The organism is Bradyrhizobium tropiciagri (genome assembly GCF_018130545.1).
GTDB classification, from domain to species: domain Bacteria; phylum Pseudomonadota; class Alphaproteobacteria; order Rhizobiales; family Xanthobacteraceae; genus Bradyrhizobium; species Bradyrhizobium tropiciagri_A.
The window spans coordinates 897,690-949,217 of the sequence record NZ_JAFCKF010000002.1 but is presented as its reverse complement, the minus strand read 5'-3'; the positions used below and the strand labels follow the sequence as shown (position 1 = coordinate 949,217).

The 51,528-nt window shown below is 64.8% G+C and carries 67 protein-coding genes (2 of these 67 running past the window's edge); 33 read left to right on the top strand and 34 right to left on the bottom strand.

Going from position 1 to position 51,528, the window contains the following annotated elements:
* Positions 1 to 318, top strand: partial view of an ArgE/DapE family deacylase gene (locus JQ616_RS11140; protein ID WP_212014310.1) — the 3' end only. The gene continues 960 nt to the left of window position 1, outside the view; the window shows 318 of its 1,278 coding nt (coding positions 961–1,278); its start codon lies beyond the left edge, outside the window; the stop codon is at positions 316 to 318.
* Between the two features lie 271 nt (positions 319 to 589).
* Here the strand turns inward: JQ616_RS11140 and JQ616_RS11135 are convergent, their stop codons facing one another.
* Positions 590 to 1,375 carry a cobalamin-binding protein gene (locus JQ616_RS11135; protein WP_212014308.1) on the bottom strand — a complete coding sequence of 262 codons (786 nt, stop codon included), beginning with the start codon at positions 1,373 to 1,375 and terminating at the stop codon, positions 590 to 592.
* Positions 1,376 to 1,521: 146 nt separating this feature from the next.
* Here JQ616_RS11135 and JQ616_RS11130 point away from each other — a divergent pair, with 146 nt between their 5' ends.
* Positions 1,522 to 1,920 (top strand): PaaI family thioesterase, encoded by a 399-nt coding sequence (locus JQ616_RS11130; protein ID WP_212014306.1) that lies wholly within the window; start codon positions 1,522 to 1,524, stop codon positions 1,918 to 1,920.
* Between the two features lie 140 nt (positions 1,921 to 2,060).
* Complete coding sequence (locus tag JQ616_RS11125) at positions 2,061 to 2,684, top strand: GNAT family N-acetyltransferase (RefSeq protein WP_212014304.1); 624 nt, start codon at positions 2,061 to 2,063, stop codon at positions 2,682 to 2,684.
* 81 nt (positions 2,685 to 2,765) lie between these two features.
* On the opposite strand, the gene JQ616_RS11120 is transcribed toward JQ616_RS11125, so the two are convergent.
* The 3 genes from JQ616_RS11120 to JQ616_RS11110 form a co-directional block, all read right to left on the bottom strand.
* Positions 2,766 to 3,074: a hypothetical protein gene (locus JQ616_RS11120; protein ID WP_212014302.1), complete on the bottom strand. Its 309-nt coding sequence runs from the start codon at positions 3,072 to 3,074 to the stop codon at positions 2,766 to 2,768.
* An 89-nt stretch (positions 3,075 to 3,163) separates the two neighbouring features.
* A complete protein-coding gene (locus JQ616_RS11115) occupies positions 3,164 to 3,463 on the bottom strand; it encodes a putative quinol monooxygenase (protein WP_212014300.1) in 300 nt (99 codons plus the stop codon).
* A gap of 16 nt (positions 3,464 to 3,479) precedes the next feature.
* Positions 3,480 to 4,163: a DUF2161 domain-containing phosphodiesterase gene (locus tag JQ616_RS11110; protein WP_212014298.1), complete on the bottom strand. Its 684-nt coding sequence runs from the start codon at positions 4,161 to 4,163 to the stop codon at positions 3,480 to 3,482.
* Positions 4,164 to 4,303: 140 nt separating this feature from the next.
* On the opposite strand from JQ616_RS11110, the gene JQ616_RS11105 reads away from it, so the two are divergent.
* On the top strand, positions 4,304 to 4,648 hold the full coding sequence (locus tag JQ616_RS11105; protein ID WP_212014297.1) for a GrlR family regulatory protein: 345 nt from the start codon (positions 4,304 to 4,306) through the stop codon (positions 4,646 to 4,648).
* On the opposite strand, the gene fabG is transcribed toward JQ616_RS11105, so the two are convergent.
* Positions 4,645 to 5,325 (bottom strand): 3-oxoacyl-ACP reductase FabG, encoded by a 681-nt coding sequence (gene fabG / locus JQ616_RS11100; protein ID WP_212014296.1) that lies wholly within the window; start codon positions 5,323 to 5,325, stop codon positions 4,645 to 4,647. The two genes, JQ616_RS11105 and fabG, sit on opposite strands and share 4 nt — an antisense overlap.
* A gap of 127 nt (positions 5,326 to 5,452) precedes the next feature.
* Here fabG and JQ616_RS11095 point away from each other — a divergent pair, with 127 nt between their 5' ends.
* Together JQ616_RS11095 and JQ616_RS11090 are read left to right on the top strand one after the other, a co-directional pair.
* The gene (locus JQ616_RS11095; protein ID WP_212014295.1) at positions 5,453 to 6,142 is read left to right on the top strand and encodes an SGNH/GDSL hydrolase family protein; all 690 of its coding nucleotides are present in this window, start codon (positions 5,453 to 5,455) and stop codon (positions 6,140 to 6,142) included.
* 121 nt (positions 6,143 to 6,263) lie between these two features.
* Entirely contained in the window at positions 6,264 to 6,467 is a 204-nt protein-coding gene (locus JQ616_RS11090; protein WP_097675416.1) for a hypothetical protein, read from the top strand.
* Positions 6,468 to 6,523: 56 nt separating this feature from the next.
* Here the strand turns inward: JQ616_RS11090 and JQ616_RS11085 are convergent, their stop codons facing one another.
* Positions 6,524 to 7,267 (bottom strand): tyrosine-protein phosphatase, encoded by a 744-nt coding sequence (locus JQ616_RS11085; RefSeq protein WP_212014294.1) that lies wholly within the window; start codon positions 7,265 to 7,267, stop codon positions 6,524 to 6,526.
* 95 nt (positions 7,268 to 7,362) lie between these two features.
* Here JQ616_RS11085 and JQ616_RS11080 point away from each other — a divergent pair, with 95 nt between their 5' ends.
* Positions 7,363 to 7,674: an MliC family protein gene (locus JQ616_RS11080; protein WP_212014293.1), complete on the top strand. Its 312-nt coding sequence runs from the start codon at positions 7,363 to 7,365 to the stop codon at positions 7,672 to 7,674.
* Positions 7,675 to 7,779: 105 nt separating this feature from the next.
* Here JQ616_RS11080 and JQ616_RS11075 read toward each other — a convergent pair whose 3' ends face one another.
* Positions 7,780 to 7,989, bottom strand: coding sequence for a DUF2735 domain-containing protein (locus JQ616_RS11075; protein ID WP_212014292.1), 210 nt, complete (start codon positions 7,987 to 7,989; stop codon positions 7,780 to 7,782).
* A 541-nt stretch (positions 7,990 to 8,530) separates the two neighbouring features.
* On the opposite strand from JQ616_RS11075, the gene JQ616_RS11070 reads away from it, so the two are divergent.
* The 5 genes from JQ616_RS11070 to JQ616_RS11050 all read left to right on the top strand — a co-directional run bounded on the left by JQ616_RS11070 (position 8,531) and on the right by JQ616_RS11050 (position 12,233).
* Complete coding sequence (locus JQ616_RS11070) at positions 8,531 to 9,565, top strand: glutamine synthetase beta-grasp domain-containing protein (protein ID WP_212014290.1); 1,035 nt, start codon at positions 8,531 to 8,533, stop codon at positions 9,563 to 9,565.
* A gap of 206 nt (positions 9,566 to 9,771) precedes the next feature.
* A complete protein-coding gene (locus JQ616_RS11065) occupies positions 9,772 to 10,476 on the top strand; it encodes a hypothetical protein (RefSeq protein WP_212014288.1) in 705 nt (234 codons plus the stop codon).
* A 3-nt stretch (positions 10,477 to 10,479) separates the two neighbouring features.
* Positions 10,480 to 11,166, top strand: a complete 687-nt coding sequence (locus JQ616_RS11060) for a substrate-binding domain-containing protein (RefSeq protein WP_212014286.1) — start codon at positions 10,480 to 10,482, stop codon at positions 11,164 to 11,166.
* A 32-nt stretch (positions 11,167 to 11,198) separates the two neighbouring features.
* Positions 11,199 to 12,020, top strand: coding sequence for a tetratricopeptide repeat protein (locus JQ616_RS11055; protein ID WP_212014284.1), 822 nt, complete (start codon positions 11,199 to 11,201; stop codon positions 12,018 to 12,020).
* 63 nt (positions 12,021 to 12,083) lie between these two features.
* Entirely contained in the window at positions 12,084 to 12,233 is a 150-nt protein-coding gene (locus tag JQ616_RS11050) for a hypothetical protein (protein ID WP_016843021.1), read from the top strand.
* 9 nt (positions 12,234 to 12,242) lie between these two features.
* Here the strand turns inward: JQ616_RS11050 and JQ616_RS11045 are convergent, their stop codons facing one another.
* The 5 genes from JQ616_RS11045 to JQ616_RS11025 form a co-directional block, all read right to left on the bottom strand.
* A complete protein-coding gene (locus tag JQ616_RS11045) occupies positions 12,243 to 12,860 on the bottom strand; it encodes an Isoquinoline 1-oxidoreductase subunit (RefSeq protein ID WP_212014282.1) in 618 nt (205 codons plus the stop codon).
* Positions 12,861 to 12,871: 11 nt separating this feature from the next.
* Positions 12,872 to 13,396 (bottom strand): (2Fe-2S)-binding protein, encoded by a 525-nt coding sequence (locus JQ616_RS11040; protein WP_212014280.1) that lies wholly within the window; start codon positions 13,394 to 13,396, stop codon positions 12,872 to 12,874.
* Entirely contained in the window at positions 13,393 to 16,167 is a 2,775-nt protein-coding gene (locus JQ616_RS11035) for a xanthine dehydrogenase family protein molybdopterin-binding subunit (RefSeq protein WP_212014821.1), read from the bottom strand. Before JQ616_RS11035 ends, JQ616_RS11040 begins: the two co-directional genes overlap by 4 nt.
* 133 nt (positions 16,168 to 16,300) lie before the next feature.
* Positions 16,301 to 17,392, bottom strand: a complete 1,092-nt coding sequence (locus JQ616_RS11030; protein ID WP_212014279.1) for a hypothetical protein — start codon at positions 17,390 to 17,392, stop codon at positions 16,301 to 16,303.
* 279 nt (positions 17,393 to 17,671) lie between these two features.
* Positions 17,672 to 18,115 (bottom strand): DMT family transporter, encoded by a 444-nt coding sequence (locus tag JQ616_RS11025; protein WP_212014278.1) that lies wholly within the window; start codon positions 18,113 to 18,115, stop codon positions 17,672 to 17,674.
* 160 nt (positions 18,116 to 18,275) lie between these two features.
* Between JQ616_RS11025 and JQ616_RS11020 the strand changes: the two genes are divergently transcribed.
* Positions 18,276 to 19,898 carry an ABC-F family ATP-binding cassette domain-containing protein gene (locus JQ616_RS11020; RefSeq protein ID WP_212014277.1) on the top strand — a complete coding sequence of 541 codons (1,623 nt, stop codon included), beginning with the start codon at positions 18,276 to 18,278 and terminating at the stop codon, positions 19,896 to 19,898.
* A gap of 1 nt (position 19,899) precedes the next feature.
* On the opposite strand, the gene JQ616_RS11015 is transcribed toward JQ616_RS11020, so the two are convergent.
* Positions 19,900 to 20,532: a DapH/DapD/GlmU-related protein gene (locus tag JQ616_RS11015; RefSeq protein ID WP_212014276.1), complete on the bottom strand. Its 633-nt coding sequence runs from the start codon at positions 20,530 to 20,532 to the stop codon at positions 19,900 to 19,902.
* A gap of 88 nt (positions 20,533 to 20,620) precedes the next feature.
* Positions 20,621 to 21,532 carry a dienelactone hydrolase family protein gene (locus JQ616_RS11010; RefSeq protein ID WP_249136615.1) on the bottom strand — a complete coding sequence of 304 codons (912 nt, stop codon included), beginning with the start codon at positions 21,530 to 21,532 and terminating at the stop codon, positions 20,621 to 20,623.
* Positions 21,533 to 21,641: 109 nt separating this feature from the next.
* On the opposite strand from JQ616_RS11010, the gene JQ616_RS11005 reads away from it, so the two are divergent.
* On the top strand, positions 21,642 to 22,517 hold the full coding sequence (locus tag JQ616_RS11005) for an MBL fold metallo-hydrolase (RefSeq protein ID WP_212014275.1): 876 nt from the start codon (positions 21,642 to 21,644) through the stop codon (positions 22,515 to 22,517).
* A gap of 18 nt (positions 22,518 to 22,535) precedes the next feature.
* Here JQ616_RS11005 and JQ616_RS11000 read toward each other — a convergent pair whose 3' ends face one another.
* The 4 genes from JQ616_RS11000 to JQ616_RS39275 all read right to left on the bottom strand — a co-directional run bounded on the left by JQ616_RS11000 (position 22,536) and on the right by JQ616_RS39275 (position 24,717).
* Entirely contained in the window at positions 22,536 to 22,730 is a 195-nt protein-coding gene (locus JQ616_RS11000) for a hypothetical protein (protein WP_212014274.1), read from the bottom strand.
* 38 nt (positions 22,731 to 22,768) lie between these two features.
* Positions 22,769 to 23,071 (bottom strand): PilZ domain-containing protein, encoded by a 303-nt coding sequence (locus JQ616_RS10995; protein ID WP_212014273.1) that lies wholly within the window; start codon positions 23,069 to 23,071, stop codon positions 22,769 to 22,771.
* A gap of 8 nt (positions 23,072 to 23,079) precedes the next feature.
* Entirely contained in the window at positions 23,080 to 24,189 is a 1,110-nt protein-coding gene (locus JQ616_RS10990) for a DUF2336 domain-containing protein (protein ID WP_212014272.1), read from the bottom strand.
* A gap of 129 nt (positions 24,190 to 24,318) precedes the next feature.
* Positions 24,319 to 24,717 carry a hypothetical protein gene (locus tag JQ616_RS39275; RefSeq protein WP_249136733.1) on the bottom strand — a complete coding sequence of 133 codons (399 nt, stop codon included), beginning with the start codon at positions 24,715 to 24,717 and terminating at the stop codon, positions 24,319 to 24,321.
* A 21-nt stretch (positions 24,718 to 24,738) separates the two neighbouring features.
* Between JQ616_RS39275 and JQ616_RS10985 the strand changes: the two genes are divergently transcribed.
* Together JQ616_RS10985 and JQ616_RS10980 are read left to right on the top strand one after the other, a co-directional pair.
* The gene (locus tag JQ616_RS10985) at positions 24,739 to 25,473 is read left to right on the top strand and encodes an AraC family transcriptional regulator (protein ID WP_349629981.1); all 735 of its coding nucleotides are present in this window, start codon (positions 24,739 to 24,741) and stop codon (positions 25,471 to 25,473) included.
* Between the two features lie 71 nt (positions 25,474 to 25,544).
* Positions 25,545 to 25,790 carry a PilZ domain-containing protein gene (locus JQ616_RS10980; RefSeq protein ID WP_212014271.1) on the top strand — a complete coding sequence of 82 codons (246 nt, stop codon included), beginning with the start codon at positions 25,545 to 25,547 and terminating at the stop codon, positions 25,788 to 25,790.
* Positions 25,791 to 25,901: 111 nt separating this feature from the next.
* On the opposite strand, the gene JQ616_RS10975 is transcribed toward JQ616_RS10980, so the two are convergent.
* Positions 25,902 to 26,150, bottom strand: coding sequence for a hypothetical protein (locus JQ616_RS10975; RefSeq protein ID WP_212014270.1), 249 nt, complete (start codon positions 26,148 to 26,150; stop codon positions 25,902 to 25,904).
* Positions 26,151 to 26,300: 150 nt separating this feature from the next.
* On the opposite strand from JQ616_RS10975, the gene JQ616_RS10970 reads away from it, so the two are divergent.
* From JQ616_RS10970 to JQ616_RS10960, 3 genes are all read left to right on the top strand, one after another.
* Entirely contained in the window at positions 26,301 to 26,978 is a 678-nt protein-coding gene (locus JQ616_RS10970; protein ID WP_212014269.1) for a nitroreductase, read from the top strand.
* A gap of 5 nt (positions 26,979 to 26,983) precedes the next feature.
* A complete protein-coding gene (locus tag JQ616_RS10965; protein WP_212014268.1) occupies positions 26,984 to 27,913 on the top strand; it encodes an alpha/beta hydrolase family protein in 930 nt (309 codons plus the stop codon).
* 139 nt (positions 27,914 to 28,052) lie between these two features.
* Positions 28,053 to 29,216, top strand: a complete 1,164-nt coding sequence (locus JQ616_RS10960; protein ID WP_212014267.1) for an acyl-CoA dehydrogenase family protein — start codon at positions 28,053 to 28,055, stop codon at positions 29,214 to 29,216.
* A gap of 43 nt (positions 29,217 to 29,259) precedes the next feature.
* Here the strand turns inward: JQ616_RS10960 and JQ616_RS10955 are convergent, their stop codons facing one another.
* Both JQ616_RS10955 and JQ616_RS10950 read right to left on the bottom strand, forming a co-directional pair.
* Positions 29,260 to 31,341, bottom strand: coding sequence for a methyl-accepting chemotaxis protein (locus JQ616_RS10955; RefSeq protein WP_212014265.1), 2,082 nt, complete (start codon positions 31,339 to 31,341; stop codon positions 29,260 to 29,262).
* A 190-nt stretch (positions 31,342 to 31,531) separates the two neighbouring features.
* On the bottom strand, positions 31,532 to 31,783 hold the full coding sequence (locus JQ616_RS10950; protein WP_212014263.1) for a hypothetical protein: 252 nt from the start codon (positions 31,781 to 31,783) through the stop codon (positions 31,532 to 31,534).
* 178 nt (positions 31,784 to 31,961) lie between these two features.
* On the opposite strand from JQ616_RS10950, the gene JQ616_RS10945 reads away from it, so the two are divergent.
* The gene (locus JQ616_RS10945; protein ID WP_212014262.1) at positions 31,962 to 32,552 is read left to right on the top strand and encodes an NADPH-dependent FMN reductase; all 591 of its coding nucleotides are present in this window, start codon (positions 31,962 to 31,964) and stop codon (positions 32,550 to 32,552) included.
* 33 nt (positions 32,553 to 32,585) lie between these two features.
* The gene (locus JQ616_RS10940) at positions 32,586 to 33,368 is read left to right on the top strand and encodes an SDR family NAD(P)-dependent oxidoreductase (RefSeq protein ID WP_212014261.1); all 783 of its coding nucleotides are present in this window, start codon (positions 32,586 to 32,588) and stop codon (positions 33,366 to 33,368) included.
* Between the two features lie 10 nt (positions 33,369 to 33,378).
* On the opposite strand, the gene JQ616_RS10935 is transcribed toward JQ616_RS10940, so the two are convergent.
* Positions 33,379 to 33,765 (bottom strand): hypothetical protein, encoded by a 387-nt coding sequence (locus JQ616_RS10935; RefSeq protein ID WP_212014260.1) that lies wholly within the window; start codon positions 33,763 to 33,765, stop codon positions 33,379 to 33,381.
* 191 nt (positions 33,766 to 33,956) lie between these two features.
* Here JQ616_RS10935 and JQ616_RS10930 point away from each other — a divergent pair, with 191 nt between their 5' ends.
* Positions 33,957 to 34,571, top strand: a complete 615-nt coding sequence (locus JQ616_RS10930) for a L,D-transpeptidase (protein WP_212014816.1) — start codon at positions 33,957 to 33,959, stop codon at positions 34,569 to 34,571.
* 62 nt (positions 34,572 to 34,633) lie between these two features.
* Here JQ616_RS10930 and JQ616_RS10925 read toward each other — a convergent pair whose 3' ends face one another.
* Positions 34,634 to 35,716: a hypothetical protein gene (locus JQ616_RS10925; RefSeq protein ID WP_212014259.1), complete on the bottom strand. Its 1,083-nt coding sequence runs from the start codon at positions 35,714 to 35,716 to the stop codon at positions 34,634 to 34,636.
* Positions 35,717 to 36,094: 378 nt separating this feature from the next.
* Between JQ616_RS10925 and JQ616_RS10920 the strand changes: the two genes are divergently transcribed.
* From JQ616_RS10920 to JQ616_RS10910, 3 genes are all read left to right on the top strand, one after another.
* Complete coding sequence (locus tag JQ616_RS10920) at positions 36,095 to 36,676, top strand: septal ring lytic transglycosylase RlpA family protein (protein WP_212014258.1); 582 nt, start codon at positions 36,095 to 36,097, stop codon at positions 36,674 to 36,676.
* 355 nt (positions 36,677 to 37,031) lie between these two features.
* Positions 37,032 to 38,537: a serine hydrolase domain-containing protein gene (locus tag JQ616_RS10915; RefSeq protein ID WP_212014257.1), complete on the top strand. Its 1,506-nt coding sequence runs from the start codon at positions 37,032 to 37,034 to the stop codon at positions 38,535 to 38,537.
* A 105-nt stretch (positions 38,538 to 38,642) separates the two neighbouring features.
* Positions 38,643 to 38,849, top strand: a complete 207-nt coding sequence (locus JQ616_RS10910; RefSeq protein WP_074126738.1) for a hypothetical protein — start codon at positions 38,643 to 38,645, stop codon at positions 38,847 to 38,849.
* Positions 38,850 to 38,916: 67 nt separating this feature from the next.
* Here JQ616_RS10910 and JQ616_RS10905 read toward each other — a convergent pair whose 3' ends face one another.
* Positions 38,917 to 39,645, bottom strand: coding sequence for a class I SAM-dependent methyltransferase (locus tag JQ616_RS10905; RefSeq protein ID WP_212014255.1), 729 nt, complete (start codon positions 39,643 to 39,645; stop codon positions 38,917 to 38,919).
* A 180-nt stretch (positions 39,646 to 39,825) separates the two neighbouring features.
* On the opposite strand from JQ616_RS10905, the gene JQ616_RS10900 reads away from it, so the two are divergent.
* Positions 39,826 to 40,011: a hypothetical protein gene (locus JQ616_RS10900; RefSeq protein WP_083742063.1), complete on the top strand. Its 186-nt coding sequence runs from the start codon at positions 39,826 to 39,828 to the stop codon at positions 40,009 to 40,011.
* A gap of 148 nt (positions 40,012 to 40,159) precedes the next feature.
* Positions 40,160 to 40,681, top strand: a complete 522-nt coding sequence (locus JQ616_RS10895) for a DUF1993 domain-containing protein (protein WP_212014253.1) — start codon at positions 40,160 to 40,162, stop codon at positions 40,679 to 40,681.
* A gap of 114 nt (positions 40,682 to 40,795) precedes the next feature.
* Here JQ616_RS10895 and JQ616_RS10890 read toward each other — a convergent pair whose 3' ends face one another.
* The 9 genes from JQ616_RS10890 to JQ616_RS10850 form a co-directional block, all read right to left on the bottom strand.
* Positions 40,796 to 41,032, bottom strand: a complete 237-nt coding sequence (locus JQ616_RS10890; RefSeq protein WP_212014251.1) for a hypothetical protein — start codon at positions 41,030 to 41,032, stop codon at positions 40,796 to 40,798.
* Positions 41,033 to 41,357: 325 nt separating this feature from the next.
* On the bottom strand, positions 41,358 to 41,531 hold the full coding sequence (locus JQ616_RS10885) for a hypothetical protein (protein ID WP_212014249.1): 174 nt from the start codon (positions 41,529 to 41,531) through the stop codon (positions 41,358 to 41,360).
* Between the two features lie 9 nt (positions 41,532 to 41,540).
* Complete coding sequence (locus JQ616_RS10880) at positions 41,541 to 41,771, bottom strand: DUF6894 family protein (protein ID WP_212014247.1); 231 nt, start codon at positions 41,769 to 41,771, stop codon at positions 41,541 to 41,543.
* A 141-nt stretch (positions 41,772 to 41,912) separates the two neighbouring features.
* Positions 41,913 to 42,257, bottom strand: a complete 345-nt coding sequence (locus JQ616_RS10875) for a tRNA-binding protein (RefSeq protein ID WP_212014245.1) — start codon at positions 42,255 to 42,257, stop codon at positions 41,913 to 41,915.
* A 6-nt stretch (positions 42,258 to 42,263) separates the two neighbouring features.
* Positions 42,264 to 43,250: a M23 family metallopeptidase gene (locus JQ616_RS10870; protein WP_212014243.1), complete on the bottom strand. Its 987-nt coding sequence runs from the start codon at positions 43,248 to 43,250 to the stop codon at positions 42,264 to 42,266.
* 29 nt (positions 43,251 to 43,279) lie between these two features.
* Positions 43,280 to 43,906 (bottom strand): LysE family translocator, encoded by a 627-nt coding sequence (locus JQ616_RS10865; protein WP_212014241.1) that lies wholly within the window; start codon positions 43,904 to 43,906, stop codon positions 43,280 to 43,282.
* Between the two features lie 17 nt (positions 43,907 to 43,923).
* Entirely contained in the window at positions 43,924 to 44,781 is an 858-nt protein-coding gene (pdxY, locus tag JQ616_RS10860) for a pyridoxal kinase PdxY (protein WP_212014239.1), read from the bottom strand.
* A 10-nt stretch (positions 44,782 to 44,791) separates the two neighbouring features.
* Positions 44,792 to 44,965: a hypothetical protein gene (locus tag JQ616_RS10855; protein ID WP_016840760.1), complete on the bottom strand. Its 174-nt coding sequence runs from the start codon at positions 44,963 to 44,965 to the stop codon at positions 44,792 to 44,794.
* A 254-nt stretch (positions 44,966 to 45,219) separates the two neighbouring features.
* Positions 45,220 to 45,672 carry a hypothetical protein gene (locus JQ616_RS10850; RefSeq protein WP_212014237.1) on the bottom strand — a complete coding sequence of 151 codons (453 nt, stop codon included), beginning with the start codon at positions 45,670 to 45,672 and terminating at the stop codon, positions 45,220 to 45,222.
* On the opposite strand from JQ616_RS10850, the gene JQ616_RS10845 reads away from it, so the two are divergent.
* Positions 45,659 to 45,898: a hypothetical protein gene (locus JQ616_RS10845; RefSeq protein WP_212014234.1), complete on the top strand. Its 240-nt coding sequence runs from the start codon at positions 45,659 to 45,661 to the stop codon at positions 45,896 to 45,898. The genes JQ616_RS10850 and JQ616_RS10845 overlap by 14 nt on opposite strands.
* A gap of 85 nt (positions 45,899 to 45,983) precedes the next feature.
* The gene (locus tag JQ616_RS10840; RefSeq protein ID WP_212014232.1) at positions 45,984 to 46,652 is read left to right on the top strand and encodes an FMN-binding negative transcriptional regulator; all 669 of its coding nucleotides are present in this window, start codon (positions 45,984 to 45,986) and stop codon (positions 46,650 to 46,652) included.
* A gap of 171 nt (positions 46,653 to 46,823) precedes the next feature.
* Here JQ616_RS10840 and JQ616_RS10835 read toward each other — a convergent pair whose 3' ends face one another.
* Positions 46,824 to 47,624 (bottom strand): alpha/beta fold hydrolase, encoded by an 801-nt coding sequence (locus JQ616_RS10835; RefSeq protein ID WP_212014231.1) that lies wholly within the window; start codon positions 47,622 to 47,624, stop codon positions 46,824 to 46,826.
* Positions 47,625 to 47,738: 114 nt separating this feature from the next.
* On the opposite strand from JQ616_RS10835, the gene JQ616_RS10830 reads away from it, so the two are divergent.
* From JQ616_RS10830 to JQ616_RS10815, 4 genes are all read left to right on the top strand, one after another.
* Complete coding sequence (locus JQ616_RS10830; protein WP_212014230.1) at positions 47,739 to 48,677, top strand: LysR family transcriptional regulator; 939 nt, start codon at positions 47,739 to 47,741, stop codon at positions 48,675 to 48,677.
* A 388-nt stretch (positions 48,678 to 49,065) separates the two neighbouring features.
* Positions 49,066 to 49,788, top strand: coding sequence for an ROK family protein (locus JQ616_RS10825; protein ID WP_212014229.1), 723 nt, complete (start codon positions 49,066 to 49,068; stop codon positions 49,786 to 49,788).
* A gap of 133 nt (positions 49,789 to 49,921) precedes the next feature.
* Positions 49,922 to 50,182: a PepSY domain-containing protein gene (locus tag JQ616_RS10820; RefSeq protein WP_212014228.1), complete on the top strand. Its 261-nt coding sequence runs from the start codon at positions 49,922 to 49,924 to the stop codon at positions 50,180 to 50,182.
* A gap of 185 nt (positions 50,183 to 50,367) precedes the next feature.
* Positions 50,368 to 51,528: the 5' portion of a cystathionine gamma-synthase family protein gene (locus tag JQ616_RS10815; RefSeq protein WP_212014227.1), read on the top strand. The gene runs 123 nt beyond the window's last position; 1,161 of the gene's 1,284 nt are visible here — the first part of the coding sequence; it begins with the start codon at positions 50,368 to 50,370; its stop codon lies beyond the right edge, outside the window.

Here is a 51,528-nt window from a genome sequence, read left to right as displayed (position 1 = left end):
TCCAATAATCCGCCGCAAGTCGAGTGGTCGGGCTTCCTGTCGGAAGGCTATGAACTGGTGAACTCCGAGGCGCCCGAAGCCGCCTTCGCCAAGGCCCATCGGGCGGTCTATGGCGGCGCGGTGGAAGATCGCGCCTTCACCGCGCTGACCGATACGCGCTTCTACGGCCTGAACCACGACATCCCGAGCCTCTGCTTCGGCGCCAGCGGTGCGGCGATGCACGGCTTCAACGAGTATGTCGAGCTGGACTCGCTGCGGAAAGCGACCAAGGCCATGGCGCTGTTCGTCGCGGAATGGTGCGGGGTGGAGAAGGCGTAGGTTCGATATCAGGTCGCGTAGGGTGGGCAAAGCGTAAGCGTGCCCATCATCGCGAGCAGAGAGCGGATGGTGGGCATGGTGCTTCGCGCCTTTGCCCACCCTACTAATCTCAGTCTTATGCGCGATCGCGCAACAAATCGGGTGTCGTCCCGGCGTAGGCCGGGGCCATAACCACATATTTGGTTGGTCTGCAGCGCTGCGATGACGAGTCCCGATCACGACTTCTGCCGCGGCGTATGGGTCCCGGCTTTCGCCGGGACGTAGGGACGGTTCAGCGCTCTGGCCACAACGTCTGCACGATCGCATCGAGCCCGTCGGTCAGCGCGGCGGGGCCGGGCTGCAGGATGATCGGCGATTTGATCTCGACGATGCGGTCGTTGCGCACGGCCGGAATGTCGCTCCAGCCAGAGCGCGCGCGGATGCGATCGGGCACGACCTTCTTGCCGCACCAGGACGCCAGAATGACGTCGGGCATCGCCGCGCGCACGGCATCGGGCGAGACGATGCGATCTTTGGCGGCCTTGTGCGTGCGCAGATGCGGCAGCGCGTCTTCGCCGCCGGCGATCGCGATCAGCTCGGAGACCCAGCCGATGCCGCTGATCAGGGGATCGTCCCATTCCTCGAAATAGACTTTTGGCCGCGGCCCCGGACGCGGCGTCGCTGCGATCGCGGCCAGCCGTTGCTCGAGGTTTTGTGCGAGCTGTTGGGCACGATCGGCGGCGCCGACCATGGCGCCAAGGGTGCCGATCATCGCAAGGATGCCCGCGATATCGCGCTGATTGAAGACATGGACGGCGACGCCGGCGCGCACGAGATCGGCGACGATGTCGGCCTGCAAATCGGAGAAGGCGAGCACCATGTCGGGATCGAGGGCCAGGATCTTTGGAATGTCGGCGGAGATGAAGGCGGACACGCGGGGCTTCTCGCGACGAACCTGCGGCGGCCGCACGGCGTAGCCGGAGACGCCGACGATGCGGTCCTGCTCGCCGAGCAGATAGAGTGTCTCGACCGTCTCTTCGGTCAGGCAGACGATCCGGCGGGGAGGGAAGTCGCGCATCGCGCAGGGTATGCAGACTCGGCGGCACATTGTCACTGCATCGATAACGTCATGGTCGCCATTACCTCGGACGTCATTGCCGGGCCCGGCCGGGCAATCCATCATGCCGCTACCAACCTCGAAGAAGACCGCACACGGGAGTGCCCATGACACCGCTCGAAAAGATCCAGTCGATGAAGATGCCGTTTGCGGAACTGAAGGGCGTCACCTTCACCGAGGCCAGCCAGGATCGCGTGGTCGCGAAGATGCTGGTGCGGCCGGACCTCTGCACCCTCCGCAACACCATCCACGGTGGGGCCGTGATGGCATTCGCCGACTCGGTCGGCGCCGCGGCCACCGTGATCAACCTTCCCGAGGACGCCAAGGGCACCACGACACTGGAGAGCAAGACGAACTTCATCGGCGGGGCCAAGGAGGGGGCCACCGTGATCGCGACGGCCACGCCGGTGCATCGGGGTCGGCGGACCCAGGTCTGGCAGACCAGGCTGGAGACCGAGGACGGCAAGCTGGTCGCCGTGGTCACTCAGACGCAATTGGTATTATGATGAGGCGATGATGTGATTTTCTGATCACATCATTGTTTACTTAAATGAATCTAGATACTTGAATTATATGGTGCGACGCACAATATAGAGGCTGCTAGGGACTCGACGCCTCCTCGAGGGCTACCAAGAGGAGTTATGAAATGAACTATGATTCCATCCGTCCGACGACTGCCAAGGGCACCGTGCGGACGTTGAGCCAGCAGGAGGAACTCCCTCTGCTGCGCGATCACCTGCTGCGACTGGACCGTACCAGCCGCCATGATCGTTTTCATGGCTTCATCGACGACAGCTTTATCCGCCGCTATGCCGAGCGTTGCGCCAACGACGGCACGGTCATCATCGCCTATTTCGAGGATGGCGTGGTCCGCGGCGCGGCCGAGCTGCATCCGCCGGAGCAATCACCGGATGCGCAGCCCGAGATCGCCTTCAGCGTGGAACGGTCGGTGCGGCGCAAAGGCGTCGGCAGCACATTGTTTCGCAAGCTGATCGCCGAGGCGCATGCCAAGGGCTATGAGAGCCTGCGCATCACCACCGGCGCGCAGAACGATGCGATGCGTGCGCTCGCCACCAAGTTCGGTGCGCAGCTGACCTTCCGTCACGGTGAGTCGACCGGCAGCATCGACCTGACCGACCAGCACCAGGCTGAGCCGGCGCCGGCCACTGCACCGGTGACGCCGGTCGAGGCCGCGCGCGCGATCGTCGACATGAACCGCGCCTACTGGCGAATGGTGATGCAGATGTCCGGCTGGGGCCGGGCCGCCTGAGCCGATCTTTCAGCGCAATAACAAAAAGGGCAATCCGCTCAGCGGATTGCCCTTTTTCTTTCAGCAATCGGATGTCGTTGTTCAGGTGCCGGTGCGCTTGGCCGGCGCGAGACGGCGGACCACGCGGCGCTCGACCACGACGGAGCGCTGCGCACCCTGTTCGCCGGCGATCACACGGGTCGCGGTGCCGGTGCGGGCGCTGACACGCGCGGTCTTCTTCACCTCGGCCAGCACCTCGTCATAGGGCAGGCCCATCAGGGACGATGCGATCTCGGCCTGGCCCTCCACGTCATCAGTGATGCCGATGGCGGCGAAGATTGCCTCTTCCAGCGTCGGCGGATCGTGCCGCACGCGCCTTGTGCCGTATTTGGTGTTCCAGTCTCCGCTCATCGCCGCCTCATCCTTGAATCGCGGAAGATACGTAAGGTGCCTAATGTTGCATTGCAATATGAATGTGAGATGGCAATCCAGCCATGCAGCTAGAGTCTCTCAATCTTGTGAGCGTCATAAAGTTCGATCGTGGTCGCCGCGGCGGCGAGGGATTGCAGCGCCCGGACGAAATCGCGCGACGCGGGGACCGCGAAATGCGCCGCCAGCGCAGCGCGGTCGGCCCATTGCTCGAAAAACACCAGCCTGAGCGGGTTCTCGCAGTCGATGTGGACCGCATGCGAGATGCAGCCGGGCTCGGTGCGCGAGCGATGCACGTGCTCGAGGCTCAACCGTCGCACCTCGTCGAAACTGTCGGGGCGGGCGGTGACGCTGCCGGTGACGACGATCATGATCTCCCCCAGATTGTTACGGGGCGGCTTCCGCCCCTGATGCAGTGATCGGCTGCTGTGGCCAGCGCTTCAGCGCGGCACGGCCGGCATCGGTCAGCACATAGATGCCGCGCTCGGCACGGTCGAACCAGCCATAGACATTGTGCTGCAGGATCTTCCCGGCATCGGGAATTTCGGCGCGGAGGTCACGCACCCGTCGAGGGCCGTCCGACATCGCACAGGCGCAGGCCAGCGCCTGCTGCCGGTAGGCGGTCATGATCGGCGCGCGCGTCGAGCCGCCCATCGCGGGATCGCCCTTGCGCTTGCGGTGCTCGGTGATCAGGCGCGAGCGCTTCTTCGGATTGCGCCGGATCGCCGTGGTCGGCGGCGGCACCAGCACCTCGACGTCGCCGCGGTCGGTGACCCCGAGCATTCCGAAGCCGAGCCGCCGGCACAGATTGCGATAGCGGGCGTCGCTCTCGCGGCCCTTGCCGCGGGCCGAAACCTTGGCCGCGATCCACACCTCGTCGGCGGCCGCCGCGCGATCGACCGCTTGCAGGATCAGTTCGAGATTGAAGGCGAGCTTGAGCTCACCGATTACGACGACCGGCGGGTCATCGCCGCTCAATGCCACGAGGTCGCAGCCGCCGATCTCGCCCTTCACCGCGAAGCCGAGCTTTTCCAGGAAGCGTTTGACGGGCAGGTAAAGCGCAGTTTCCAACGGTGAGGGCTCCGGCGGCCGTTCTGGCCGCGACTCATTGCAGCAGCATAGCCGGATCGACCGCTGCGGACGTGGACGGAATTTGCTCAGAGCGCGCCCGAACGGCTATTGTGAGGCCGGGACAACGGCGTGACCATTTCATGATCCGGAACGGGCTCTATCACATCAGTGTCGAATTCCTCGATGGCGTCTCTGGCGGCAACCAGGGCGTCATGGTGCTGCGCGACGGCCAGATGCGCGGCGGCGACTCGTTCTTCTTTGCCCATGGCAGCTACACCGCGGCCGACGGCAAGTGGAAGGGCGAGGTCACCAATGAGGAGCATTCGCCGACCTATGGCGAGCGCCCGGTGTGGGAACGCAAGGTGGTCACCATCGGCTTCACCGGCACCTATACCGACCAGACAGCCGAGGGCGACGGGATGGCGCTCGCCGGCAAGCAGAGCATCCGCTTCAGGTCGAGGCTGCGGCTGCTGGTTGCGGACTAGACTCGCCCGTTCACCGGCAGCAGCGCGCCGGTGACGGCGCTGGCGGCACCGCTGGCGAGGAACAGGATCACTTCGGCGAGTTCCTTTGGCGTCACCCATTTGGAGATATCTGCCTTCGGCATCGCGGCGCGATTGGCCGCGGTGTCGATGATCGAGGGCAGCACGGCGTTGACCGTGACCTTGCCCTTGAGCTCCGCGGCGAGCGACTCGGTGAGGCGATGCACGCCGGCCTTCGAGGCGGCATAGGGGCCCATGCCGGAGGCGGCCTGCAACGCGCCCAGCGCGCCGATGTTGACGATACGTCCGGCGCCGGACTTGACGAGATGCGGGATGGCCGCGCGCGACGTGTTGAACGCCGTCATCACATTCATCGCATACATGCGCTGCCAGGTCGCGGGATCGCCGTCGCTCACCGCTTCGAAGGCAAAGCCGCCGGCGATGTTGATCAGCCCATCGAGCCGGCCGAAATGCGCGGCCGCCTTGTCGATTGCAGCGGCCGCCTGCGCCGTGTCGGTGAGATCGACGCCGCCGAGCTCGATACGGTCGGCGGTCGCCGCAAGCTGCGAGGCGGCATGATCGATGCCGGCGACGCGCGCAGCGCGCGCCAGCGCTTCCTCGGCGACCACCTTGCCGAGCGCGCCGAGGGCGCCGGTGATGATGATGGCTTTTCCGTTCATGGCGGGTCTCCGTACGCGCGAGCTGGCTGAGTGCTCACTATGATCAGGCGGAATTCATTTGCAATGCCGCCAAATTCGTCTCCTACTGCGCGCATTCATCAGTTCATTCACCTCAAGGATGTTTGCGATGCCGGCACCGAGGCCCTGCCAATCCCATCTCGACATCGTCAAGTTCGGCTATCCGATGCCGCATTTCGCGGAAGCGCTGCGGCGTCAGCGCAAGATCAAGGTGGTGGCGCTCGGATCATCGTCGACGGCGGGCGCTGACAATATCCTGCCGTTCCCGCCGCGGCTCGAAATGCTGCTACGGCAACGCTTCTTCGGCCGGATGATCGATGTGATCAATCGCGGGGTCGGCGGCCAGGAAGCGCCGGAGGAGTATTCGCGCATCGAGTCCGATGTGACCGCCGAAGCACCGGAGCTGGTGATCTGGCAGGTCGGCACCAACGCGGTCTACAAGAGCTACAATCCGGCCGAGGTGCGCGCCACGCTGGAGGCAGGTCTCGACGTACTCGCAGCACTGCCGCTCGATGTGGTCGTGATGGATTCCCAGTACACGCAGGCGATCGTCGGGACGCAGGCTGCGCTCAATCTCGCCAACGTGATCATGCCTGTCATCGCGGAGGTAACCGCGAGCAGGAAGGTGAATCTGTTCAGCCGCTTCATGCTGATGAAGCGCTGGGTCGATGACGGGATACCGCTTGGCGAGCTCGACGATGGCGGGCAACTTCACACCAGCGAATGGGCGACCAATTGCGTGACCCAGTCGCTGTTCGGCGCGATCGACGAGGCCCTGAAGCCGGAAGCAATTACGTAGGCCTGACTACGTAAGACTACGGGGAAGGGCGGGTTCGATAAAATTTGCGGCAGTTCTGTAAGTCGTTTGCAGAACCCTTTCCCTTAGAAGCGGAACTCCAGCCAAGGCAGGGGTTATGCGAATGGGAAATCTTCCGGACCACGGTTTACCGCTCGTTCAGCTTAAGGAGCAGCGGCGCGATCTCGTGGTGGCACTGCAGAATCGTAATGGGCCAGTGGGTAGCTGGGAATTGATGCAGATCGCAGCGATCCAGCAGGCGATCTCGGCATTCGAGGATGTGATTGCCGACCTCGATGCCGAACTCGAGCTCGAGGCCGCGGCCTGAGCCAATCGAACTGATCAAGTGATCTGATCAGGGTAATCTGATCAGCCTTGCAGATATCAGCGTTGCAGATAGCGGTCTTCAAGCGCCTTGCGCTCGGCCTGGCCGAGCCCGAGGCCCTCACGGAAATAACCGTCGAGGCTGCCATAGTCGGCATCGATCGCCTCGAACGCCGCCTCCAGAAATGCCGCGCGCACGGTGCCGAGCACCTGCTTGACGTCGTCGGGCAGCTCGGTGCTGTGGGCCGGATCGCGCTTGTAGTACTGATTGGTCAAGAGATAGTCGTCCGCAATCACCGGCTCGGACACGCCGAGCGCGTGCAGGATCAGCGCGCAGGCAAAGCCGGTGCGATCCTTGCCCGCGGTGCAGTGGATCACCAGCGGCGCGCGGTCCTCGAGCAGATGGCCAAACAGCGTGCGATAGCGCGGCGTGTTGTCCTGCACGTAGCCGCGGTAGGAATCCCGCATCACATCGATTGCATCGGTTTCCGAGAGTGGACGGTTGCTGGCGATCGCGCGCAGCGCAGCCACCACCGTGGGCTCGACCGGGAGCGAATGCACGGTGACGTCGCTCATGCCGCACAGGGCCTCGGCGCGCTCGGCGACGCCGCGGAAATCGAATGCGCTTTTGACCCCGAGGCCGCGCACCACGGTGACGTCCTGCTCGGTGAGATTCGCCAGATGGTTGGAGCGGAAGATCTGCCGCCAGCGCACGGTCCGGCCGTCGCGCGTCTGGTAACCGCCGAGGTCGCGGAAATTGCTGGCGCCGGCGAGATTGAGGTGACGGGTAGGGGCTTCGGACATTGGGGGCCTGTTGCAGCTGTTACGGTCTTGGCTCAATCTTTGGCGCAGGATTGACGGCGCAGACAGGTCTATAACCGGCGTCTCGGGGGGAGAATATGACTTATCGCGGGGGCGCCATTCTGGTTGGCGCATTGGTTCTCGAGATTCTTGGTTCCTCGGCGGCACCGGCGCAATCCGCCTTCCGGAATTATCATTGTGCCGACGGCACGCAGTTCATTGCGGCGTTCTTCAACGGCGATAACCGCGCACACCTGCAGCTCGACGGCAAGGCGGTGACATTGACGAAGCGGCTGTCGCTGACGGGTACACGTTATAAGGGCGGTGGCGTCACGCTCGAGATCACGCGCGCCGGACTGACCAGGCTCCGGCATGCCAAGCGGCCGGTAACGGCCTGCGAGCTGGCATGAACCGCGCTGGCATGAAAAAAGGGCCGAAACGCTGCGTTCCGACCCTTCTCTATTGTTCTGATGCTGTCTGACGTTTTTGCGTCACGCCTCGCCGCTGCATCGACATCAGTGATCGCGGCTCGGCTTGGCGTCGTCGATGGCCGCCTGATGATACCAGCTCTCGCTGCAGGCCGAGGTCTCGACCTCAGCGAGCTCGCGCGTTGACCGCATCTCGCCGTAGCGGCGTCCGCCGAGAGCCGCGCGGCCCCCTGCCGGGAATTGATAGATCGTCGCCGATCCCTGAATTGGCCCTTGGTTCTGGCCCGTGGTGATCATGTCAAAGTCTCCTTTGGCCGGAGCGAGCCTCCATGGTGCGCCCGACTCATTCGCGTGTGGTTACCGTGATTTTGATATCGGCCCGGGCTCGGCAGGGTGCAAGCTGACCAAGAAATAGGCATTATCTGTTCAATTCATGTGCAATTCCGGGTTTGCCTCCTGGGAGGCAGGATGCAGCTGACCAACGCTTGGGCCGTGACGATGGTTGCTGGGCGTCCAGCGGTCGGACGCGAACTGTCATACAGCGCTGCCGCCGCATTAATCGGCTGGTGACGCCGTAGCCGAATTTGCTGCAGAAACGGGCGGCGAAGGGGGCGGAGAGAAGATTTTGGCTGACCGCGGCGCATGCCAGCCGCGCTGCTATGTCGCAGCTAAAAATGCGATGTCCGCTGTGGACATCCGTCAGCTAGGCGGGTGCCGCAGTGCAGCGACTGGCATTTTAATTGCTTAGTAAGAGCCGGCCGATGGTGGCCGGGTACGCGTGCGGCGACCGACTGGCTTTCGGTTCCTCACGGTTTTGCATCATCAACAGAGAGGTTCAATGACCAAGTACAAGCTCGAGTATATCTGGCTCGACGGATATACGCCGACGCCGAGCCTGCGCGGCAAGACGCAGATCAAGGAATTCGCGTCGTTCCCGACCCTCGAACAGCTTCCGCTGTGGGGCTTTGACGGTTCGTCCACCCAGCAGGCTGAAGGCCACAGCTCTGACTGCGTGCTGAAGCCGGTCGCCTGCTATCCCGACGGTGCGCGCGAGAACGGCGTGCTGGTGATGTGCGAAGTCATGATGCCCGATGGCAAGACGCCGCATGTCTCGAACAAGCGCGCGACCATTCTGGACGACGAAGGCGCCTGGTTCGGCTTCGAGCAGGAATACTTCTTCTACAAGGACGGCCGTCCGCTCGGCTTCCCGGAGGCCGGTTATCCCGCGCCGCAGGGCCCGTACTACACCGGCGTCGGCTATTCGAACGTCGGCAGCGTCGCCCGCAAGATCGTGGAAGAGCATCTCAATCTCTGCCTGCACGCCGGCATCAACCACGAAGGCATCAATGCCGAAGTGGCCAAGGGCCAGTGGGAATTCCAGATCTTCGGCAAGGGCTCCAAGACCGCCGCTGACCAGATGTGGATGGCCCGCTACCTGATGCTGCGTCTCACCGAGAGCTACGGCATCGACATCGAATTCCACTGCAAGCCGCTCGGCGATACCGACTGGAACGGCTCGGGCATGCACGCCAACTTCTCGACCAAGTACATGCGCGAAGTCGGCGGCAAGGACTATTTCGAGAGCCTGATGAAGGCCTTCGACAAGAACCTGATGGACCACATCGCCGTCTACGGCCCGGACAATGACAAGCGTCTGACCGGCAAGCACGAGACCGCACCGTGGAACAAGTTCAGCTACGGCGTGGCTGATCGTGGTGCTTCGATCCGCGTGCCGCACTCCTTCGTCAACAATGGCTACAAGGGCTATCTGGAAGACCGCCGCCCGAACTCCCAAGGCGACCCCTACCAGATCGCTTCGCAGATCCTGAAGACGATCGCCGAAGTGCCGACCGGCGCCAAGGCTGCTGCGTAAAAGCTGCGGCCTCTTGGCAGCGGCGTAAGCCTCGGACCCGGATCGAGCCATCCGGTACCGTAATAGGGTCCGCCAGGGCGACAGCCTTGGCGGACCTTTGCGTTTTGGCGACAGTGTTTGCAGGCGGCTCGCCGCCGAAAGCGGTTTCGCCGCGTTATGAACCGCGCTAGATAACGGGTAGATTTTGGCTGCCGGGGACACGGCGCTTGTTTGAGGGGTTTTACAAGGTCCGGTTCGAGTTGGGCGGCAACGTTGGCCGCAGCGTGATGTATGTCGGCGACGGCAAGATGCTCGGTGGCAATTCGGCGTTCGCTCATATCGGTACCTACGCAAGAGACGGCGAGCAGGTCGCGGTCGAGATCCAGACCGTTCGCCACAACCCCGATCCGAACTACCGTGCGATGGCCGGCACCGATGACGCGACCCTGATCGCGAAGGGCCTGCCGGACGGCGAGCTCTACCGCTTCAAGGGCGAGCTCAAGGAATTGCCCGGCGTGCCGTTCCAGTCGGTGATGACGCCGATTACCGAGGCCGACATTCCGATTGCCGGCGGGGTCGGCGACGGCGGCATTGTCAACGGGCTTTACTCGATCCACATCCGCGTGCTCGACGGCGTCGAGGGCGGCCTCACCGGCGTGATGCTGCTCAACGATGGCCGCATCCTCGGAGGCGACGCGTTCTTCTACTATCTCGGTAGCTACACTTCCGAGAAGGGCCGCTGGAAGGGCCAGATCCTCAATCAGGAGCACACCTCGGCGATGGGCGAGAACCCGGTCTTCGGCGGCCATGAGGTCGGGATCGGCTTTTCCGGCACATGCGACGCGGAGGGCGCGGTGCTGGAGGCGACCGCGCTGGCCGGCAAGCGCAGCCTGCGCCTTACCGCCGCGCTCAAGCTGATGCGGCGGGCGTAAGCGATGGACAATTCGGTTCGCGTGTTCTCGACGCTGGCATTGAAGGGGGCGGTCGCGCGCCTTGCCGAGGCCTATCTGGCCGCGAGCGGGGTGCGGATCGATGCCGATTTCGCGCCGACGCTGGCGCTGCTCGAACGCCTGCGCAGCGGCGAGGGCGCCGATCTCGTGATCCTGACCCGCGAAGGCCTCGACGAGATGATCGGCGAGGGCCGCGTCGCGCGGGACAGCGCGGTCGACCTCGCGCGCTCCTATGTTGGTGTTGCAGTGAAGGCGGGTGCCGCGCATCCCGACATCGCGACCGAGGCCTCGCTGCGTGCGGCGCTGCTCGGCGCGCGAGCTGTGGCCTATTCGCGGCTGGGTGCCAGCGGTATCCTGTTCGCGCAGCTGATCGCGCGTCTCGGCATTGCGGATGCGATCAATGCCCACGCGGTGATCATTCCGATGGGCTTCACCGCGGAGAAGCTCGTCAGCGGCGAAGCCGATCTTGCGATCCAGCAGATCAGTGAGTTGAAACAGGTCGGTGGCATCGAGGTCATCGGGCCCGTTCCGCTGAATTTGCAGACAGCGGCGGTGTTCTCCGCAGGTCGCATCGTGGCCTCGCAGCGTGCAGAGGCCGCCGACCATCTGCTGCGCTATTTGTCATCGGCTGATGTCGCGCCGGTGCTGCGCGAGACCGGGCTTGAGCCTTGAATTTGTCTGCACCGCGACGCAACCTGCCGGTCATGCACAGATCTCTCCATGCGATTATCCTTGCTGTAGCGCTCGCCACGCCCGGGCTTGCCCATGCGCAATCGGCCGACCTCGTGCTGTGCGACCGGCTCGCTGCCGATCCCTCCGATCCCGACAAGCCGGCCGACGTGAGGGGCGTGGGCGACATCGCGTCGGCCGACATCGCGACGGCGATCAAGTATTGCGCCGTGGCGGCAAAATCGTCGCGCCGCGCGATGTACGAGCTCGGCCGCGCCTATGCCGCCAACCGGCAGATCGCGGAAGCCGCAAGCGCCTGGCGCAAGGCGGCCGACAAAGGCTCGACGTCGGCGATGGTCGAGCTCGGCGTGCTCTACGGTAATGGCACCGGCGTCGCCAAGGACGAGGCGCAGGCACGAAAGCTGTTCGAGCGCGCGGCGCAGGCCGGCAACGCGCGCGGCGTCAGCAATCTCGCGGCGCTCGGCGGAGGCGGTCCGGCCGCCGATCCGGCACGCGCGCGCGAATTGCTCGCCAAATCTGCCGAGACCAATGCGGAGGCGCAGTACCAGCTCGGCATGATGCTAGCGGACGGCAAGGGCGGCGCGCAGGACGATACGGGCGCGCGGGCGTTGTTCGAAAAGGCCGCCGCGCAGAACCATCCGGGAGCGCTTGAGCGGATGGGCGCCTTCGCGCAGGCCGGCCGCGGCGGACCGAAGGATAGCGATGCCGCAAAGGCCTATTACGAGCGGGCGGCCGCGCTCGGCGATGAGGATGCCAAGAAGGCGCTGGAGCGCGCCCGCTGTCCCTATGTCATCAAGGACAAGCGCGGCAATGCCGTGACCAATCTCTGCTTCTAGTCGGACAGGAACGCGCGCGCCTGCGTCTCGTTAGTATGCGTAACGCATTGGCGAGGCGATGTCATGATCCGCAAGCTGCGTTCCGGCGAGTACCGGCTGTATTCCCGCAAGGTCAATCCGAAGACCGGCAAGCGCCGCAATCTCGGTACCTTCAAGTCACGCGCGGCGGCAGAGAAGCACGAGCGCGACGTGCAGTATTTCAAGCGCCATTAGGACTGCGTGCTAGGGCCGCGGGCAGGCCGCGCCTGTCTTGACCCAGGCCTCGACCAGTGCGCCGGCCTGCGCCTGCGTGCCCGGCGCTGGTGAGCGGCCGAAACCGGGATGCCAAGCCCAACCCACCAGCGTGTCCTTGCCGATATGCTCGATCAGCTCCTCGACCTTGCGGCCGCCATTGCGCGCGGGGTCGCGGATCTGGGCGCAGATCTCGCCGACCGTTTTGCCGGCCCACGCCATCTCGCGTGGTGCGAGGTGCCATTCCGGATGACCCGGTACGCGACCGGGATCGAAATTGGCGTGCTGATGGCAGATCGAGCAACGCATCGCGTTGGTGCCGTGGCCATCGGCACCGCGCGTGACCGGCGGCTGGTGCATGCGGCTGATGTCGCCCTGCCGCGGACTGTCGCCGGCCGGATGACAGTTGGTGCAGCGCGGATGGGTCAACACCTTGCCGAGCTCGGTGAAGATCGCCGCGGAGCGCTGCTCGACATTCTCGATGCCGGCAAAGCTTTCCGGTGAGGCGAGGGCGTGGCTCGCGCTCTCCGACGCCGCATAGCCCGCGCACAGGCTGGCCGCCAGCGCCGTCACGACTGCAATGATCCGAAACCGCGTCTCCGATGACATCGCGCGCGGGCTCATTTGTTGGCGGTCAGATAGCGGTTGGAATCGGCGAGGATCACGTCGCGCACCGCCTGGTGATATTTGATGTAGCCGGTGCAGCGGCACAGATGGCCGTCGAGCGCTTCCGCAATCACGGTCTCGAGCTGGCCCCGTGCGACCGGCGTTTTTGCCAGCCGTTCGAGCAGCACCTGGCCCTCATTGAGGAAGCCCGCCGTGCAATAGCCGCACTGGAACGCGAAGTGGTCGATGAAGGCGCGCTGCAACGCGGAGAGCTCGCCGTCCTTGGCGTGGCCCTCGACGGTGCGGATCGCCATGCCGTCGAAATTCGCCGCCGGCACCACGCAGGTCGGGCTGGTGTAGCTGGTGCCGTCGGGGTTATCGATGATGATGGCGCAGCTCAGGCATTGCGCGGCGCCGCAGCCGAACTTGGTGCCGGTCATCCCGAGCATTTCGCGCAGGAAGTCGTTCATCGAGAGGTCGTCGCGGACCTCGATCGGGCCGTGCTTGTGGCCATTGATGGTGAGGTTGAGCGTGGTCACGCAAGCGCTCCCTTGAGCAGGCTCGTTGTCACCGGCAATGAGCGGAAGCGGTGGCCGGTGGCATCGTTGATGGCGTTGAGCAGCGCCGGCACGATCGGGATCATCACCACCTCGGCCATGCCCTTCGGCGGCTCGTCCGGCGTTAGCGGCGGCAGCATCTCGATCTCGAGATCGTGCAGCGGCAGGTCGGAGCCGCGCGCGATCAGGTACTGGCCGAGATTCCACTGCCCGTTGCCGGGGCCGCCTTCGAACGGCGGCAGGGTTTCGAGCAGCGCGTAGCCGACGCCCATGGCGAAACCGCCGTGCGACTGGCCGAGCACGACTTCAGGCACCAGCGCCTGGCCGCATTCGAACACGCTGTAGGCCTTGGCGATGCGCAAGATGCCGGTGGCTCGCTCGATCTCGACACGCACCAGCGTGCCGCACATCGAGGTGTAGGCGGTGCCGATCCGGTTGTTGTCGGTCGGCGGGAATTTCACGCTTGTTCGGTCGATCCGCTCGAATTGGCTCCGGCCGCGGCGAAGTGCGAGCGCGTCGATCTCGGCCCGGTATTGCTCGCCAAACAGCGGAAAGCGCGCGCGCGACCAGGCCCAGCGCGAGAAGCTGTGGGTCACCGCGCCGGTGACGAAGCCGCGCGCGTGCGCAGTCGCCGCAAGCTTCGGCAACGGCAGCGGCGCGAGCTCGCCGAGCATGAGCTGGCCGTCCTGCCAGCGCGCTTTGTCCCACTGCCGGGCGCGGGGATCGGCCTTGCCGATCTGCCAGAGCTCGAGCGCCGCCGGCCACAAGCCGAAGCGGAAGATGATGCGCGCCGCCTCGGCCGCCGAATGCGTGCCGACATGGGCGCCGATCGAGGCGCTGGTCGCCGAGCTGATCGCCGGCACCCAGCGCGGGTTCTTCTCGGCGAGGTCCTGGGTCTTCTGATCCATCGTGTAGGGATCGCCCGAGGTGACGAGCCCGAGCGCGTCATAGCTGTCGACCCGGGAGACGGCGACTTCATCGGCGACGGCGCCGAGATGGATCGCGACCCGGTTGGCGAGCGCGGTGCCGACGCCGTTGCCCATCTCGACGTGATCGCAGTGGATCGCGATCCGCCCCTCTTGATCGATCTCGACCCGGCCGAGCGAGCAATCCGCGCCCGACCCGTAATCCTTGGTGACGCAGGCCACACCGGTGCCGACCAAGCGTCCTTCGGGGGCCTTCTGCTTGAACGTGGCACGGTTCTGCCAAATCGGATGCGTCTCGAGCTTGTCGAGGATGTCAGGCGTGCGCACCGACACGATGTAGGGATTGCCGGTCATGGTCCGGCCGTTCTGCTTCAGCGCATTGTTGCGCCGGAACGCGATCGGATCGGCCTTGAGCTCGCTCGCGGCCTCGTCGATCAGCACTTCGAGCGCGGTCATGGTCTGCAGCGTGCCGTAGCCGCGCATCGAGCCTGCGGTCACGCCGCGCGAATGCAGCGCCACGGTGGTGACGTCGACCTTCGGGATGTCATAGATGCCGATTGCAGCGGTCGCGGCCACCACCGCGACATTGGCGGAGAAGTTGGCGAGCCCGCCGCCGTCGAGCACATGGTCGGCGGCGAACGCCGTGATCTTGCCGCTCTTGCGATCGATGCCGATCCGCGAGCGCATCTTGATCGGGTGACGTTTGATGCCGCCCTGGAATTGCTGGTAGCGGTCCTGCGCCAGCCGCACCGGCCGTCCCGGGAAGAACATCGCCGCCAGCGCCACGTAAAACACGAACGGCGTGTGGTCGCGGCCGCCGAAGCCGCCGCCGACATGGGCGAATTGCGCGTTGATGTGCGAGGGCCGGAAGGGCGCGCGGGCTTTGCCGAGCATGAAGGCGATCGACTCGGTCGCCTCGTAGGGCGACTGCACGCCGAGCACTAGTTCGAGCGTTTCGCTGTTATTGCTGTACCAGGCGAGCCCGCTCTCCGGTTCGAGGAACATCGGATCGACCGACTGGGTCTCGAACTCGCGGTCGAGCACGAGCTGTGACGGATCGTCCTTGTCGAGCTGGGCGCGGATTTGTTCGCCATAGGTGGCGGCCTTGGCGTAGTCAGCCTTGGTCTCCTTGGCGAGCGGCAGCCAGACCGGCAGCGCAGCGTTCTGGATGCGGCTCGGCGAAACCCAGCCGGCCTGGATCGGCGAGTAGACGTCGGGCGCATCGGGCGTGGCGCCGGCGACGCGCGTGAAGCGATACGCGCCAAAGGGCGGCAAGTTCACCGGGCCGGTCTCGTCACCGAACTTGACGAAGCCGACATCGCGCAGCGCGAGGCGTGCGTGGTCGAAGGCGTCGAACTGCTCGAAGATCAACAGCGCCACCGGCTGTCCGAGATAGATCGGCGTCTTGCCGACCGGGCAGAACAGGTCGCCGGCGTGGAATTCCGGCACCCGCGTGCCGATCCGGTCGAGATCGGCTGCGGTGACGACAACGGACGGCTTCGCCGGACCATCGAGGCGGGCGAGGTCCAGGCCGGCATAGACATGCGTCGCATCATTGGCGCGGACCAGGATGGCGTGCGACGTGGTCGCGGGCCAGCCCGGCATATCCACAGCGCGAAAGTCGGAAGCGTAGAGCTTTGCGCCGGTGACCTTTGCCACACCGTCGACGCGACCGGCGCCCTTGGCAGCCGGATTGAAATGGCCGCGCCCGGGCAGCGTCTCGCGGCTCGCGAAAGCCGGCTCCTTGGCAAGCGCCAGATGCGACAGGCTGACCGAGATGCCGCTGGCCGACAACCACTTCACGAATTCGCGTCGCGAAGGCCGCATGGTCTGATCTTTCATCAATCCCTCGACGGCATAGCGCGCGGGGGTTTAATAATTGGTGCAATACACGCGAAAGTATTGCGGCAAAGCGAGCGCAACCGCAACGCCGCAATACGTCGTAGCCGTCGCTCTGGCCTCACTTGAGGTCGGCGATGGTGGCGGGTCCCGGGCCCGGCGTGATCAACGTCGGCCACTGCTTGGAGCCGAACGGCACCAGCGGCGGCAGGAAGGTCGTCATGCCGCGCTTCTTGGTCTCGGCGATGATCGCCTCGCGCGCATCACCCCCCATCAGCTCATAATCCATCAGATGGTAGCTGCCGAAGAACAGCGCACCGACCGAGCGGTCCGCGATGATCCTGGTCAGCGACTCCAGCATGTCCGACGGCGTGGTGGTGAAGGAGATCGTCTCGATCAGCATCAGGCGGCTGTTGATCGCATCAGGCCCGAAGAACTGCGCCAGCACGCTGAAGATCACGTTGTTCTGCCGCGCCACATAGATCGTGTTGCTCGCGCCGTAGGTCTTGTCCCAGTCTGGGCCGAGCTGGTTCTTCCAGTCGGCCATGACCGTCATCCAGTGCGCGACCTGGGTCTGCGCGGCCCAGGCGACGTTCTTGGCGAGCAGCGGCGCCTGCTTCTTGCCAAACGCCTCGAGCGTCGCGAACGGGATCGCGCCGGCGGCAAGGCATTCATCCATGAAGGCGAGGTTGTTCTTGAGGATGGCGCGGTTGTTGTCGCGCCAATCCGCCTGCATCGGCGTCGCATCGAGCCCGTCGAGCGCTGACTGCATCCGGCTGCGATAGGCCTGCATCGACCCGCGCCACGCCTTGTCTTCGGGATTGTTGACGTAGGGGCCGACCACTTCGGCCAGTGCCATCGTGCTGTGACCGACCGATTTGAGCAGCTGATAGACGATCGGAACCTGCGGCGCCTCGGTCGGCGGCTTGCCCGGTCGGTACAGGATCAGGCGGCCGCCGGCGCCGGAGAACAGGCCGAGGATCACCGGATGCTTGTCGAGGATGTTCTTCTGGAAGATCCGCGCCGCATCGCCATAGAGCTCGAACATGCCGGTGTTGAGCGCGAGCATGTCCTTGGTCGCGACGTCGGCCGGCGTCGACGAGGTCTTGCCCGAGATCGGTGCCATGTAGTCGGGCAGCGACTGGGCGAGGGCGGCATCAGCGCTGCCCAGCAGCAACGCCAGTGCAGCGACCAAACGGATACGATGGGTCATGTCATGCTCCTCGCAGCCCCCGACTAACGCCGAAGTCCGCGATGCGGCCCCTCGACGCTGGCGGGATGCGCAATTCTTTTTTGACGCAAATGAACAGGGATGGTCGATCCCGCATGACGCAACACGACGGGGCCGGGTGCTTACAGCTAAGCGACGAATCGGCGGGTGTCCACACCCGGAGACTACGCGGGTGGTTGCGCCATACTGTCGTACGACGCCGGATTCAGCGGAGCTTTCTCATTCAGGGAATCACTCGCGTCGACCGCGTCGTCGATGGCTTCAATCCTTGATCAGGAGCACGCCGCCGATGATCAGCGCGATGCCGGCCAATCGTGAAATCGACACCGGATGCTGCGCCAGCCCGAACATGCCAAAATGGTCCATCGCGATGCCTGCGGTCATCTGACCCGCGACCACCAGCGCAAGCAGGGTTGCGGCGCCGAGCGACGGCAGCAGCAGGATCATCAAGAGGATGAAGACGCCGCCGAGGATGCCGCCGCTCCAGGCCCACCACGGCACCGCCGTCACCAGCTTCCACGACGGCACCGGCTCCCGGGTTGCGACCAGCACGACCGCCATCGTCACGAGCCCGCCGAGATAGCTGACCAGCCCGGCCCAGGCCGGTGAGTTCAGGGCGGACCGCAAATTGCCGTTCAGGACCTGTTGAACGGCGACGGCAATGCCGGCACCGAGCGCGAGGAGATAGAGAAACCAGACCTGCATGTGACGCCCCAAAACCGATCGCCGAAGGATTTCCTGTCATATTCGATCGGCAACGATCGTGGCATGCATTGGTGCGCGGCGCGAAACCCGCGGAATGGGCTTCCACCCACGTCCGAGATCGAATAAGAGGCCGCAACCCCCAATTCCCCAGTATTTGAGCATGATCCGCCTCGATAACGTCTCCAAGCAAGTCGGCCACCAGATCCTCTTCATCGAAGCCTCCGCGGCGCTCCAGAAGGGCGAGAAGATCGGCCTGGTCGGGCCGAACGGCGCCGGCAAGACCACGCTGTTCCGCATGATCTCGGGCCAGGAAATCCCGGATGAAGGCCAGGTCTCGCTCGATCGCGGCATCTCGATCGGCTATTTCAGCCAGGACGTCGGCGAGATGTCCGGCCGCAGCGCCGTCGCCGAGGTGATGGACGGGGCAGGACCGGTCAGCCTGGTCGCGGCCGAGCTTCGGGAACTCGAGGCCGCGATGGCCGACCCCGACAAGGCCGACGTGATGGACGACATCATCGCCCGCTACGGCGAGGTGCAGCACCAGTTCGAGGAACTCGACGGCTACGCCCTCGACGGCCGCGCACGCGAAGCGCTGGCCGGCCTCGGCTTCAGCCAGGAGATGATGGACGGCGATGTCGGCAAGCTCTCCGGCGGCTGGAAGATGCGCGTGGCGCTGGCGCGCATCCTGCTGATGCGGCCCGACGTCATGCTGCTCGACGAGCCGAGCAACCATCTCGATCTCGAAAGTCTGATCTGGCTGGAGCAATTCCTGAAGGGCTATGAGGGCGCGCTGCTGATGACCTCGCATGACCGCGAGTTCATCAACCGCATCATCAACAAGGTGGTCGAGATCGACGCCGGCCAGCTCACCAGCTATTCCGGCAATTACGAATTCTACGAACAGCAGCGCGCGCTGTCCGACAAGCAGCAGCAGGCGCAGTTCGAGCGGCAGCAGGCGATGCTGGCCAAGGAGATCAAGTTCATCGAGCGCTTCAAAGCGCGCGCCTCGCACGCAGCTCAAGTGCAGAGCCGGGTCAAGAAGCTCGACAAGATCGAGCGGGTCGAGCCGCCGCGCCGGCGGCAGACCGTGGCGTTCGAATTCCAGCCGGCACCGCGCTCGGGCGAAGACGTCGTCAGCCTGAAGAACGTCCACAAGGCCTATGGCAGCAAGCGGATCTATGACGGGCTCGACTTCATGATCCGCCGCCGCGAGCGCTGGTGCGTGATGGGCATCAACGGCGCCGGCAAGTCGACGCTCTTGAAGCTGGTCGCCGGTTCAACCGAGCCCGACGACGGCGCGGTCGCGGTCGGCGGCAGCGTCAAGATGGGCTATTTCGCCCAGCACGCGATGGACCTGCTCGACGGCGAGCGCACCGTGTTCCAGTCGCTGGAGGATGCATTTCCGCAGGCAGGCCAAGGCTCGCTGCGCGCGCTCGCCGGCTGCTTCGGCTTCTCCGGCGACGATGTCGAGAAGAAGTGCCGGGTGCTCTCGGGCGGCGAGAAGGCGCGGCTGGTGATGGCCAAGATGCTGTTCGATCCGCCGAACTTCCTGGTGCTCGACGAGCCGACCAACCATCTCGATCTCGCCACCAAGGAGATGCTTATCAACGCGCTCGCCGAATTCGAGGGCACCATGCTGTTCGTCTCGCACGACCGGCATTTCCTCGCCGCGCTCTCCAACCGCGTGCTGGAGCTGACGCCGGAAGGCATTCACCAATTTGGCGGCGGCTACACCGAGTATGTCGCGCGCACCGGCCACGAAGCGCCGGGGTTGCGGAGCTAGCTCAAGCGCGCCACCGCGCGCAAAATGCCTCGACGTCGCCGGACTGAAATTCGGGAAGGCGCTCCCAAATGGCTTCCGGCGGCCAATTCCACCAGGCGATCTGCGACAGCTCGGCCGCGATCTTGCGGCTGAACCGCTCCTTGATCGGTCGGGCCGGCACGCCGCCGACAATGGTGTAGGGCGCGACGTCGCGCGAGACGACCGCGCCGGCGGCCAGCACCGCGCCGTCGCCGACCGTGACGCCGGGCAGCACGATCACGCCATGGCCGATCCAGACGTCGTTGCCGATCACGACGCGATCCGCGCGGCGCTCGCTGAAGAAGCCATGATCGCGCTCGGCGGAGGCTGTGTAGTATTCCGGGCAGTAGGTGAAGCGATGCTGGGAGGGGCGCTCGAGCGGATGATTGGGCGCGCCGATCCGGACCTGCGCCGCGATCGCGCAGAAGCGACCGATCACGGCGTCGGCGACCATGCAGCCGCTGCCGAGGTAGGAGTAGTCGCCGAGCTCGGTGTACTCGATCGCGGTGTCGCCGAGCACTTCACAGCAACGCCCGACCTTGACCTCCCGCAGCTTGACCGTCGGCTCGATGACGGTTTCGGCGATCTTGGGGCGGGAAGGCTTCGGTGCGGTCATTAGGTTTGTCCTCGATACGGCGAGCCGCTTCAGTCGCACGATTTTTGTTACGGCGAGATGACAGGATTCGAGAACAGGCACCCGCAGTCTAGTTTTTCAGCGCGTCGACCACGGCAATCGCCCGCACCATTGCATCCTGGAGCGCTGCGCTGTTGGCGGGGTTCGATTGGCGCTTGCGGCCGGGGTCGTCGAAGTCGTGGCTCGCGCCGGGATAGACCACGACGTCGATCTTGCTGCCGGCGGCGATCGAGCGGCGGGCGACGTCCTGGCAGCGCTCGGGCGATACCTCTTCGTCGGCCGTGCCGAGCAGCATCGTGATCGGCGCGGTCGTCGTCAGTGTCTGCGCCAGCAGGGCGGCCGGTCCGCAGCCCGGATAGAACACGAGCGCGGCACGATAGCCTGACGTCGCCGCGCCTTGCCGCTGGATCACGTTCAGCGCGGTGCTGCCGCCGTTCGACCATCCCTGCAGGAAGATCCGATTGGCGCTGACATCCTTCTGGCTGCGCAGCCAGCTCAGCGCGCCCTCGGCGTCGAGCGGCCGCACGGTCTTTTCATTAACGTCGGTGCGATCGGGATCGTCATGGGTGAAGCGGCCGAAGCCGTGCGCCTTGCCGCGCGGCCCGAAACTGTCGGGCAGCAGCGCGACATAGCCGCGGTCGGCCCAATAATGTCCCCACATCGCATGGCGCTTGGACAGGCTGCCGGCATTGCAGGCCGCGGACGGATTGGTCCGCGACACCAGCGTGCAGTCCTGGTTGACGTTGATCGAATAGGGCCCGCCGCGACCGTGCAGCAGCACGATCGCGGGGTGCGGGCCCGGGGTCTGCGGCCTGAACAGATAGCCGACGATCTCGGTCTTGCCGTCGGCGCTCGGAAAGAAAACCGTGTCGGGCGCAGCTGCCGCTGCTGTCGGCAATGTAGTGAGCATCAGGAGGGCAATCGGAATCGCGCGATGGGTCATCAGCGCAGCATGGACAACATTTCGGATGAATTGCGGCATCGCCGTTTCCCGCCAGCAATGCAAAGCGGCATGGGGCGCTGCGTGGTGCTCGGCTTGTGGGGCCATGTACCTCCCGCTACGCTTCAGAAAAAAGCGGGAGCGAAACGGCATGAAGCAGATCAGGATCGGCGACATCACGATCGACGCGGTGATCGAGCGCGAGGGGCCGTGGCGGCGGCCGCAGGATTTCTTCCCGACCTATGACGATGCCGTGTTCAAGCATCATCTGAAGAGGATGGAGCCCGAGGTCTTCGACGCCGCGCGCGGCATGATGGTGATCACCTACCAGACCTTCGTGGTGCGCACGCCGCGTTATACCATCCTGGTCGACACCTGCACCGGTGAAGACAAGGGGCACCCGCCGCCGTTCGACTTCCCGGGCAAGGAGCGCTGGCGCAACGAGCTGTTCGCGCTCGGTATCTCCTATGAGCAGATCGATTACGTGTTCTGCACCCATCTGCATATCGACCACACCGGCTGGAACACCACCCTGCGTGACGGGCGCTGGGTGCCGACCTTCCCAAATGCGAAATACGTCTTCCACAAAGGCGAATATGCGGCCTGGGAGGCCGAGAACGCCAAGGGCGCCAATCCGCCCGGCACGGTGTTTCGCGACAATTGCCTGCCGATCGTCGAGGCCGGGCAGGCGCTGTTGGTCGATGACGACTATGCGCTCGACGACACCGTCACGCTGACGCCGACGCCGGGTCATTCGCCCTGCCATTGCTGCGTCAACATCTTCTCGAAGGGGCAACGCGCGGTGGTCGCCGGCGACCTGATGCATCACGCGATCCAGTGCCGCGAGCCGGAATGGTCGGCCAAGCCGGATTGGGATCCGAAGCAGTCGGCGCTGTCGCGGCGGAAATTCTTTGGCTCGGTTGCCGGGACCGACACGCTGATCCTGCCGATCCATTTCCCGGCACCGACCGTGGGCCTGATCACAGCGGACGGCGATCGCTTCGACTATCGCTTCAAGCGGGAGTAGGTGCGGGGTTCGGCGTTATCAGAGCCGCGCCGTGCGGGTCTGGCGCGGGACCTGGGTCAGAAAGCGCTCCAGATCGGCGCACAGGCGATGCGCGAGTTCCTCATCGATCGCGAATGTCGCAACGGTGCCGGCGCAGTCGATTTCGATGGTCCCGCGCAATGGCACGGCGGAGGTGGTCGACACTTCGACATCTGTCGCTCGCTGCACGGTCATGTCGTTAATCTTCCTTTCAGGCCGGTTGCCGCCAATCCTCATTTGGGGACGACGGGGCGTCCCTTTCGCTTTCGTTCTTCGATGAATCTCACGCCGATCTCGGTGCCGTCGATGCGAACCAGCTCGCAGCGCCGGAACGCTAGGCCCCGCGACGACAGCACCAGGAAGAACTCCTGGGCCTTCAGCACATCAAGCGTTCCATCGACCTCGAGCCGGGCGCCGCTCTGCGAAACGTCGAGCAGAATGCAGCTCCGCCGCCAGGTGCCGTCGACGCCCATGAGATTGACGGGATGGCGCGTATCAAGTCTGACGCGTTCCGCCCTGCGATCACCATATGTCATTGCGCCATTCACATTGCCTGAGCACGTTTCGCGGTCAGGTCGCTCAGCGAACCAAACCGGATCGTGCGCTGCGCGTTTGAGAGCGGCAGTCCTTCGAACAATTGCCGTGCGCGCTCCAGATCATCGGGGGCAACGGTCCGCCCGGCCATACGGTAGCTGACGATCGTCGCCGTCGTATTCCAGTTCAGTCGCGATGCGCGGCATGCGATCACGAGCCCGCTGATGTCGACGGCTTCCATCAACGGAGCGATTGTCTCAATCGGAGCGCTCGCGAGCTGCGCCAGCGCCGCCACGACGTTGCGTACTTCCTGCCTGATCGCGAAGCGGTTGACGCTGGAGTCATTCAGCTGTCCGGTATTGTTGAGGGCCATCACCTTGGCCCGCGCCTCCGCATAGTCGATCGTGGCTGGCGGGCTTGCGGAGGCGCGGGCCGCGCCGGCATCGATGGCGGCGCGGATCGTGTCGCGAAGTTCGGGCCGCGCGAGCTTGAGCAGCCGGGCCTGCTGGCGCGGCGTGGATCGCATCACGAGGTCGACCAAGACGCGGTGAGGCAGGTCGCTGCGCGAGATCAACGCGTCGGCGATATCATCGTCGCGCTCGGCGGCATCGACCAACATGGCAAGGCCGGCGCTGGTCATCTCCGCGCCGGGATTGCGGGCGAGCGCGCGAAGCACATTGCCGTCGCCGCGCAGCAGCAGAATGTCCGCGAGCTCGGCGTTGATCGCCTTGCGGCCGGCGATCGCGCAGAGATGCCCCTCGGCCCGCATCCAGGCGATGTCGATCAGATCGGCATCCGGAATGCAGTCGCATTTTCGCAGGATTGGCGCGGCGACATCGGCGTCGTCATGGTTGGCCAGACGACGTGCGAGTTCCCGCGGCACCAGATGCAAGTCGGCGAGCGAGCGGCTGAGCGTGGTCAGGGTCCGCAGCTCGACGTCGTCAGTCAGGCGGATCAGAATCCCGTCGAACATCTCGACCTGATGCGCGCTGAGCCGATGAGCGTCGTCGAGAAAAAGCCCTGCCACCTCCTGCAGCATGCGCGTGCGGAGATCGGCGGAGCCGGCTTTCAGGACGTGGTCGAGCTTGGCAATAAGATCGGACGAGGCAATGACTGTCATTGCGGTACCTAAAATGTTCCGCGACGAGGAACATCATCGTTCCAAATGACAATCTGCTCCCCGAATCTTTAATAGGGGTATAGAAATTGATGGAGGGGCCGATTCCAGCAGTGGATATTCCGGCAAACACTATCGAAATTCGGCAGTGGCGATGCCTTGCCCGATTGTCCGGCCCGGCGAACGCCCCGCATTTTCCCTGATTGAATTCGTCAGACGATTCGCATTTGGTGCTTGGAATTTATCAATGAGGCCGGCGCGAAGTGGGCGCGGCGCACAAATTTTGAAGAACAGTTCATTTGAAGAGCATTTCATAGGAGCGGACATTTGACGGCGCCATTGCTGGTGCCGAGAGTCTTTCGTTTTGACGATGTTGATGCATTCCGGAGTTCGATCCGAAATCTGGATGTTGATTTCACGCCACTTGCGCGGAAGATTTCGGCCGAGCAGGTCATCCTGAGCTTGCCGGGATGCGAGCTCAATTACACGCAGTCCTTTCCACGGATCGTCGACGCGCAGCTTGGGCCGCATACGACCGCGGTCGGCTTCACGATGGACGACGGCGTTCCGATGCGCTTCAACGGCGTCGAGCGCGATCGTGCGGTGATCGTGCTCGGCGGCGGTGGCGCGTTCTATACCTCGGTGGAGGAGACGGCCCGCCAATATGTCTCGGTGATGTTCACGCCCGAGATCGTCGACCGCGGTTGGCCGAACCCCGGTCTCCAGTTCAGCATCCACGAGATTTCTCAACGCGCGCAGGATCGGCTGCGCGAAGTGGTCCGGCAGGTTCTGCTCGTCACATCGGAACAGGTTGCGATCGCGGAGTTCGCTTCGGGGGCGTCGATCAAGGAGACGCTGCTCGCCGCGATCGACGATGCGTTCGCCGAGATTGTGCCGGCCAGATGGGCGACGCGCGCCAACACGACGCGCCAGTTCAAGGTGTTCAACGACGCGCGCGCCATTCTGGCCGGCGATGTCGCTCATCCGATCTATAGCGGCGAACTCGCCAAGCAGATCGGCGTGTCGGTGCGCACGCTGCATGATGCGATCCAACGCTACCGGGGCGTCAGCCTGCATCGCTATCTGCGGCTGCGCCGGCTCTGGCTGGTGCGAAAGCGACTGCTCGCCGGGGCGCCCAGCGTCAAAGCCTGCGCGCTGGCCTATGGCTTCTGGCACCTCAGCGATTTCTCGCGGAGCTACCGCTCGCAGTTCGGGGAAGCGCCGTCGGAGACGCTGGCGGCATCTCGCGTACGTGCCGATCCGTCATCGAGCAGACACGAATCGTAACAATCCGTCTGAACGGAATCTTAACGCGGGCTAGGGAATCTGTCGGTACGATTCCACCAGAGGCGGCCCTGATGCATCCCCGGCGATTTGCGCGTGTTCGACCGTCGGGTTGCGTCTCCAGTGTGGTCAAGCTCCAGCTAGACCCCAAGACGCCGCTGATCGAATGCCGGCTGGTGGACTATTCCGCCGGCGGGGCCTGCCTGGAGTTTTCCAAGCCCATCCAGCTGCCGGAACGTTTCGAAATGTTTCACGGCAACACAAGGAAGCGCTGCCGGCGGGTCTGGAGCAGGGGCGTGCGGGTCGGCGTCTCGTTCTGAACGCCGCCCGGATCGAGCTCCATCGACCCGTCAATAGCCGTTCGGGTCGCGCCTTGCGCGACCCGATGGTCTGTCCCGATGAAAGGGGCGCGTCAGCGCCGGCGAAACGGCTTAGGCGCCGCTCTGGCACTTCTTCATGAATGAGGTCTTGGCTGCGCCGGCGAGCTTCTTGCCGTCGGAGCCGACCGCCTTGGTCTCGCAGGAATCCATCGTGCACTTCTTCATGAACGAGGTCTTGGCCGCGCCAGCCAGCGGCTTGCCGTCCTTGCCGACCGCCTTCGTCTCGCAGGAGGCGTCCTGTGCAAATGCCGAACCGGCGGCAAAGGTCGCGATCACGGCCGCCAAGAAAATCCGCTTCATCTGGGTTCTCCCTAAACCAAACCAGTGGCCGGATTGGATATCGGATTCTTGGCCCGATCAAGTTCCCACAGCCGATTTTGTCTATAAAATACCCGGTTAGCTGTGAGAAAATTCCGCGTGCAGTGCGGAACAAAATGAGGGAAACGCGGAATGGAATTCGAGACGCTGGTACAGACACGCAAAAGCGTGCGCGGGTTCAAGAAGCAGCCGGTGTCTCGGGCAACCGTCGAGGAGATCATCGAGGTGGCCAAGCGCGCGCCGTCCTCGATGAACACCCAGCCCTGGCACGTCCACGTCCTGACCGGGGCGCCGCTGGAGGAAGTGCGTCGCCGCAACATGGAGGAGATGATCGCCGGCGCCAAAGCCAAGCGCGACATCGTCAGCCATGGTGAGTACGAGGGCGTGCATCGCGGCCGCCAGGTCGATATCGCCAAGAAGCTGTTCGGCGCCATGGGCATTGCCCGCGATGACAAGCCGATGCGGCAGGACTGGGTGCTGCGCGGCTTCCGCCAGTTCGACGCCCCGGTCTCGCTGGTCCTGACTTACGACCGGATCCTCGATCCCGGCGCGGTCTGCCATTTCGATCTCGGCGCGCTGTGCTACGGCATCGTGCTGGCCGCCTGGGATCGCGGCCTCGGCAGCGTCATCAACGGCCAGGGCATCATGCGCTCCGACATCGTGCGCGAGGTCGCCAACATCCCGGAGGACCAGGTGATCATGACCTGCGTCGCGATGGGGTATCCCGACGACGGCTTTGCCGCCAACGCGGTGCGGTCGGACCGCGAGGCCAACAGCGACTTTGTCCGCTACGTCGGCTTTGCGGACTAGCGATCGTGCGACGCGTGCGGACCCGCAGCAGCATCGCCGCGGTCGTTCTGACCCTGCTCGTCTTGATCCTGACCCTCGCTGCGGGGCACGCAGAAGGCATCCGCCTCGAGCCGCTCAAGATCCCGGTGCCGAATGGCGGAGGGGCGGGGCCGTCCGTCGCGCTGCTTGATGCGATCGTGCTGCGGCCCGATGACGGCAAGCCGCATCCGCTGGTCCTGCTCAATCACGGCTCGCCGCGTTCAGCGAGCGATCGTCCGTCGATGAGCCCTTATGGGATGTGGGCGCAGGCGGCGGAGTTTGCGCGGCGGGGCTGGGTCGCGGTGGCGTTCCTGCGTCGCGGCTACGGCGCCTCGCAGGGCGGATGGGCCGAGGCTTACGGATCGTGCTCCGATCCGGACTATGCGAAAGCCGGCCGCGCCGGCGCCAGCGATCTCGTAGCCGCCGCCAAATTCATGACCGGCCAGGCCTATGTCGGCAAGGGAAAGTGGATCAGCGTCGGCCGTTCAGCGGGAGGCTTTGCCACGGTGGCGCTGACGTCCGCCGCGCCGCCGGGTCTTGCCGCCGCGATCGTGTTCGCGCCGGGCCGTGGATCGAGCGGCCCCGATACGGTCTGCGGGGAGGCCAAACTCGTCGACGCGTTCGCGCAGTTCGGCAAATCCTCGCGCGTTCCGCTGCTGTGGGTCTCCGCCGACAACGATCATTTCTTCGGCCCGAAACTGGTGACGCGGTTGTCGGATGCATTCGCCGGATCAGGCGGCAAGCTCTCGCTGGTTCGAACAGGTGCGTTCGGCAGCGACGGTCACATGCTGTTCAACGAGAGCGGCACGGCGATCTGGGCGCCGATCGTCGATCGCTTCCTTGCCGACAACAAGCTCGTGCTGCGCGATCGTTTGCTCGATGCGCCGACCCGTCCGGCGCAATTGCGCGGACGCTGACCGCGCCGCGGGATATTGTATTCCGCTCCATGAAACCATCGCGCGAGCGTGAGCGCGGGCGCGCGTTTCCGCTATTCTCACCGACAAAAAATGCGCTACTGGTTTTGTGAAACGAAACAGCACAGGCGAGGATTGTCAGATGAGCGATGACGAACAGACAGCAATGATCCGCGAGACGGTCGCGAGATTTGTCGATCGCGAACTGATCCCGCTCGAGCCGCAATATCTGAAATCCAAGCTGCCCGGCAGTGATCATCCCGAGCTCACATCGGAACAGCGCAAGCGGCTGCGCGACGTCTCGAAGGAGCTCGGGCTTTGGGGCCTCGATGCGCCCGAGGATCTCGGTGGCCACGATCTGCCGACGCGCACGATGGCTGCGGTGCATGAAGAGCTCGGCCGCAGCTGCGTGCCGTTCGTGCTGCCGCCGGATTCGCCGAACCTGCGCATGCTGCAGGCGGTCGGCACCGACGCGCAGAAGAAGAAATACCTGCAACCCTATATCGAGGGCCGGATGGCGTCGGCGATCGCGATCTCCGAGCCCGGCGCCGGCGGCGATCCCGCAGGCATGAAGACGCGCGCGGTGCTCGAGGGCGAACAGTGGGTGCTGAACGGCCGCAAGATCTGGATCAGCAATGCGCGCGCTGCCGACTTCATCATCGTGATGGCACGCGTCGGCAACGATCAGCGCCAGGGCGGCATCACCTCCTTCATCGTCGAGAAGGGCACGGCGGGCTTCATCATCGAGCGCGAGATCCCGATGGTCGGCGGCGGCTCGACCTACGAGATCGTGTTCGAGGACTGTCGCATCCCGAAGGATTCAGTGCTGGGCGAGGTCGGCAAGGGCTACGCGCCGATGCAGCTGCGGTTGCGCACGCGGCGGCTCGAGATGGGATCGACCTGCGTCGGCATCACCAAGCGCGCGCTCGACATGATGTGCGAGCACGCCAAGCAGCGCGAGACCTTCGGCGTCAAGCTCGCCGAGCGCCAGGCGATCCAGTGGTGGATCGCCGATATCTCCACCCGCATGCATGCCTGCCGGCTGATGGTGCGCGAGGCCGCCGACAAGACCGATCGCGGCGAGGACATCCGCCACGAGGCCTCGATGATCAAGGTGTTCGCGACCGAGATGGCCTATGACGCCTGCGACCACGCCATGCAGACGCTCGGCGCGCTCGGCGTCACGCTGGAATTGCCATTGAACGCGCTGTGGCAGAAGGCCCGCCTGATGCGGGTGTATGAAGGCCCGAGCGAGGTCCATCGCCAGGCGATCGCCCGCCGCGTGCTCGGCCTGCGCGGCGGCTAAAGACCATCAGTTGTGACCGGCGGGGCCGTACCCCGCCATCACTTCAAGCCGCCCGCACGTCGGACAGGAAGCGGTTGACCTGGCCGGCGAGGTCCTTGGACTGAGTCGAGAGCTGTTCGGCCGCGCCCAGCACCTGGGTTGCGGCGGCGCCGGTATCGTCGGCGGCGCGCTGCACCCCGGAGATGTTGGAATTGACCTCCTGGGTGCCGCGCGCGGCTTCCTGGACGCTGCGCGAGATTTCCCTGGTCGCCGAGCCCTGTTCCTCGATCGCCGCCGCAATCGCGGTGCCGATCTGGTCGATCTCGGTGATGACGTCGACGACGCTGCGGATGGCGGTGACGGTCTCGTCGCTGGCGGTCTGGATCGCGGTGATCTGCTCGGAGATCTCCGTGGTCGCTTTGGCGGTCTGGCCGGCGAGCGACTTCACCTCCGAGGCGACGACGGCAAAGCCGCGGCCGGCTTCGCCGGCGCGGGCCGCCTCGATGGTGGCGTTCAGCGCGAGCAGATTGGTCTGTGCCGCGATGCTCTGGATCAGCGTCACGACGTCACCGATCTTCTGGGCGCCTTCGGCCAGCGAGCGCGCGGTGTCGCCGGTGCGGCGGGCATGGTCGACGGCGCGCGCGGCGATCTCGGTCGAGGTCGCGACCTGACGGGCGATCTCGGAGATCGAGGAGGTCAGTTCCTCGGTCGCGCTCGCCACGGTCTGGACGTTGGTCGAAGTCTGATCGGAGGCCGCGGCGACGACCGCGGCCTGGCGGTTGGTGGCAGTTGCGGTGGCCGACATCGATTGCGCGGTATCTTCCATGACAGAAGACGCCGCCGACAGTCCGCCGACCAGCTCGGTGACCTTGGCTTCGAAAGCGCGGGTGAGATCGTCGAGCACGCGCGCGCGGCGCATCTTGACGTCGTTCTCGGCTTCCTTCTCGGTCGCGAGGCGATCGGCTTCGATCCTGTTGTCCTTGAACACCTGCACGGCGGCGGCCATCGCGCCGATCTCGTCGTTGCGCGCGGCGCCCGGGATCGCCTCGGCGACGTCGCCAGCGGCAAGCCGCGACATGCGGCCGGTGAGGGCGGCGATCGGATTGAGGATGCGGCGGCGGATCATCACGATGAGGCCGGCGCTGGAGGCAATGACCGCGAGCAGGCCGATCAACGCGATCACGAAGCTGAAGCGGGCCGACGAATAGGCGCTTGCGAGCCCTTGCTCGGCATTCTCGTAGAACGCCTCGCGCACGGTGATGATGGCGGCGAGGCCGATCTGCGATTCAGGATAGTAGGTGTCGAGATCCAGCTCGTATTTGCCGGTCACGGCGCCTTCCTTGGCGAGTTTCAGCGCCTTGCCGAACCGCTCGACATAATCGGCTTGCATCTTGCCGAGCGCCGTCATGACGTTCGCGGGCGTCGCGGGATTGTTGCGCAGCTCCTGCAACGTCGAGAGGATCTGCTCGGTGCGGCCGGTCGAGCGATAGAGCTCGAGCTTCTCCGGCTCGGTCGCGACGCGCTTGGCCCCGACCAGCGCCTTGTGCAGGCTGGCATTCAGGCCGCCGATGTCGCGCAGCGTCCAGGCGACGTTGGCGTAGTTGGCCTGGCGATAGGCGTTGCCGTCGAGGCCGGCGAGCCGGCGTACCTGCTCGTCGAGCAGCGTGGTGACGCCGGCGTTGAACGCGGAATTGTCGGAGACGATCTTGCCGGCGGCGGCGCGGCGGGCATCGGCCGGGCCGGCGATGGCAGCCGCAATGGCGTCGCGGAGTCCGGTGAATTTCGTCTTCAGCGCGTCGATCTGGCTCGCGACGGCCTCGCCATCGTCGAGCGATCCCGGCAGGGTGGCGCGCACCTGGTTGACCTTGGCAAGCGCGCCGTCGGTCAGTTGGCGCTGACGGTCGAGCTCGGCGATCTGCTTCGGATCGATCGTGCCGGCTGCGAGCAGCAGATTGGTGGCGTAGCCACGCTCGGGGTTCATGTAGCGCGGGATGTCACCGACGGCGCGGACGATTTCGAGCCGGCTCTGCGCGGTCGAGACCTTGTCCATGATCTGGTACTTGGTGACAGCGACATAGGCCGCGAGCCCGCCGCCGACCGCGGACAATGAGACGATCGCGGTCGTCAGGAGAGTACCGATTTTCATGGGATGCGCGCCATTCTGGACGAGAGGAGAGACCTCAACCGTACCGGGTGCGCATTAAGCTTGGGTTTATGATGTGGAGCCGGGGCGGTCCCGGCGGTCCCGATCATTCGAAAGTCGAAGGCGGCCCCGCACCACCCCGGCCGCGACCGGCGGCAAGGGCAAGGCAAGGCGAAGAGCAAGGGCGTGACGGTCAGTGCTCGTCGTCGTCAGCACCCTTGGTCGCGGCGCGGTGCTGGGTCGCGCCGCCCGCGCCCTGTTCGCCGCACGGAAGCTGGTTCCAGGTGCCGTCGGCGGCCTGCTGATAGGCCTGGCAGCCGGCCGGCGTGGTGGCGGTGGATTTCTCGTCGGCTTTCTGCCGCTCGGCACTCTTGGCCAGCGCTGGCGTCGCCAGGGCAGCGATGGCTGCGAGCGAGCTTGCGAAAACCAGCTTTGCGATCCGCATGTCGGGTTCTCCTTCTCGAAGCGAACCCATATCCAGAAAAGGAATCTGGCGATTTTGGGCCGCTGCGAGGCGCCTGCGACCAATTGCTTAATGGCAGGAGAACGGACCGGAGCGGCGGTTAACGTCTGCGGGCGCGTCGCGGGACGGCTGTCGCAGTGCCGTGCTAGGATCGCCGTTCATGACCCACCGTATTCTCGTTCTCTACGGCTCCTACCGTTCGGATCGCATGGGCATCCGGCTGTCGCATTTCGTCGTCGACGGCCTGCGCGCGCGCGGCGACGATGTCGAGTTGATCGACGCCAAGGAGGTCGGCCTGCCGATGCTCGACCGGATGTACAAGGAACATCCCAAGGGGCAGGCGCCGGCCGCGCTCGAAACGCTCGCCGGCAAGATCCGCGATGCCGACGGCTTCCTGTTCGTCACCGGCGAATACAATTGGGGCATCCAGCCCGGGCTGAAGAACCTGACCGATCATTTCCTTGAGGAATGGTTCTGGCGTCCGGCGGCGATCGCAAGCTATTCGGCCGGACGGTTCGCCGGTGCGCGCGCCGCGACTGCCTGGCACGGCACGCTGTCGGAGATGGGCATGGTAGTGGTGTCGAGCACGATCAGTGCGGGGCCGATCGCGCAGACCCTGTCGGCCGAAGGCAAGCCGATCGGCGAGGGCGGTAAGTCGCTCGAACGTGCCTTTCCACGCTTTGCCGACGACTTCACCTGGTGGATCGAAGCCGCCAAGGCGCAGCGGGCGCGCAAGGCGCCGCCATACTGAGCGCAGGTCTGCGCATCCGGGAGTTTTGCGATCATGAGCCTGTTCACATCGCCCTTCGATCCCGCACGCGAGACGGCTCTGGTGACCGGCGCCGGCAACGGTATCGGCCGCGCCATCGCGCACGCGCTGGTCGGCGAAGGTGTGCGCACCGTGTTCGCCGATCTGCATGAGGACAGGGTGTCAGCCGCGATCAAGGCTGCCCCGCGTCCCGAGCTCGCGGTGCCCTGGGTCGGCGATCTTGCGCAGAGCGAGGCGTGCGACGCTTTGCTGGCGCATGCGAAAGGCGCGGTTGGGCAGGTGACGCATTTCGTCCACAGCGCCTCGCCGCCGCGCCGCGAGGCCGATCATGCAATGGCGGTCGATGACGAGACCTGGCGGCAGATGCACGCGGTCAATCTCGATGCCGGCTTTCATCTGTCGCGCGAACTGGCGCGCGGGTTGGTCGCGGCGAAGGCGCCGGGCTCGTTCCTGTTGCTGACCTCGCTGCACGCGGGCACGCCGCGCAACCTGCCGCATTACTCGACGGCGAAGGCCGGCATGGCGATGCTGGTCAAGGAGCTTGCCAAGAGCTGGGGCCGCTATGGCATCCGCGTCAACGCGCTGGTGCCCGGCGCGATCGCGGCCGGCGGCTTCGTCGCCGATCCCGCGCTGGCAAGGCACATTCCGCTTGGCCGGCTTGGCCAGGCGGAGGATCTCGCGCCGATGGCGCTTGCTGTGCTCTCGCACAAGCTGTCCGGTTACGTCACCGGTGCATCCATCGTGGTCGACGGCGGCCTGTCGCTGACCAACTGGTTCGCGCCGCCGGAGCTTGACTAAGCGCCGTCGCTCACTCCTTGGTCCTGATGTAACCGGCGAGGCGTGACTTCTGGTTCTGGCACCATGTCGTCATGCTGCCGGCGCGGCGCTGGTCGAGGTCGGTGGACTGGGTTGCGATCGCGACTTCGGTCATCAGATCGTCGGGCTGCTTCTCGCCCATCTTGCCGCCGGTGTGCATGTAGGCGATCGCCTTGCGCACCTGCTCGGTGGTGCCGTCGGGCAGGTGCATGTCTTGCGCGCGCTGCACGAGGTCCTGATAGACTAGGTCGGTGCCGGGGCATTCGACCTTGGCAGCAAAGGCCTGCAGCACCATCGTGACATAGGCCGCGCGCGGATCGGCGGCATGGGCCGGTGTTGCCGCGACAATCAGACCGCCGATCAGCAGAGCGTAACGCATCGAATTCCTCCCGAGGTTTTGGCTATTTTGTCGCAAGGCTAGCGTCCGCGGGAACCAACTGCAACCGTCAGGACACACTTGCCGAAGGAACCGATCAAACGGCCGTGTTCCAGCCGAGGCTGCCACGATTTCAGCACGATTTCGGCAGCAAGTGCCACAAGTTGACGCAGGGGAGAATGATCGTGTCAAAGATGGGGCTTGCTGCGGTGCTGGTGGGTTCACTTGCGCTTGGCGGCTGCATGCAGGCGACGCTGTCGCCGGTGACGGATGCCGCGATGACGCCGCGCGATCGGCAATTGCTGGCCCATCCGCCCTATGCGGATGCCAAGATCCCGGATCAGTTCCAGCGCCACCTTGTCGATTACACGCGCAAGGAGCAACCGGGTTCAATCCTGGTCGATACCGACGCGCGCTACCTCTATTACGTGCTGCCCGGCGGCAAGGCGATCCGCTACGGCGTCGCGGTCGGCGAGGAGGCGATGGCCTTCTCCGGTGTGGCCACGGTCGGCCGCATGGCGGAATGGCCCGATTGGGTTCCGACCCAGGATATCCAGGAACGGCTAGGACCCTATCCGAAGCGGGTCGCCGGTGGACCGGCCAATCCGCTCGGCGCCCGGGGCATCTATCTCTACCAGGGCAACAAGGACACGCTCTACCGCATCCACGGCACCAACCAGCCCGAATATATCGGGCAGGCGATCTCGTCGGGCTGCATCCGCATGAACAATGCCGACGTGATCGACCTCTACCAGCACGTCAAGCCGGGCGCGACCGTGGTGGTGCTGCCGCCGGGACAGAGCGCGTAATTCGAATACCGAAGTGCAGTGCGGCCGATCGCGTCATCGCGATCGGCCGCTTTTTTTAGCCGTTAGCGCAGCGGCATCGGCGGCCGAACCACCGGGCCGCCATCATCCGCATCAACAACAGAGGACTGCTGCTGCGACGGCACCGGCCGCGGTGCTACGGCCGATTGCGGGGCGACTGCCGGGGCCGGCAGCGGCGCTGCTGATGTCGGCGGGGGCGGCGGCGGGATGTAGGCCTGGGCCGGCCGGCGCACCGGCGGCGGAGCAACCGCCGTATGGGGGACAGTCGGCGGCGTGATCGCGGCGCGCGGGCGCGGAGCGACCGGCCGCGGTTCGACCGCTCTGGTCTCGGTCGCACGAGCGACACGCTGCGTCAGCTGATCCTGGCCGGCCTTGAGCTGATCGATGCTGGTCTTGAGCTGCTCGATCTGCTGTCCCATCGACGCGAGGTCGCGGGCCATCGACTGCAACAATTGCGTTTGGTCCGGTGCGCCGGCGACTGGCACCGCCGGGGCGGCGGGCGCGACCGGTGCTGCTGCGGCAGCGGGGGCTGCGGCGGGAGCAGGCGCGGCCGCAGCAACGTCCTGCGGCGCAGCGGCCGGAGCCGCTTCCGCCGGCTGATCGGTGGCCGCGGCTTGCGCCGCGGGCGGGCTCGCCTGGTCGGGCGCGGCAACCGTCTTGCCCGGCAGTAACGACGTCAGCGCCTCGACCTGAGGCACATACTCCGCCACCATCTGCTTGACGCGATGTCCGTAGTGCTGCCACGCCGCGGTGCCCATGGCGCCGGCGATCGCGAACAGGAACCAGAAGGCGCGGATCGCCCATTTGTTGGTCGGGCGCGGCGCGCGTTCCAGCCTGATGTCGTCCAGCCTGCCATCGTGGCTTGCGGCGCTGTATTCCGGCATGGCTGGTGGCACTGGCGCCACTGATGTTGGCGTGACCGGTGGCACCGAGGCAACCGCAGCAGCGGACGCGATCGGCGGTGCAGACGAGGGAGCAAGGCTTGGGCCGAACCACGGCTCGCGCTGCCCTGGCGCTGCCTTGCCGGCCTGCGCGGGCGCCGCGGCATTGTCCGGGCGGGTTGCAGCGAAGCTCGGTTCGATCGCGAAAATATCGTGCGGATCAGCGTCTTTAAGTGTCGATTGCATTGGCGGTCCCCGTTTCAGTCCAAGGTCAACCGCAAATGGCGGCCGGCGAATCCTCGCTCTGTTTCGACCCCTAGCCCGGGCCCCACGACTCCAGTCCGGTTTGACCAAAGCAAGGCGAGAGGGTGGAGAGGTTGGGGAGTTTCGGGAACCGAACCCGGGGGCCGGGGGCGCACACTGCCACCTGCGCACACAGGCGGCACCGGACCGCATTCCCAGCCGAAGTGCCTGGGTTGTGTGGCGCGTTCACCACACCTGAGGGGAAATCGCATCGCGTGGCGCACGTCTGGGCGAGCCCCGCCACCGTTCTGCCCTGATTGGATTCGGCTCATAAGGCGTTGGATTTTCGGCTTGGGCTGGGGCGCGAGTTGGGGATGCAACATGTTACGCGACGATGCAGTCATTTCGTACGTCGACGTCAAACGCAGTGCACATGGTGCTGCGCCCGTTATCCTGTTTGCTCAAGCACGAAAGCCGCTTCGGCTGTTCGCTGTCGTGATCGGCGCAGCGTCGCTCGCGGCCTGCGCGCAGTCCTCCGTGGTCAGCCAGCGTTCGCAGGCGCTGGCGAGCCGACCGGCATCGACCGAGCCGGTGCGGGCTGCGTCATCGGCCTCGCGCACCCTTGTGGCCGCCGCGCGCAAGCACACGCCTTATGCCTCGCGCAAGGGCGGCGACACCAAGCTCGCATCGCAGGGCGTGGCGAGCTTCTACAGCGACGAACAGGAGACCGCGAGCGGCGAGAAGTTCGACGGACGCGAGCTCACCGCCGCGCATCCGACATTGCCGTTCGGCACCAAGCTGCGCGTCACCGACGTCAAGACCGGCCGTTCGGTCACCGTGCGCGTCAATGACCGCGGACCCTACGTCCCCGGACGCATCGTCGACGTCTCGTATTCTGCCGCGCAGTCGCTCGGCATGATCGGCAAGGGCGTCGCGAATGTCAGGCTCGACGTGGTGCAGTGAGCTGGATCGCACGCGCACGGTTCGGGATTTTTTCCGGCTGGATCGGGAAAAAATCCCGACGCTGAGGACGCTTTAATCCTGTTGTCGGCTCGATGGCGGCACATAGAATTGGTGCCGCTACTTCTCCGCGCCCGTCATTTTTCAGGCGCGTGGATTTCTACCCAAACGAACCTTTCCCCGCCTTGGAGTGTCCCGCCAAGGCGGGATTTTTCTTTGAGGAGGCATGCGCGCCACGTGCGTTGACACGACCGGCGGTAGCCATAACCTCCGTTTTGCTTTCGGAGGACGGCCCATGCCCAACAACAATCAAGAAACTGACGGCGTCGCATCGGGGCAGCCGTCTCGGCGCGGAGCAATGCAGCTGTTCCTGGGCGGCGCCGCGGTCGTGCTGGCGCCCCAGGGACGCTCCGGCATGGTGGCGACGGCACGGGCTGAGACCGCGTTCCCGGATGGACTGTCGCGCGGCCGGCCCGACGAGCAGGGCATCGCGCCATCCGCGATCCTCGATTTCCTCGACGAGGTCGACCGCCAGGGCTACGAGCTGCACAGCTTCATGCTCTGGCGCAACGGCCAGGTGGTCGCGGAGGGCTGGTGGTCGCCGTATCGCGCCGACCGCAACCACATGATGCACTCGCTGACCAAGAGCGTCACCGTCAGCGCGGTCGGGCTCGCCATGGCCGACAAGCGCTTCGGTTTGCAGGACAAGGCGATCTCGTTCTTCAAGGACAAGCTGCCGCCTGTGGTCGACGACAAGCTCGCCGCGATGACGGTCGAGGATCTCCTGACCATGCGCACCGGCCACGCCTCGATGACCTCGGGGTCGGCGTGGCGGCCGATCAAGACCAGCTGGGTCGCCGAGTTCTTCAAGATTCCGGTGGTCTACCAGCCCGGCACCAAATGGGTCTACACCTCGGCAGCGACCTATTTGCTGTCCGCGATCGTCACCAAGACGACCGGCGAGACAGTCGCAGACTATCTCAAGCCGCGGTTTTTCGATCCGCTTGGAATCTCAGGCTACGAATGGCCGGTCGGTCCCGAGGGCATTTCGCCGGGTGCCAACGGGCTGAGCTGGAAGACGGTCGATTGCCTCAAGCTCGGCATCCTGTACGCGCAGAACGGCATGTGGAACGGCAAGCAGGTGCTGCCGGCCGATTGGGTGGCGGCGGTGCAGCAGCCGCACGTCAAGGACACCTATGGCTATCAATGGTGGATCGGGCCCGAGACCTTCTACGCCGACGGTCTGTTCGACCAGCTCAGCTTCGTCTTCCCCAAGCAGAACGCCGTGCTGGCGATCACCGCCGGCATTCCGCAGCGGAGCGGCTTCAACAAGCTGGTGTTCCGGCATTTCCCGGCGATGTTCGCAAGCACGGTCGCGAAGAACGATGCCGACGCGGAGAAGCTGAAGGCGCGGACTGCGGCCTTGCAATTGCTGCCACCGCTGGTGCCGGCATCGTCGCCGGTCGCGGCGCAGATTTCCGGCAAGACCTGGCAGATGCCGGAGAATGCCGATGCGATCAAATCGGTCAGTCTCAGCTTCGCCGACAAGACCTGCACCTTCACGCTCGAAGATGGCAGAGGCACGCACACAATCGAGGTCGGTCTCGACGCGCCGCGCGAGGGCACCACGACGATGACCGGCAACAAGCTGCATCACGAATACCAGCCGGACGTGATGCGCGTGGTCGCGAGCGGCACCTGGCACGACCTGCGCACCTTCGTGATGACCTGGACGTTTGTGGAATCAGCGTTCCGCGACACCGTGACCTGCACCTTCGAGGGACCGCAGATGCGATTCGCGCGCAGTGTCAATGTCAACTCGTCGGCGCTGGATATGCCGACCTTGATGGGTAAGCTCGCGTAGCCGCGACCGCAGATTGCGTCCTGCCGCATCTTGCGGCGGGGCTTCCACCAAATTGTCACACTCCCAGCGAATTGCGGCCCAAAGCCGCTGCCAACACACCGCCGGATGGACGATCTCGGCGAGGGACAAGCGTTGGCCTACAAGATGATCGCAGAACGCGAGAACGAAACGGTCAGGATCGAGCGGGAGAGCACCTTCATCATCATCGCCAAGGCCAGGGTTTGGGCCAGCGAGGGATGGCAGGTGGTGATCACCGACAAGGACGGAAAATCATACCCGCCCGAGGAATTCGACAAGTTGCTCGCGGCGTGATGCTAAAGCGTTTTCGAGCGAAGTGGTTACCGGTTCGCGCGAAGAAAACGCGCCAGAGCAAGACGCCCTAACGCTGCGCTGACACCAGCAGCATCATCGGCCGTTCGAGCTCGTCGGCGAGTTCTGGCATCGCCTTGATCTGCTCGCGTGTCGGGGAGAATTCCTCGACATGGCGCAGCGTGAAGCCGGCGCCGATCAGCGCGTTGAGCGTGGTGCCGATGGTGCGGTGATATTTCAGCACGCCCTGCACATACCAATCCGTCCTGCGCTCACCCTCAATGAAGTAGCGGTTGACCGGCCAGGTCTTGTGGCCGTCTTGGTCCTTCAGCCAGTCCGGACGCGTGGCGGCCATGTAGATCGGGTGCTCGATCGTGAAGACCAGATGTCCCTCCGGAACCAGCGTGCGAACCAGCATGCGCGCCAGGCGATCGAAGTCCCTGATGTAATGGAAGGTGAGGGCGCTGTAGGCGAGATCGAATGTCGCCTTCGGCAGCTCCAGCGTTTCGAGGTCGGCGATCTCGTAGGCGATGCCCGGATCCTGCGCCATGGTTTTGGCGCGGTCGATCATGTTCTGCGACAGGTCGATGCCGAGCACGCCGGCGGCGCCTTGCTCGCGCATCCAGCGCGACACCCAGCCGAAGCCGCAGCCGAGATCGACCACGTGCTTGCCCGCGATGTCGGGCAGCATGGCGCGGATGGCGGGCCATTCCGGCGCGCCGAGCAGTCCGCGGACCTGCCGCGGCAGCTGGCTGTAGCCGGCGAAGAAGCCGGGATCGTCATAGATGTTCTGCGCCATGGTACGGCAACTCGAGAAGGGACGGAGGTCGCCCCTCTGTAACCGCCGACGCGGCGCGTGGGAACCGCTGATTGTATCACGCGCGGGAACCAGACGCGGCATTCAGCTGTTTCTGATGTCAGCGCCGCGGGATGCGCCGAATGCTCGTCCCAGTGGCGTCGGACAGCCGAGGAGAGCGCCATGATAGCCGAGATGCAGATCCACACCATCGCCCGGCAGATGTTGCTGAAGCACGGCCCCGAGGCGATCGCGCAGGCCGCGCAGAACGCGGTCGCCTGCGAGAGCAAGGGCGAGACCGAAGACGCCCGCGACTGGCGCCATATCGAGGACGCCCTGAAGATGATGCGCGGACCGCATCAGAGCTGACGCGGAAGCCACGATGCCTCGCCAAATGATCCGGCACTGCGTGCCGGAGCATTCGGCTTGCGTCCCCTGGTGTTGCTTGCCTTCTCCTGAAATTCCGGGAACTCTGTTCCGGCAAGCAGCAGACAAATTCTATCAGGGGGAATTCGCCATGACCTTTTCACTCTACGACGCGACCGTTGCAAATTATCTGCAGATACTCGGCGCCACCTCGGGCTTCCTCGACAAGAGCCTCGCGCATTTCAAGGCGAACGGCATCGATCCCGCGGAGATCGTCGAGACCCGGCTGTTTCCGGACATGTTGCCGTTGCGCTTCCAGGTGGTCTCGCTCGCACATCATTCCCGCGGCGCGATGGAGGCCGCGAAGAACGGCGTGTTCGTACCGCCGTCCGGCAAGCCCGATCTGGGTTACGCCGCGCTGCAGGCGCTGGTGAAGGATGCGCAGAGCGAATTGTCTGCCTTGACGCCGGATGCGGTCAATGCGTTGCTCGGGCGCGAAGTGATGTTCAAGGTCGGCGACCGCTCGATGCCGTTCACAGCCGAGGGATTCCTGATGTCATTCTCGCTGCCGAACTTCTTCTTCCACTCGACCACGGCCTACGACATCCTGCGTCACAAGGGCGCGCCGCTCGGCAAACGTGACTTCATCGGCCGGCTGAATCTGAAGAAGTGATCGAGCTGCGCGTCAATCAACCTTGCAGCGGCGGCTGCAACATCAGCCGCCGTTTGCGACAAGATCATGATCGCGCGCTGGCAAGCGCGATCACCGCATATTCGCGCGTGGACGCTAGCCCGTCCTGCGCCAGCGCGGCACGGGATCGAGCGGCGTCCGATACAGCTCATGCCGGTCGATGTCGGTGACGCGCACGGCGCAGCCGCGTGCCTTCAGCTCCGGCTTGACCTGCGACAGCTCGTCGGCCAGCTGATCGGCGCGATCGGAGGCGAGGCTGATGTTTTCGAGGATGATCGTTCCTTGATTGCGGAACTCGTCCCCCACCACAAGATCAAAGGTGTAGTACGGCATCCCGAAGTTCTCCATTTCGGTTTGCATCACAGGGTAACACTGAGTCGTGCATTCCCTAAGATGCGTGGCGCACAATCATCGAGCGATCGGCGCAAAAACGATGTGCAGCGCATCGCGCACGATGAACGAGTAAGCACGCGCGGCACGGCGAAGGAGTCCTGTGCGGTAGCTCACAGCCATGCCGTTAAGATTTGATTAAAACTGTCGTCGCAAGCTTGAGCCCAAGTGGAATTGCGGCGGAACCGGACTCCGGGAACCGGCAGCTGCAGGAGAAGGCCGGTGGCGTAACGCCCGCCGGCCTTTTCTCGTCCTGGACGCCCGCGAACTAGTCGCGCAATACGGCTTGCTGCCGGGCGCGGCACTTCGGGCCGGGCCCGCGCATGTAATACAGCTCGGGGCGATAGGGGTTGACGACGCCGTCGATCAGCGCGACGCAGCGCGCGACGAGGTGGGCGAGCCGGCGGCGAAGCGGGCGCAGGGCAAGTTCAATTGCGTTCATGGCGCGCCCTCAGTGCAATTCGCCGAGGATGGCGGTGAACGGCAGCTCGAAGATCTCGGTGCCGATGTCGTCGGTGACGTGGACCGCCCAATTGCGCCAGTCCTCCACGCTCGGTGTCATGACAAAGCTGCGCGCCAGCTGCTCCGCATGCACCCGGGCCTCCGAAAGGTCCATCGCGGCACCGATACGATCCATGATGACGTGCTTGTCGTCGGAGCAGTGAAAGAAAACAGCAGACATCTTCCGATTCCCATGCCGAAGCGATTCTCGCGCGTTGCAATAGCAGTGCGCGAAGCTTCCGAGAATCCGGGTGATCCCCCATCGGTAAACTACGGGGATTCCAGACGATTTGAATCACGCGGCCGTGATCCGCAGGGGGCTTCAGAAGATCGGTTCGCCGATCGCGACCTCGCTGCGCGGGCCGAGCACGATCACCCGGCCATCGGCGTCCTTGGCGCCGAGGATGAGGAGTTCCGAGGTGAAACCCGCGATGTTCTTCGGTCCCAGATTGCAGATGCACACCACCAGCGAGCCGACCAGCGCCGGCGGCTCGTAATTCGTGATCTGCGCGCTCGACCACATGATCCGCTCGGCGCCGACATCGACACCGACCTTGTAGGAGGGATTGCGGGCACGGGGGAACGGCTGCACGTCGACGACCTTGCCGATCCGGATATCGAGGCGGGCGAAATCGTCATAAGTGGCTTGCGGCTTCAGCGGCGACATCTGTCCTCATGGTTTGCGCGGGCGACCGGCGAACACGTCCGCATCGAAGGTCTGGGGATTGACGGGATCGTAGCGCGACCAGTCCATCGACGGGTCGTTGCCGTAGCGCGCCTGCCACGCCGCATCGGTCTTGAGCGCGCCGATGACAGCGGGACGAATCTCGAAATGGAGCACCTTGCTCGGGCCGATCTCACCGATCTTGTCCTGCTTCCTGATCTTCGCGCCCACCGCGACCGGCCGGCCGTCGGCGCCAACGATGCGGCCAAGCTGCGCATAGCGGCTGAAGACCACGTGTCCATTGGGATAGGTGTGCTTGACCACGACATAGCGTCCGCAGTGGCCGATGTTGAAGGCATCGACGGAGGCCTGGTCATCCTGCTCGACCCGGATCACGACGCCATCGTCCATCACGGCCACCGGCGCGCCTTCCTTGTCCGATGTCATGTCGACGCCGGGGTGAAAGTCCGCCGTGCCGCATCCGCAGGGCGGCTCCGTTGCTCCCTTCGCGGCCGTGGCGGCCTTGGGTGCCTCGAATTCATTGACCAGCAGCCCGGGCCCCTCTTGGCCGGTGTACAGATGGATCACGAACAGCGTCAGGCCGGTGCCGAGCGGCACTTCGCGCGGCAGGAACGCGCGCACCACATCCTGGATGAAGACGAGCGCCTCCGCGCCCTTCGCCGAGCGCACCTTGATGCAGCGTGAAGCCTGCACACCGTCGATCTGATCCGGTGTGAACCCCATCATCCGCATGGTCGCCGCGACCGACTGCACCGCACAGGTCTCCTCGTAGGAGACGAGTGTGACCTTGAGTCGGTACGGCTTCGCGTCATTGAGGTCGACACCGGTCTTGGGCCGCGGCTGTGCCAGCAGGTCGTCGAGGTCGGCGGTCTTGTAGCGGGCGTAGTCGAACGCCAGCGCGGGGGCGGCGAGCAGCGCCGCGAGCCCGGCGATGATGAACGCCGCGAAATGTGGTTTCAGCCGAGCCCCGATCATGCCACGCTTTCTCCCAGGACCTGTTCGGCTCAGCGCTCCTGAAACGCGAGGCGGACGCCGAGCGCGATATAGATCGTGCCGACCACGCGGCCTTGCCACTGCCCGATGCGGCGATGCCGCCTGATCCACGGGCTGATCTGGCCGGCGGCCAGCGCGAGCAGCGAGGTGTAGGCTGCGCTCATCACGACGAAGATCAGGCCCAGCGTCGCGAACTGCGCGACGGCCGAGCCGTGGCCGGGATGCACGAACTGCGGCAGGAAGGCGAGGAAGAACAGCGCGGTCTTCGGATTGAGCATTTCCGCCCAGATCGCCTGCCGGAACGCGCGCCTGGGATCGACCGGCTGCGATGCCGGCAGATGCAGGTCGTCGTTCTTCTCGAACAGGGCGCGGACACCGAGCACGATCAGGTAAATTACGCCGACATATTTGACGATCGAGAATGCCAGCGCCGAGGTCATCAGCACGGCCGACAGGCCAAACGTCGCCATCGCGGTGTGGACGAGATCGCCGAGCGCGATGCCAAACCCGGTCGCGACGCCGACGCGCGGCCCGCCGGTGACCGAGCGCGCCAGCACGAGCAGCACGGCCGGACCCGGGATCAGGAACAGGCCGAGCACGACGGCGGCGTAGGTGAGGAGGGTGGTGAGGTCGATCATGTCGTGGGTTCCGGAAGTCAGGATACAGGGATCGCAACGGCCGCGAAACGCGGCTTCGGATCAAGCATCGCGTCGGCGCTTTCGACGATCCGCATTTCCTCGGTTCCTCGCTGCGCCGTGCGCTCCAGCACGCCGTGGATGCCTGAGGCGGCATGACTGAGTGCCTCCGGGGTCGCGAGGCCGCGGACGCGGGCGGCGACGAACAGCGCGGCGAACAAGTCGCCGGTGCCGGACGGGCTGATCGGCACACGCGGGGTGCGCACGCGCCAGGCCCCCGCACGCTCGATCGCCAGCGTCTCGATCTCGCTGTGGGGCGTGCCGGCAAACTCGGCACTCGTCACGACGATGGTCGCAGGACCCCGCGTCATGAGTGCGCGGGCTTGGGCTACGACGTCATCGATCGTCGTCACGCGCGCGCCGCACAGGAATTCGAATTCGAAATGGTTGGGGGTGATGATGTCGGCCAGCGGGCAGAGCTGGTCGCGCACCAGCGGCGGGATGTCCGATCGCACGAACATGCCACGGTCGCGGTCGCCAAGCACGGGATCGCAGCAATAGAGCAGGGCCGGATTTTGCGCCTTGGCGCGGGCGACGAAGTCGGCGACGTCCATCGCGATATCGGCCGAACCGAGATAGCCCGACAGGATCATCCGCGCGGCCTCGACCGCGCCGCGCTCCTCGGCGCCGCGCAGGAGGTCGGCGACCAGTTGTACGTCGAGCACCCGGCCGCGGATGGTCGGATAGCCAGGCCGGTTGCTGAGCAGCGTGGTCGGCACGGCAACGACGTCGATGCCGTGCAACTGGAGCGGAAAGGTGGCGGCGCTGTTGCCGACATGGCCCCAGGCGACCTGGGATTGGATCGAGATGACGCTCATGTTGCCCGCATCACCCGAACAGCGCGGCGTAGATGACGTAGAGCCAGCCCAGGATACCGTGGATGATTGCCCACAGGATCGAATGGTTCTTGGTGTAGGAGATCGCAATCGCCAGCGCCGAGCCGAACCCCACGCCGTATTTCGCGCCCTCGACGCGGACGCCATAATATCGATTGCCGTTCATGGTGATCCTTCCAGCGAGAGGTGCGTGATTGGCGACAGCGTAACCCGCCGGTTGCGGTCAGTTCAACGGCGGAACAAGCCTCGAAGGACGTGCGGCCCGGCTCGTGGCCGTCGTCCCTTCGAGACGACCGCGCTGTGGCCTCCTCCAGCGGCAACGGCGAAGCCGTTGCGCGGGAGGGGGGACGGCATGGAGTAGGCGCAATCTCCCCAAATGTCGTCCTGGCGAAAGCCAGGACCCATAACCATCGGCTTTCGTTATGAAAAGGATTGGGCCCCAGCGTCACGCAACAATTGAGATTTGGGGTAATGGCTCCAGGCTTTCGCCAGAAGGACGATGAAGGTCGTTCTCGATTCATCGTGCACACCACCGGTGTCATCACCCGCAAAAGCGGGTGATCCAGTATTCCAGAGAAAGCAGTGCTTGAACTGAGAGGCCGCGGTGTACTGGATCGCCCAGTCGAGCCGGGCGATAACAGGTGTCGGTGGGGACGCAGTTTCGCATTCTCGCGACATGCCTTTCCAGGCGCCGGTCACGTCCCGATCAATCGAATGTGTCGAACCGGACCGCAGAATGAGCGAATTCGCCGCGCCGTCCCGGAATATTCGGCCGCGCCATCCGTCATGGTAGCAGCGAAAATGCTTCAGCAGGTCGGCGAGATGTTTCCATCCTGTTGAATCCAGCGGGAGAGGTGCGATGACTGCGATCAAATGCGTCGCGGCGGGCTTGGTCGCCGTCGCCATGCTGACGGCATCTGCGCTGGCGCGCGACATCCCGCAGGCCGGCCCATCCGGAGGGGGCCATGCCCATGCCGCCGGCCACTGGAGCGGGGCTCCGCTACACATGCAGCCGCTGCGTTTCGGCGACACTGAGGCACCGCCTCGCAACCCGCCGGGCGGCGTCTGCGACCACGGCGACAACGCCATGATCTGCTGAGCCGGACCGTGCATGGCGGTGATCTCCGGCGAAAGTTGCGCTAGCCTTGCTGGGTCGTCTCCCTCCAGCCGCGAGCGCCGCCGCCATGCACATCCTCCGTCCCCAGTTCCGCATCGAGCAGGATCGCGCGCTGGCCTTTGCGGCGGAGCGCGGCTTCGGCGCCATCGTCGCCGCCGATGCGCGCGGCCCGCGGTCCTCGCACGTGCCGTTCGTGATCGCGAGGCGCGATGACCGGGTGATCGTGCAGATCCATCTCACCGCGAACAATCCGCTGGTCGAGCTCGCCGATGGCATCAGGCGCTTCCTGCTGATCGTCTCCGGCGATGACGCCTACATCTCGAACGACTGGTACGTCTCGCGCGACAATGTCTCGACCTGGCTCTACGAGGCGGTGCATCTCTCCGGCGTAGCGCATTTGCGCGAGCACAAGGAGAACCGCGGCCATGGCGATGCGCTGCTCGCGGTCGCCGAGGCACGACTGCCGAAGCAGCCTTGGGACCTCACGCAGATGGAGCCCGGCAAGCGCGAGCAGATGCTGGCGGGGATCCGGGTGATCGACATCGTCGTCGACGAGATCGAGGGCCAGTCGAAGCTCAATCAGCACAAGAGCGATGCGGACTATGTCGCGCTGGTCGACCGCCTGGCGCACGCCGAGGAGACGGCAAGCCGGAGGCTGGCGGAGAAGATGCGAGCGCTGCGACCGGAGCTTGAATATGGAGGTGGACGATGCGTAGGGCGGGTTAGCGAAGCGTAACCCGCCGTAATGCCTTCGTGGATGGATGGCGGATTACGCTTGCGCTAATCCGCCCCTACAAAGCTTTCCCGCATCGAGACTGCAAACGTCTTGTTAAGATTCGCTCCACGCCGAATTTCTCGATTCCGATTCGTTCTTTGCGAACAAAATGGAGTCGGATGGCGAACATAGTTAGCGCGCGGCATGCAGGAAGCTCAAGACTTCGCTGTTGAATCGATCCGCCTGCTCGACATTGAGGATGTGAACGCCGGGCAGCAGGACGAGCTTTGCGCTGGCGATGGTCGCAGCGATCGCCTCGCTGTGACTGGCCCGTGTGACGGTGTCGCTTTCGCCGCCAATGACCAGCGTCGGTGTGGCGATCAGCGAGATGATGCGGCGAAGATCGACATCGCGCAGCGCCGCAAAGCACCCGGCGAGGCTGCGCGGCGGGGTAGTGAGCACCATGGTACGGAATTGGTCGACCACCTGGTTCGGCGCAGCCAGCATCGTCGCGGGAAACCAGTTGCGCATGAAGCCGTCGGCGATGGCGTTCATGTCCGGGGCGGCCAGCACCGCACGGATCTGGTCGTCGAACGCCAGCTCCGACGCAAGATAGGGCGCGGTGTTGGAGAGGATCAGGCGATCGATGCGTTCGGGCGCGAAGATACCGAGCCACTGCCCGATGAATCCGCCGAGCGACAGGCCGAGGAAATGCGCCCGGCCGATGTTGAGGACGTCGAGCAGCTCGACCGCATCGCGGCCGAGCCGGTCCAGCGAATAGGCGCCCGCGGGCGCGTCCGAGCCGCCGTGACCGCGGGTGTCGTAGCGGAGCACGCGAAATGACCGGCTCAGCGCCGGCACCGTGCGGTCCCACATGTGCAGGTTCGTGGCGATTGAGTTCGAGAGCACGAGCACCGGCCGATCATCGGGGCCCTCGATGCGGCACGCAATCCGGCATCCGTCTCCGGTCGTGAAGTGGTGATCGCCGCTCATCTGCTTGTCCTTTCCGCCGTTGGAAGCCGCGGGCTTCGCATCACACCAGGCTAGGACTCGCCCTCCGGAACAGAAATTACTAAGATTGATCAGTCTCTGTAGGAATTATGGACAATGGACCACATCAAGCTCCACGATCTGCGCTGCTTCGACGCTGTCGCCACGAAAGGAAGCTTTCAGGCCGCCGGCACCGCGCTGAACCGCTCGCATCCGTCGGTGTTCGCGGCGGTTGCCCGTCTCGAACAACAGCTCGGCCTCACGCTGTTCGATCGCAGCGGATACCGCGTCGGGCTGACGGATGCCGGGCGGACGTTTCATGAGCGGGCGCGGCTGACGCTGCGCGAATTCGACCTGCTGCAGACCTATGCCGAGCAGCTGGTCAGCGGCGAAGAGGTCGCCCTGCGTGTCGTGATTGGCGACCTCTGCCCACGGCCGCCGGTGCTGCAAATGCTCTCGGGGTTCTTTGCCAAATATCCCAACACGCGCCTGCACCTGGAATATGAGGCCGTCGGCGGACCGCTCGAGCGCCTGATCGAGGGAGGGGCCGACCTGGTGTTTCATCGCGCGGACCCGTCGGATCCGCGCTTCGACCAGATCAAGCTGTCGACCACGGCCATGGTGCCGGTTGTCGCTCCCGGCTTTCTGCCGTTCGCGTGGACGAAGAAGATTACGCCGGAGCAGATGCGCCCGTTCACGCAATGCGTGATCCGCGACACCGCGCGGCGATCATCATCAGAAAACTTCTTCCTGATCGACGGTGCGCATCAGTGCACGGTGCCCGACCAGGCGATGAAGAAGGAGCTGATCCTGCATCGTCTCGCCTGGGGCCATCTGCCGGAATGGCTGATCGAGGACGAACTCCGGGACGGCACGCTGATCAGCATTGCGGGCGCGAATTTTCCGGGTCGCGAGGAAGACCTGGCGGCAGTGCGCCATCGCCAGCATGCGCACGGACCCGTCGCGGAAGCGCTTTGGCTTCATCTCGAGGGCTGGCGGCTCAATCGAAGTGCTGGACGGGGTAGAAAACGGCTCCGCGCCAAGCGCGGGCGTTGAACCGGTCGTTGTGTCAACTCGCGCAAACCTGTTGTTAAGAATCGCTTCATACCGATTTTTCGATTCCGATTCGTTCTTCGCGAACGAAATGGAGTCGAACGGAGAACGCGATTGTGATGGCGGCGGTCGTGCAGTCAGAGAGGTCGGCGCATGCAACATGTGCGACGGGCTCGACGATACTCCGCATCGAGCGCAATAATCCCACGATGGTACAACATCGATCGCCCGGACGCAGCCTGCGCATGGATGTTATTAACGCTTGAGTCGCGCCGATTTCCTCGATTCCGATTCGTTCCTTGCGAACAAATTGGAGTCAGATGCAGAACGGCGCTGTGGCGCGCAATGCGTTTCTCTGCTCCACTCGGTCCGCAAGAGAAAGAGCGGATCGATGGTCAAGAAGGCAACCAGGACAACAAAGAAGCCGGCATCGCGCCGGATCGTGCTGGCGATCGACGTCGGCGGCACGCATGTGAAGGTGATGACCGACAAGGAGCGCATCAAGCGCGAATTCGAGTCGGGTCCGAAGTTGTCGGCCGTCGAGATGGTGCGGCAGGTCAAGGCGCTGACCAGGGACTGGTCTTATGACGTGATCTCGATCGGCTATCCCGGACCGGTCGTTCACAACCGTCCGCTGACGGAGCCGCACAATCTCGGCCGCGGCTGGGCCGGCTTCGATTTCCACAGCGCGTTCGGCCGACCGGTGAAGGTCGTCAACGATGCGCTGATGCAGGCGATCGGCAGCTATCAGGGCGGGCGGATGCTGTTTCTCGGCCTCGGCACCGGGCTTGGCTCCGCGATGATCGTGGAGGGCATCTTCGAGCCGATGGAGCTCGGCCATTTGCCGTACCGCAAGGACGCAACGTTCGAGGATTATGTCGGCGCAGCCGGCCTCGAGCGGCGCGGACGGAAGAAATGGCGCAAGAGCGTCGACGACGTCATCGCGCGGCTGTCGGCCGCGTTGGAGCCGGACTACATCGTGCTCGGCGGCGGCAATGCCGACAAGGTCGACAACCCGCCGCCGAAGGTGCGGTTCGGCGACAACGCCAACGCATTCGAGGGCGGCTTCCGGTTGTGGAAGAAGGTGACGCGCAAGCCGCGCGGCGCGCATTGATGAAACTGGAACTGCCACCAAATTGCCGCAGCTGCCGAAGTTTCGCGCTGTTCCGTCGTTGCTGTTCCTGGAACTGATCGGGTGCGCCGCTCGTTTTATGCGGCATGACATCCCGTTCCATGAGGAGTGAACCATGCGAAGCTTGATTATTCCCGCGATCGCGGCCCTGGCGATCGGCGTTGCGACGCCGGCGATGGCCTATGATTCCGGCAGCCAGATCTCGATGGAGGCGGCGCTCGACGTCGCGACCAGCATCGGCGTCGTAACGGTGTCCAACACCCAGTTCCTCGGCGACGAATGGGAGGTCGAGGGCCGCGACCGGCTCGGCCGCTGGATGCAGGTCGATGTCGACGCGCGCACCGGCGAGGTGCGCAATGTCGATCGCAGCTGGTAGCGGCGGCGTCACCAACGCGTGAGATTTGATGGACGGCCGGCGGCGCAGGGCGCTCGCCGGCCGTTCGTTATCCAGAACTGTTCGATGCCGTGCTTTGGCCGAACGCCACAAAGGTGGGGTATGCTGGCGGCAGATTCCGGGAATCTGCTGCGAGCTGCGGCGGTCCCGCGACAAGGAGACCGGCCATGACCAAACCGTTTCCATCCAAAACCCACATCGGCAACCACCTGCTGCATCCGGAAACCCAGATGCTGAACTACGGCTACGATCCGCAATTGTCGGAGGGCGCGGTCAAGCCGCCGGTGTTCTTGACTTCGACCTTCGTGTTCCGCACCGCCGAGGACGGCAAGGATTTTTTCGATTTCGTCGCGGGCCGCCGCGAGCCTCCGGAAGGCATGGGCGCGGGGCTGGTCTATTCGCGCTTCAATCATCCGAACAGCGAGATCGTCGAGGATCGGCTTGCGATCTATGAGCGCACCGAAAGCTGCGCGCTGTTCTCCTCGGGCATGTCGGCGATCTCGACCACGGTGCTGGCGTTCGCGAGGCCCGGCGAAGTGATCCTGCATTCGCAGCCGCTCTATGGCGGCACCGAGACGCTGTTCACCAAAACGCTGGCGGCATTCTCGATTCAAGCCGTGGGCTTTGCCGACGGCCTCGACGAGGGGGTGGTCAAGGCCGCTGCCGACGAGGCGATGAAGAAGGGCCGCGTTGCCATGATCTTCATCGAGACGCCGGCCAATCCGACCAACGGCCTGGTCGATATCGCGCTGACAAGACGCGTCGCCGACATGATCGGCAAGGCGCAGGGCTTCACGCCGATCATTGCCTGCGACAACACGCTGCTCGGGCCGGTGTTTCAGCGGCCGATCGAGCACGGCGCCGATCTGTCGCTGTACTCGCTGACCAAGTATGTCGGCGGTCATTCCGATCTGATCGCGGGCGCGGCGCTCGGCTCGAAGAAGCTGATGAAGGACGTCAAGGCGCTGCGCGGCGCGATCGGCACCCAGCTCGATCCGCATTCGTGCTGGATGATCAGCCGCTCGCTGGAAACGCTGAGCCTGCGCATGGAAAAGGCCGACCGCAATGCGCGGATCGTCGCCGACTATCTGCGCGACCATCCCAAGGTGGCGCAGGTGCATTATCTCGGCCATCACGACCCGGCGTCAGCAGCGGGGCGCGTGTTCGCCGGCCAAAGTAGCGGTGCCGGCTCGACCTTCTCGTTCGACATCGTGGGCGGGCAGCCGGCCGCGGAGAAATTCCTCAACAGCCTGCAGATCTTCAAGCTCGCGGTGAGCCTCGGCGGCACCGAGTCGCTGGCGAGCCTGCCGGCGACGATGACGCATTCC

Coding starts and splice junctions, on each gene's coding strand:
- JQ616_RS10840 (WP_212014232.1), top strand. CDS start 45,984: ATGCACATCCTCCGTCCCCAGTTCCGCATCGAGCAGGATCGCGCGCTG.
- JQ616_RS11025 (WP_212014278.1), bottom strand. CDS start 18,115: ATGCAGGTCTGGTTTCTCTATCTCCTCGCGCTCGGTGCCGGCATTGCC.
- JQ616_RS10900 (WP_083742063.1), top strand. CDS start 39,826: ATGATAGCCGAGATGCAGATCCACACCATCGCCCGGCAGATGTTGCTG.
- JQ616_RS10915 (WP_212014257.1), top strand. CDS start 37,032: ATGCAGCTGTTCCTGGGCGGCGCCGCGGTCGTGCTGGCGCCCCAGGGA.
- pdxY (WP_212014239.1), bottom strand. CDS start 44,781: ATGAGCGTCATCTCGATCCAATCCCAGGTCGCCTGGGGCCATGTCGGC.
- JQ616_RS10905 (WP_212014255.1), bottom strand. CDS start 39,645: ATGGCGCAGAACATCTATGACGATCCCGGCTTCTTCGCCGGCTACAGC.
- JQ616_RS10845 (WP_212014234.1), top strand. CDS start 45,659: ATGACTGCGATCAAATGCGTCGCGGCGGGCTTGGTCGCCGTCGCCATG.
- JQ616_RS10820 (WP_212014228.1), top strand. CDS start 49,922: ATGCGAAGCTTGATTATTCCCGCGATCGCGGCCCTGGCGATCGGCGTT.
- JQ616_RS11090 (WP_097675416.1), top strand. CDS start 6,264: ATGGGAAATCTTCCGGACCACGGTTTACCGCTCGTTCAGCTTAAGGAG.
- JQ616_RS10955 (WP_212014265.1), bottom strand. CDS start 31,341: ATGAAAATCGGTACTCTCCTGACGACCGCGATCGTCTCATTGTCCGCG.
- JQ616_RS11060 (WP_212014286.1), top strand. CDS start 10,480: ATGGACAATTCGGTTCGCGTGTTCTCGACGCTGGCATTGAAGGGGGCG.
- JQ616_RS10975 (WP_212014270.1), bottom strand. CDS start 26,150: ATGAAGCGGATTTTCTTGGCGGCCGTGATCGCGACCTTTGCCGCCGGT.
- JQ616_RS10995 (WP_212014273.1), bottom strand. CDS start 23,071: ATGACATATGGTGATCGCAGGGCGGAACGCGTCAGACTTGATACGCGC.
- JQ616_RS11030 (WP_212014279.1), bottom strand. CDS start 17,392: ATGACCCATCGTATCCGTTTGGTCGCTGCACTGGCGTTGCTGCTGGGC.
- JQ616_RS10960 (WP_212014267.1), top strand. CDS start 28,053: ATGAGCGATGACGAACAGACAGCAATGATCCGCGAGACGGTCGCGAGA.
- JQ616_RS39275 (WP_249136733.1), bottom strand. CDS start 24,717: ATGCGGCCCAAGCTGCGCGTCGACGATCCGTGGAAAGGACTGCGTGTA.
- JQ616_RS10890 (WP_212014251.1), bottom strand. CDS start 41,032: ATGCCGTACTACACCTTTGATCTTGTGGTGGGGGACGAGTTCCGCAAT.
- JQ616_RS10950 (WP_212014263.1), bottom strand. CDS start 31,783: ATGCGGATCGCAAAGCTGGTTTTCGCAAGCTCGCTCGCAGCCATCGCT.
- JQ616_RS10825 (WP_212014229.1), top strand. CDS start 49,066: ATGGTCAAGAAGGCAACCAGGACAACAAAGAAGCCGGCATCGCGCCGG.
- JQ616_RS11050 (WP_016843021.1), top strand. CDS start 12,084: ATGATCCGCAAGCTGCGTTCCGGCGAGTACCGGCTGTATTCCCGCAAG.
- JQ616_RS10925 (WP_212014259.1), bottom strand. CDS start 35,716: ATGCAATCGACACTTAAAGACGCTGATCCGCACGATATTTTCGCGATC.
- JQ616_RS10865 (WP_212014241.1), bottom strand. CDS start 43,906: ATGATCGACCTCACCACCCTCCTCACCTACGCCGCCGTCGTGCTCGGC.
- JQ616_RS11020 (WP_212014277.1), top strand. CDS start 18,276: ATGATCCGCCTCGATAACGTCTCCAAGCAAGTCGGCCACCAGATCCTC.
- JQ616_RS10855 (WP_016840760.1), bottom strand. CDS start 44,965: ATGAACGGCAATCGATATTATGGCGTCCGCGTCGAGGGCGCGAAATAC.
- JQ616_RS11135 (WP_212014308.1), bottom strand. CDS start 1,375: ATGCGCGACTTCCCTCCCCGCCGGATCGTCTGCCTGACCGAAGAGACG.
- JQ616_RS11015 (WP_212014276.1), bottom strand. CDS start 20,532: ATGACCGCACCGAAGCCTTCCCGCCCCAAGATCGCCGAAACCGTCATC.
- JQ616_RS10920 (WP_212014258.1), top strand. CDS start 36,095: ATGTTACGCGACGATGCAGTCATTTCGTACGTCGACGTCAAACGCAGT.
- JQ616_RS11095 (WP_212014295.1), top strand. CDS start 5,453: ATGCCGGCACCGAGGCCCTGCCAATCCCATCTCGACATCGTCAAGTTC.
- JQ616_RS10970 (WP_212014269.1), top strand. CDS start 26,301: ATGGAATTCGAGACGCTGGTACAGACACGCAAAAGCGTGCGCGGGTTC.
- JQ616_RS10875 (WP_212014245.1), bottom strand. CDS start 42,257: ATGTCGCCGCTGAAGCCGCAAGCCACTTATGACGATTTCGCCCGCCTC.
- JQ616_RS10870 (WP_212014243.1), bottom strand. CDS start 43,250: ATGATCGGGGCTCGGCTGAAACCACATTTCGCGGCGTTCATCATCGCC.
- JQ616_RS10985 (WP_349629981.1), top strand. CDS start 24,739: ATGGACGACGGCGTTCCGATGCGCTTCAACGGCGTCGAGCGCGATCGT.
- JQ616_RS11055 (WP_212014284.1), top strand. CDS start 11,199: ATGCACAGATCTCTCCATGCGATTATCCTTGCTGTAGCGCTCGCCACG.
- JQ616_RS11085 (WP_212014294.1), bottom strand. CDS start 7,267: ATGTCCGAAGCCCCTACCCGTCACCTCAATCTCGCCGGCGCCAGCAAT.
- JQ616_RS10945 (WP_212014262.1), top strand. CDS start 31,962: ATGACCCACCGTATTCTCGTTCTCTACGGCTCCTACCGTTCGGATCGC.
- JQ616_RS11130 (WP_212014306.1), top strand. CDS start 1,522: ATGACACCGCTCGAAAAGATCCAGTCGATGAAGATGCCGTTTGCGGAA.
- JQ616_RS10910 (WP_074126738.1), top strand. CDS start 38,643: ATGGACGATCTCGGCGAGGGACAAGCGTTGGCCTACAAGATGATCGCA.
- JQ616_RS11075 (WP_212014292.1), bottom strand. CDS start 7,989: ATGATCACCACGGGCCAGAACCAAGGGCCAATTCAGGGATCGGCGACG.
- JQ616_RS11080 (WP_212014293.1), top strand. CDS start 7,363: ATGACTTATCGCGGGGGCGCCATTCTGGTTGGCGCATTGGTTCTCGAG.
- JQ616_RS10895 (WP_212014253.1), top strand. CDS start 40,160: ATGACCTTTTCACTCTACGACGCGACCGTTGCAAATTATCTGCAGATA.
- JQ616_RS11000 (WP_212014274.1), bottom strand. CDS start 22,730: ATGACCGTGCAGCGAGCGACAGATGTCGAAGTGTCGACCACCTCCGCC.
- JQ616_RS10880 (WP_212014247.1), bottom strand. CDS start 41,771: ATGTCTGCTGTTTTCTTTCACTGCTCCGACGACAAGCACGTCATCATG.
- JQ616_RS10990 (WP_212014272.1), bottom strand. CDS start 24,189: ATGACAGTCATTGCCTCGTCCGATCTTATTGCCAAGCTCGACCACGTC.
- JQ616_RS11005 (WP_212014275.1), top strand. CDS start 21,642: ATGAAGCAGATCAGGATCGGCGACATCACGATCGACGCGGTGATCGAG.
- JQ616_RS11070 (WP_212014290.1), top strand. CDS start 8,531: ATGACCAAGTACAAGCTCGAGTATATCTGGCTCGACGGATATACGCCG.
- JQ616_RS11125 (WP_212014304.1), top strand. CDS start 2,061: ATGAACTATGATTCCATCCGTCCGACGACTGCCAAGGGCACCGTGCGG.
- JQ616_RS10885 (WP_212014249.1), bottom strand. CDS start 41,531: ATGAACGCAATTGAACTTGCCCTGCGCCCGCTTCGCCGCCGGCTCGCC.
- JQ616_RS10935 (WP_212014260.1), bottom strand. CDS start 33,765: ATGCGTTACGCTCTGCTGATCGGCGGTCTGATTGTCGCGGCAACACCG.
- JQ616_RS11120 (WP_212014302.1), bottom strand. CDS start 3,074: ATGAGCGGAGACTGGAACACCAAATACGGCACAAGGCGCGTGCGGCAC.
- JQ616_RS11045 (WP_212014282.1), bottom strand. CDS start 12,860: ATGTCATCGGAGACGCGGTTTCGGATCATTGCAGTCGTGACGGCGCTG.
- JQ616_RS10830 (WP_212014230.1), top strand. CDS start 47,739: ATGGACCACATCAAGCTCCACGATCTGCGCTGCTTCGACGCTGTCGCC.
- JQ616_RS10930 (WP_212014816.1), top strand. CDS start 33,957: ATGGGGCTTGCTGCGGTGCTGGTGGGTTCACTTGCGCTTGGCGGCTGC.
- fabG (WP_212014296.1), bottom strand. CDS start 5,325: ATGAACGGAAAAGCCATCATCATCACCGGCGCCCTCGGCGCGCTCGGC.
- JQ616_RS10940 (WP_212014261.1), top strand. CDS start 32,586: ATGAGCCTGTTCACATCGCCCTTCGATCCCGCACGCGAGACGGCTCTG.
- JQ616_RS10835 (WP_212014231.1), bottom strand. CDS start 47,624: ATGAGCGGCGATCACCACTTCACGACCGGAGACGGATGCCGGATTGCG.
- JQ616_RS11010 (WP_249136615.1), bottom strand. CDS start 21,532: ATGCCGCAATTCATCCGAAATGTTGTCCATGCTGCGCTGATGACCCAT.
- JQ616_RS10980 (WP_212014271.1), top strand. CDS start 25,545: ATGCATCCCCGGCGATTTGCGCGTGTTCGACCGTCGGGTTGCGTCTCC.
- JQ616_RS11115 (WP_212014300.1), bottom strand. CDS start 3,463: ATGATCGTCGTCACCGGCAGCGTCACCGCCCGCCCCGACAGTTTCGAC.
- JQ616_RS11035 (WP_212014821.1), bottom strand. CDS start 16,167: ATGCGGCCTTCGCGACGCGAATTCGTGAAGTGGTTGTCGGCCAGCGGC.
- JQ616_RS11105 (WP_212014297.1), top strand. CDS start 4,304: ATGATCCGGAACGGGCTCTATCACATCAGTGTCGAATTCCTCGATGGC.